This window comes from Amphibacillus cookii (assembly GCF_016908375.1).
Classification (GTDB): Bacteria; Bacillota; Bacilli; order Bacillales; family Amphibacillaceae; genus Amphibacillus_C; species Amphibacillus_C cookii.
Genome location: NZ_JAFBDS010000008.1, coordinates 115,343 through 173,013, shown reverse-complemented (window position 1 = coordinate 173,013; position 57,671 = coordinate 115,343). Strand labels below are relative to the sequence as shown.

The window sequence follows — 57,671 nt, the reverse complement described above, 5'->3', positions numbered from 1 at the left end:
TTTTTCCTCATCATTTGTTGTCTCTCTGTCTGAACACCCGGTTATGACCATCATGATAAAGCATAGGAATAGGATAAGTACGTGTTTTAGTGCTCTTCTTTTCTTCATAAAAAATCTCCATTCTAATTTGTCTGTTGAATTGCTGTAATGACTTTACCTCATTGATCATGTGATATAATTCACAAGTATTTAGATACGTATCTGATTAATAAGTGAAATGAATAGAGGTCATTTGTCCTTTAGAGATAAAAAGTAGCTACCTTTTTCTACTCCATCCTAAACCATCAAGCTATTGTATGGTCAATATGTTTTTTTAAATGAGTGGGTGCCAAATTTCAAAATAATATTGGTCTCCAATTTTTATGATACCCATCGATAATATTTCATTACTCGTTTGCAACCCGTGTTCTTTCTCATGTTGAAGAAGCTTATTAATCCACGTTTCATCAATGTATTGATCAAAAGCTAGGTTACTTGTCATTACAGTGTGAACGGCTTTACAAGACGGGAATTCTTTAATATATCCATTATGATCCAAGTTAGCTTTTTCGGCATCTTTAGATGAGATACAAAATCCAGGTATACTCGTAATTTCATCTTTATTTAACACATAACGCGCGGATATTCTTGTGCTCGGCATCTGTTTTGACCAGCTGTACTCTGTATTTTTGTATAAAATATCTTTTTTGTTTTCATGGTTATATGACAACCATAAAGTTGAAGGCTTTGTTTTAATTTGATATTTTCCAAGTTGATGATCTAATTGCTGTAGCATGTGTTTTTGTTGGTGAATGATGTCAATTTGTTGTTTTAACGCCTCTATTTCTGTCTTAAGTTTTTTTTCTTTGCTATTCAATTCGTTCAACATCGCCTTTTTTTCTTGGGTGTTAATCAGGGCAATGATTTCATCCAGAGAAAAGTTAAGCGAGCGATAGGATCGTACGACTCTCAGTGTGTTAACTGCTTCTTCATCATAAAAACGATAATTATTATGAGGATTTCTATTAGACTTTATAATATGTAGCCTTTCATAATGCCTAATCGCTTCTTTACTCAATCCAAACAATTCAGCAATCTCTCCAATTCTATACGCCATGTTTTTCCCTCCTTTTTTGTAAATAGCTGTTTGATGCATGTAAACAAATGAAAAATATGACCTTTTCGTAAAATGAATCTAGCACAGCCCATCTAGCTTACCAAACGCAAACCAATAACTGAAAGCGATGTCATATTCATTATTGAATCACATTCAAGGTAATAATGGAAGTCGATAGATAGCTTTTTCGGTGTAGGAATAATTGATCATAAATCAAGCTTGGTAATTGATGCAGAGAAATTTTCAGGTAGACTGGCATCACCTGATTTTACCACAAATAACCGTCCGTAAACCGCCCGCTAGTGTACTGATTCACTCAACTAACAAACAATTGGTGGGTGAGATCGTAGACTAAAACCGCCACATCCTATGGCAACGTCTGCATGACCTACGTGATGTAGCCCTCCGTCCACGGCTTGAACGTTTATTTTATAATAATAGATGATCTTCTCATGATGAGAAGATCGAAGCCTTATTTGTTATGGGGAGTAATTCTTTTTAATCTGAATCAAGTCTTGCGTAAACAAGTATTTGATACACCGTTGCAATGACATCTATTAATACAAACAAAAACAGTATTTTTAATAAAAAGTTTAATGTTTGTTCATCAACAAGTAAACTAACCATCGCTAATAAAAGGTGAGTGAGGCCAATGAGCGTGAAGTTACGTCCGAAAATCTGACTAACCTTTATTTTGTCATGTTTTTTAGGGTTGAAAAAATTAATTATGTCGCCTGCTTTGAAATAATAAACCACGCAACCGAAGCTAATAAAAAACAATCCCACTAACGTTAATAAAATAAAGATCTCGATCATATTCACATCCTTTCGATAACTCATAACCCTTCCATTATAATCCATGAAGCAAATGAAAGCTACGTCTTCTTTTCATGTTAAACGGTTAAAACTCTGGATTTAACACCTTAAAGGTAGTAGCTACAAATTGATTGAATGTTTAATATAGCTACCGTTTTCTTAACACCGATTGCTGTTGATCAAAACAATATTGAGGAAACGATTATCGCAGATGGATTTCATCGGTCAGAAGAGATTTTACAAGAGTAAGTGTACAAGTAACCATGACAGCTCCCTGTAAATCCGCTATACTAGAAGTAGTAAGTGCTATGTTTGACAGCATCAGACATAGTGCTTTTTCTATGGTTTAATGTTTGATTAGCTTTCCTTATTTTTAATAACTTAACGAAGCGAAAAATAGTGAAAAGACGACTAAAAAAGCAAATATAGGGGGAATAGTATGGCGGAATTATTACTTATTTTAAGTGAAATTATTGGGCCAATCTTTGTGATGATGCTCATTGGTTATGTGTTACAAATCAAATTTAAACTGGATTTGCCAACATTGGCTAAAATCAATATATACTTTCTGGCGCCAGGCTTTATTTTTAATGCTTTATACCATGCAGAATGGTCTGGTGAAGTGTTCGGCGGTGTCGTTTTATTTTTTATCGTTTTTGTCATCCTCCTTTTTATCGTTGCGCGTTTATTCGGTAGATGGTTAAAAATGAATAAAGATAAACAAACGATTTTCACCAATAGTGCGATGTTTTTTAATTCAGGAAATTATGGTGTCCCTGTTAATGACCTCGTCTTTCAAGGCGATCCTTATGCGATGTCGATTCAAGTTGTGGCGTTAACTTTTCAAAATATTTTTCTGTTTTCATATGGGATATTTTCTTTAAGAGCGGCTAAAAAAGGGGCGCTTCGGGCGATGCTTGGTTATTTTCGCATGCCTGTTCTCTATGGTTTATTGGCTGGAATATGTTTAAACATATGGCAGGTAGAGTTACCCGAACTGATACTGATTCCGGCTAATTATATTGCTGATGCGATGATTGCAACAGCATTGATGACCTTGGGCGCGCAAGTCGCGATGATCAAATTTAGCTCAGGTATGTCTACGGTTTACTTTAGTTTAATCATTCGGCTGATTATTGGGCCATTGCTTGCATTAGCCATTATATATGTCGTGCAGCTCGATGGAATAACTGCTCAAGCTCTGTTTATTGCTTCAGCAATGCCCACTTCGGTTAATAGTGCGATTATTGCACAAGAATATAGTGATCACTCTGACTTTGCTGCTCAGATTGTTTTATTTTCTACCTTAGCCAGTGCGGTAACCGTCACATTTGTGGTTTATCTGGCACGTATTTTATTTTAAACGTATATAACCAATTGTTGATCTTAGGGTATCACTTAGAATAAAGAAAAAGATAGGATGGTAAACAATGACACAAGTAAAAATAAAAAACAAATTCGCCAATAAATTTCGTAATGGCTATCCCCATCTATTTAAAGAAGCTATTGTCGATATTGATCAATTACAAGAAGAAGGTACGATTATTGACCTTGTTGATCAACACGATCAATTTCTTGGTCGAGGTTATTATGGACGCGAAAACAAAGGTTATGGCTGGCTATTAACCAATGATAAAGATGAAAAAATTAATCAGTCGTTTATCATTCAAAAAATAAGTGCTGCTCTAGCAAGGCGATCTAACTTTTTTTCAAGTCAAGTGACAACAGCTTTTCGTGTGTTTAATGGAGAAGGTGACGGAATTGGTGGTTTAACGATTGATTATTATGCTGACTATTTCTTAATGACTTTTTATAGTGATGGCATCTACCAATTTAAAGAAATGGTCGTAAATGCCATACAACAACTGACCGTATGTAAAGCGATTTATGAGAAAAAACGTTTTGATGCAGGTGGAAAGTATATTGATGATGATGATTTTGTGACCGGAGAGCGTGCAAATTTTCCGATTATTATTAAAGAAAACGGCATTCATTTCGCTGTTGATTTAAACGATGGACCCATGACAGGGCTTTTTCTGGATCAACGGGAAGTGAGGCAAAGAATACTTGAACAGTATGCAGCAGGGAAGACGGTATTAAATACCTTTTCTTATACGGGTGCTTTTTCTGTTTATGCAACAATGGGGGGCGCTGAGAAAACGGTTAGTGTTGATCTAGCGAATCGGAGCTTACCGAAAACAATTGAGCAGTTTCAAGTGAATGACTTGGACTATACTAAACATGAAATTCGCACAATGGACGTCTTTAATTATTTTAACTATGCTGTTAAAAATCAACTAACATTTGATTTGGTGATACTTGATCCACCAAGCTTTGCCCGTTCTAAAAAAAGAACCTTTAGTGTCGCAAAGGATTACGTCAGTTTGCTTAAAGATGCGATTGCGATTACTAAAGAGCAAGGTGTGATCGTTGCATCGACAAACTTTAGTGGGTTTAATATCGAAAAATTTAAAGAAAAGATTGCAAAAGCTTTTCGTGAAACTGACGAACAGTATCAATTTGTTGAAACGTTTCAATTGCCTGAAGATTTTCGATATCATCCGCAATTTAAAGAATCTAACTATTTGAAAGTTGTTTTTATTAAGAAACTAACGAATGGTTAATGGAATAGGTTTAAAGACACGGTTAAATGTAATCATTTAAAAGACTTCGAAATCGAAGTCTTTTTTTGAATAGTTATTAAAAAAAAGGAGCTTTCTCACTAATAATCGCTTCAAACATTTAAAAGGAACATTTTTACAAAAAACAACGTGTATGGTATGTTCACAAAAAGGAGGTTAGAGCTATGAATAACTTACTGGATAGGGATGTACCGATCCATGTGCTTTTTGAACAATTGTTTTGTCAAGAGCAACCGATGCAGCATCAATTATTGATTTCATTTATTAATGCGGCATTAGAAGAAGGATGGTCAGATGGTGTGGAGGAGATAGTCTATACACAACAAGAGCAACAAAATGGTGTGTTAAAGGATTACCAAATTTGCTTAACCGTTAAAGCGCGTACTTTACAGAAAAAACATCTTGATCTGAAGATACAGGTACGTCATCAAGATTTTTATGATAAACAATCACTATATGAGTGGGGACCACCCTATCTTAACCCATTATCACTAGAGAAAAATGACCCTTTCATTAGACAGAGCTTTATTATTAATATTTTAAATTTTAATTTACTCCAAGAATCATCAGCTTATCACAATCTCTATCAAGTCACCCACCAGCATGAGTCTGATCAATACATACCAAATATCAACATCCATTATTTTGAATTACCTAAACTGTTAAGTTCAACCCCTAAGAAGATGATTGAAAAATGGTTGTTACTTTTCAAGTATCTTGGTAAAAAACAGAAACCATCATTCTGGTTGCCATTAATAAAAGAAGACCGACTCTTTAAATATGCCTCGGATACAATCGAATCATTCATGTTAGAGCCACTAAGCGCCGATCATCGCTGTTGGTATGTAAAGAAAGCGAAACAAGAACAAGCCTTATTAATACAAGGTATTGAAAGTGGACAAAGATTAGAGAAAGAGCGGTTAGCGTTAAAAATGATAAAAACAGGTTATCAATATCAACGTATTATCGATGTAACCGGCCTTACTGAACAAGCCCTTGACGAACTTGCTCTAAAACAATATTCAAAAATAATTAGGTAAGCGGTTAATCAATGGGTCTGTTTGAATAGGGCGCGTTGTTAGGTTCGGTTCTATTACGAATAGACATTGACATCGTTTAAGCTTTCCGATAGATTATTCTGGTGTGCTTTTTTATCACAGATAACCGTCCGCCACAAAATGGAGGGTAGCGGTCAATTTATTTAGGTGACTGCTAATGTCCTGATTCACTAAACTAACCATCCATGGGAGAAAGAACGAAATTTCTCACGGATTGAAGTTTCGTTTTATGCAGATATGATGGCTAAGTTATCGGCAAAGGTCAGATTACGAAAAGTGTGGAAGTGAACATGTTTCAGTCCAAATGCAAGTTTTTCTAACATGTGAGTCTTAGTAAAGACATTCATGTGAAATGATGTAGTAAGAGAGAAAAATAAATTAAAGTCCAGCGTTAAATAAATAAGGCCTTGGACGAAGACAAGTTATTAAAATGGGAGATAATTAGGGATGCATAATCAAAAAGAGATAAAGATTACAACAGCTGATCCATCAGCATTAGGATTGTTTGGGTTAGCAATGGTTACATTAGTAGCCTCATCAGAAAAATTAGGTTTAACAGAAGGTGTCTCTAATGTTTTGCCATGGGCTTTCTTTTTAGGTGGCTTGGCACAGTTATTTGCAGCTACGCAAGATGCTAAGCATAATAATACTTTTGGTACAACTGCCTTTGGTGCTTTTGGATTGTTCTGGTTTGGGGTAGGGATGACGTGGCTTATTGAAATGGGAGCACTTGGTGAAACACTTGCTATAACTGCTGATGCTCAGCAGTTAGGTGTTGCTTTTATCGGTTACTTGATTTTTACAATATTTATGACAATAGGGGCAATGGAAACACATAAAGTCCTTTTTTTCATTTTTGTTTTTATTGATCTTCTATTTATTGGTTTAGCCTTAAGCTCATTTGGCATTATGTATGATGTCACACATATGCTTGCTGCTGTGGCGGAATTGATCATTGCTTTATTATCGTTTTATGGAAGTGCAGCAGCCGTATTAAATACACACTTTGGTAAAACGGTATTACCTGTTGGTAAGCCATTTGGGATTTTTAAATAGCTAATATGTTAATAGGTTGAAATCAAGATTTTTTAGTTGGTGAATCTTTAGTGATTCACATTGAGAAATGGAATAGAAACTAAAATACCAAATTGAGATAGAAATAGCAGATGAAAAGAAGATTGATTAGCTTGAGTCTGTTTCGTTTAAAAATTTAATAGATCAAATAAAACCCTTGGAAAACTAATAAATGAAAAAAGAGGAAAGATAGACCCACATTACTTAGAGAAACAAGCGCAATCTTCATTTTATGATGAAGGTTACGCTTGTTTCTCTATTTTTTTATTTTGATGATTAGGAAGTAGAACCACTGTTTCTACTTTTTTCGTCAGACGCATTCTTTTTACTTGACATGTGACACTGTGTCATATATTCTTGTGTTATGCAATGTGACACTGTGTCATGTTGACTAGAAAGGAGAATAGAAGTATGCCGAAACAAACCTTTTTTAATTTAGATGAGCAGAAACAAGCCAAATTGATTGATGCATTAAAAAAAGAATTTTCACGTGTACCTGTGCATGATGCATCAATTGCAAATATTGTAAAAACGGCACAAATACCGAGAGGAAGTTTTTATCAATATTTTGTCGATAAAGAAGATGCCTTTTTGTTTCTGTTAGAATCTTACGGAGAACAGAATAAAGAGCGCTTTCTGATCAGCCTTGAACAGACAAAGGGTGATCTATTTGCTTCATTTACAGATATGTTTGAAGGGGTCATGCGTGAAATTTCTAATGAAGAGCAACATCAGTTTTTTCGTAATGTGTTTCTTAATATGAACCATAAGATGGAGCAGGCGTTCACGCATAATAAGAAAAAAGATGATTTCGAGAAAATTTTTGAAGATTTTGAGAAACGGTTATTGGACAGTCATTTAGCGATTTCTACTAAAGAAGAATTACGACATGTTATAAAAATCTTGTTAGTGGTGACCTTCCATAATGTAATTGAAGTTTTTGCAGAACAAGTGCCAATTGAACAAGCTTATGAAAATTATCAGCAACAACTAAAGTTGCTGAAAAATGGCTTGATTAAAAGCTAACAAAGGACAATAAATAGACTGATTATTAACAACAAGTGAAGGGACAGATTTTGTGGGAAAACTAAAATTAGTTAATATTGATAAATCATATCAAATAGGAAATAGTTACTTGAATGTACTAAAGCAAATTTCACTTGAATTCAGAGAAAGTGAATTCGTTTCGATACTTGGACCTTCAGGTTCTGGGAAAACAACGCTTTTAAATATTATTGGTGGATTAGACCAGTACGATTTAGGTGACCTTGTTATTAATGGAAATTCGACAAAGCATTTTAAAAATCGCGATTGGGACGCCTATCGTAATCGATCAATTGGCTTTGTATTTCAAAACTATAATTTAATTACTCACCAATCTGTTTTGCAAAATGTTGAGATTGCGATGACTTTATCGGGTGTTTCCACTTCAGAACGCAAAGAACGTGCCCAAAAAGCACTTGAAGAAGTGGGCTTAAAAGAGCATATTAATAAGCGACCGAATCAACTATCGGGTGGACAGATGCAACGTGTGGCTATCGCACGCGCGCTAGTTAATAATCCCGATATTATTTTAGCTGATGAGCCAACAGGTGCATTAGATTCAAAGACAAGCACACAAGTGATGGAGATTCTAAAAGATGTTGCAAAAACGCGATTGGTGATTATGGTTACCCATAATGAAGAAATTGCTGAAGCATACAGCACAAGGATCATTCGATTTCTAGATGGGAAAATCCAATCAGATAGTCATCCACTAACAGGTGATGAAGATGAACAGCATAAAGAGGCACCGAAGGCCAAAAAACGGAATAAAACGTCGATGTCTTTATTTACTGCCTTATCGCTCTCTTTTAAAAATTTGTTAACGAAAAAAGGACGGACTATTTTAACTGCTTTTGCTGGAAGTATCGGTATTATCGGCGTTGCACTCGTCCTAGCGCTATCAAATGGTTTATCTAATCAGCTTGATGTGATGCAAGGTGACACATTGGCTAATTTCCCGATTATGATCGATACAAATGAACAGTTAGTTGACTTTGAACAGATGGGTCCACCGAATCAAGAGGATAACGATGATTATGAAGAATATCCCGAAGATACAACTATATATCGCTATGATAATGCAGACAGTCTATCAGCCCATGCGAACCTGTTAACAGATGATTTTCTTGATTATGTGGAACAAATGGAAGCGGAAATACCTGAAGCAATTGATAACATTTCTTATACACGTGGTGTTGAAGTTAATTTATTAGCACAGGCAAATGATCAAGTGGTTAAGTTTGAAACGATATCACAGGCGATGACGGCGGCTATGCCTGATATGAACGGTGATGGTGGTGTGTATTGGCAGGAGATGCCGACGGATCAAGACTTTATTTTAGACATGTATGATTTAATTGGTGAGAACAGTCGGTTGCCAGAGGCTAGTGATGAGGTTGCGCTTGTTATCGATAGCTATAATCGAATAAGCGCTGAATTCTTTGATAACCTTGGTCTTGATGAAAATGAAGAAAGCTATGACGTAACAGATTTTATTGGTGAATCAATACTGAAGATTGTTCCTAATGATCAGTATTATTCAGAAGATGAGAATGGTTTTTTTGCACCGGCTAACCCAACCAGTTATGAAGCGTTATTTGAAGAAGAGACTGGGAAAAATCTTGTTATTACTGGTGTTTTAAGAGTGAAAGAAGATGCAGCAACAAGTTATTTCTCAGAAGGGTTTATTTATCCAGAAGCATTAACAGATTATATTGTTGCAGATGCACAAAGCTCTGAGATTGCCCAAGCACAAGAGGATGCAGATATTGATTTGTTGACAAATACCCCTTTTCAGAATGACGATGCAAAAGACCAAGCACTGATACGTCTAGGTGCGATTACAACACCAACGGGTATTGATATCTATCCAACCCATTTTGAGGGCAAGGATGAGATAAAAGCCTATTTAGACGATTATAATGTAGATTTAGATGAGGAAGATCAAATTGTCTATATTGATTTAGCAGAGATGCTTGGAGACATTATGACAGATATGATTAATACGGTAACTTATGTCCTTGTTGGTTTTGCTGCTATTTCATTAGTGGTTTCAACCATCATGATTGGCATTATTACTTATGTATCAGTTATTGAGCGGACAAAAGAAATCGGGATACTACGAAGTGTCGGCGCGCGTAAAAAAGATATTTCCCGTGTATTTAATGCCGAGACATTGATCGTCGGTTTTGTGGCAGGTTCCTTAGGGGTTACAATCTCATACCTACTGATCCTTCCGATTAATAATTTGATCGAACAATTAACGGATATAGCGGATGTGGCAAGTTTAAATATTGTAGCAGCTGTAGTTCTTGTTGTTGGTAGTATGATCCTCACATTGATTGCAGGTGTGATTCCAGCACGTATGGGAGCCAAGAAAGATCCTGTTGAAGCTTTGAGAACAGAATAAGATTTCATTCACATGAGGGAGAGCAATTGTTATTTTGCTCTCCTTCTTTATCACAGATACGGTCCGTAAAACACCCACCTCAAAATAGCGAGTAGAGCAAATCGACTGAGGTGGATGATCACGGTCGCTAATGTCCTGATTCACTCGGGTCAACAGGATGTTGGTCACACAAGCGTTTTCGCAGGACGCGAAGACGTTAGCTTGTGTTCCACAGTGGGTGGGAAAGATCGACCGCCACGTCCTTGAAAAGGATTACAGACTAAGACCGCCACGTCCTGTGGCAACGTCTGCATGACCTACATCCTGTAGGCCCACGTCTGCATGACCTACATCCTGTAGCCCTCCGCCCCCTGATTGAAGTTTCGTTTTATTTCGTTCTCCTATATCTTCCTGGCGCTTCACCATAAGCCTTTTTAAAGACCCGATGAAAGTAAGGGTAATTACCAAAACCACAATTCTCCGCAATATGCTCCAACGTCATATTGGTATAGTTCATTTGATTAATTGCTGCAGCTAAACGGATTTTTTGAGCATAGCCAATCATGGTTTGATTCGTATGTTCTTTAAATAAGTGGACAGCACGGGAAACACTTAATTCAACATCATCGGCAACATCTTGAATCGTGAAATGACCTAGCGCATGTTCTTCGATATAGCGCATCATTCGTGTGACAACGAAAGGTCGATTTAAAGCGGTTTGTGCAACCATTTCTTGCTGGATCATTAGGCAAATACTTTTAAAGAAATGCTCGATTAATTCTTGGTTCTGTTCAGCTGAAGGCCGCCTTAATTCAATAGAAAGAAAGCGCCACAGTGTGGTCATTTGATCGATATTACTAATTTTCACATGAAAAGGTTGAGTTAAATGCTTCCACCAGTGATTAAGCCAATCACCCTTCCCGAATAAATGAAAATCGCCACTTGGTATGCCTGATTGAATGGTTAAACGATAGAGATGATGGGCAGGTACAATGATGATATCGCCTTGGTCAATAGGGTAGGTCTCGGTATCAATCGTTACTTCAGCGTGTCCTTCTGTTTGTAGGCGAATTAAAAAGGAATCAAATCCTTCCTTTCTCGTCTCATCATAACCGTGTGTGTGAAAAGAATAACCACAATGTCCAATCTTCATCTAATTACCTCTTTTAGCAAAATAGGATATGTTTTTATCATATCATCTATATCAAAATAATCAATATGCCGTTAATATAATGGTGTAATCTCATTTGATTAAGTAAATTGAATAGTTGGAAGCGCTTAATGAAGGAGTGAATTGACATGAGAAAGTTTAAAGTAGGAATTATAGGCTGTGGTAATATTTTTCCAATGCATGCGGCCTCAATTGTTGAAAGGGACGATGCTGAGCTTGTTGCTGTCTGCGATATAAAAAAGGATCGTGCTGAAGCAAAAGCAACTCAATATCATTGCAATGCTTATGTTTCTATTGATGCAATGTTTGAAAAGGAACAGCTTGATGTGATTCATATTTGTTTACCACACCATTTACATGCGGAGGTGGCCATAGAGGCAGCCCGACGCGGAGTAAATATTTTAACAGAAAAGCCCATGGCCATTCGTTACCAAGACGCAGAGGCAATGGTAAACACGGCAAAGCAAGAAGCGGTTACCTTAGGTGTCATTTTTCAGAATCGCTATAATCCAGGCTCTCAATTAATTAAAACAATGCTTAAAAGTGGAGAATTAGGGCGGATTCAGGCAGGCAAGCTCTCGGTTACATGGGATCGTTCAGATGCTTATTATCAACAAAGTGACTGGAAAGGGACATGGGATAAAGAAGGTGGGGGAGTCATTATTGATCAAGCGATCCACACGATGGATTTGATGCGTTGGTTTATTGACAGTGACTTGAAATATATTGATGCATCGATCAGTAATCGAGCCCATGAATCAATTGAAGTAGAAGACGCTGCTGAAGGCGTTATTGCTTATCAAAATGGGGTAGTTACTGCTTTTCATGCGATTAACTATTACAGCTATGATGCACCTGTTGAAATTGAGCTAGCATGTGAAAACGGATTAGCTAAGCTGATCGCAGATAAGGCGACAGTAACATTGAATGATGGGCGGACATTTATTGCTGACCATAATCCGCTTGAATCATTCACTTATGATTCTGGTGTGAAAGGGTATTGGGGGGTGAGTCATGTGAAGCAAATTAATAACTTCTACGATGCCCTGCAAGGAAATGCCAAGTTAGATATTTCGGGAGAAGAAGCACTTGTCACACAAAGAATGATTAATGGTATTTATCAATCTGGAAAAGAAAAAAGGCGTATTACATTTTAATGCCATGTAACAATGAGTATCGTTATGAAAGAAAAGGTCAAACGTTGTAGAGATTTACGCAAAGGTAATAATGAGAGGAGCGTTTTAATGGAAAAACTACGTGTAGCAGTTATTGGTTGTGGAAGTATTGCTAAGCATCGTCATTTTATTGAGTATCATTTAAATCCAGATGTTAACATTGTCGCTGTGTGTGATAAGGTGAAGGCACGTGCGAAGGAAGCGGCACAACAATATCAAGCACAAGCCTTTACTGATTATGAAGTATTATTAGCTCAATCGGATATCGACCTTGTTAGTGTTTGTTTACCTAATTATTTACATGCTCCTGTATCAATAGCTGCCCTTCAAGCTGGTTGTCATGTACTTTGTGAAAAACCGATGGCAACCTCTTATCAGGAAGCACAAGCTATGATTGAAGTAGCTGAAAAAAACAATAAAAAGCTAATGATCGCACATAACCAACGATTTGTAGCCTCACATCAACAAGCGAAGGCATTAATAGAAGCTGGCGAATTAGGGAAGATTTATAGCTTTAAAACCGCCTTTGGCCATGGTGGACCAGAAGGTTGGAGTGTTGATGGCAAGGATAGTTGGTTTTTTGACAAGGAGCAAGCTTTTATTGGGGCAATGGGTGATTTAGGTGTCCATAAAGCTGATCTGATGCGTTATATTTTAGGTGAAGAAATTACAGAAGTATCTGCATTGGTGGAAACAAACGCTAAAGCAGGGGCAACAGTTGACGATAATGCTGTCTGTTTATTAAAGAGTCAATCAGGTGTCATTGGGACACTGACAGCAAGTTGGGCATACAACACAAGTGAAGATAACTCAACCACTATCTATGGTGAAAAAGCGACATTGCGTATTGAAGACGATCCTAAATATAGTATGATCATTAACTATACAGATGGACGCACAGTAAAATATCAATTAGGAAAAATCCAGTCTAACGACGCAGGTGGTCAAACCACTTCCCAGGTGATTGATCATTTTGTTGAAGCTATAAAAAATAATCGTGAGCCGATGATTACCGGTGAGGAAGGCCTACGCTCATTAAATGTTATTTTAGCAGCACTAGAATCAAGTGAAACCGGTCGATTAATAACGATTAAATAGGAGGAATCACAGATGAAATTAGGTGTGTTTACCGTGCTTTTTGCGGATCAACCATTTGAAGAGATGCTCGACTATGTAAAAGCAGCAGGGATTGAAGCTGTTGAAATTGGGACAGGTGGCTATCCCGGTGACGCCCATGCTAAATTAGATTTACTACTCAAAAGTGAAGCGGAACGGGAGCGATACTTAGCAAAAGTTAAAGAGCGCGACTTAACGATTAGTGCCTTTAGCTGTCATGGTAATCCCATTTCACCGGATACGACATTTGCACAAAAATCAGATGAGGAGTTAGTGAAAACCATTGAATTAGCAGGATTAATGGGGGTGCCGGTTGTTAACGCGTTTTCTGGAACCGCTGGAGATAGTGAGCAAGCCACATACCCGAATTGGCCAGTTACACCTTGGCCAAATGAATATAGTGAGCTATTAAAGTGGCAATGGCAAGAAAAATTAATTCCCTATTGGAAAAAGATAGCCACATTTGCCGAAAAACATAATGTGAAAATAGGCTTAGAATTACATGCTGGTTTCCTTGTTCATACGCCACACACGATGTTGAAATTGCGCGAAGCAACAGGATTGGCGATTGGTGCCAATTTGGATCCAAGCCATTTGTGGTGGCAAGGGATTGATCCGGTGGCAGCAATCAAAATTTTAGGGGAGGCAGGTGCGATCCATCATTTTCATGCCAAAGATACGGCTATAGATCAAGATAATGTAAACATGTATGGTTTAACAGATATGCAACCATATGGTAACGTAAAAACGCGAGCTTGGAGTTTTCGCTCGGTTGGTTATGGGCATAGTCTCCAAGTCTGGAGTGATATCATGAGTGCGCTTCGAACCTACGGTTATGATGATGTGGTTAGCATTGAGCATGAAGATCCGATCATGTCAATTGATGAAGGCTTTAAGAAAGCCATCCAAAATTTGAAGGCGGTAAATATTTCAGAGCAACCAGCTAACATGTGGTGGGTGTAGCTATAGAAATGTGTTGTCATTAAATAACACTGATAATTTAGCTTGGTTAAGGAAAACTACCCTTAAAAAAAGGGATGGTGCTAATCATGCTAGATCAGGACTATAAAATAGGTGATCACGTCTATGTTATGTTACGAAACCCTCATGTTCAAGGTGCTGTTAATGTTCAAGAGGCGCAAGTCGTCTCAAAACCCGATGCGCCCAATGAATTAGCGATTTTCTTAAATGAAGAGTATTTTCCTCTGCGAGATGATCTGGCGGTGTTCAAAGATTACTTTGAAGCCGAAATCGCCTATCGCGATGCATTTGGTCACGTAGAGAATGAGGGATATCATGGTTAAAGCATTTGTTCCTCAACTCGCTTATTTTGAGCCTAAAGCTCTTGAGTATCCGTTGGGAAAAGCACTATACGATAAGTTCTCTAAAATGGATATAGAGATAAGGGAAACAACGTCACATAATCAAGTGCGTAACTTACCCGGAGATAATGATTTCCAAAAGTATCGTCATGCGAAGTCCACGCTCGTTGTTGGGTTACGTAAAACATTGAAATTTGACACTTCCAAACCATCAGCAGAGTACGCGATTCCATTTGCGACAGGGTGTATGGGACACTGTCATTATTGTTACTTACAAACAACGATGGGTTCAAAGCCATATATTCGAACTTATGTGAATACGGAAGACATTTTTGAAGCGGCAGAGCACTATATGGAGGAGCGTCACCCAGAAGTGACCCGGTTCGAGGCGTCATGTACGTCAGATATTGTTGGTATTGATCATTTAACACACACATTAAAAGAAGCGATTGAATACTTTGGACAAAGTCAATATGGACTATTAAGGTTTGTAACTAAATTTGCCCATGTCGATCACTTATTGGATGCTAATCATCAGGGGAGAACGCGCTTTCGTTTTAGTATTAATGCTGACTTTGTAATTAAATATTTTGAACCCGGCACATCTCGATTAAATGAGCGAATTGAAGCGGCAAAAAAGGTGGCAGAAGCTGACTATCCATTAGGTTTTATAATCGCACCGATCTATCTTCATGAAGGATGGCGAGAAGGTTATCAAACGATGCTTGAAAACTTAGCTGATACCTTGCCTAGCAAGGCTAAAGCTGATTTAACATTTGAATTGATTCAGCATCGTTTTACTGCTCCAGCTAAGCGAGTGATTCAAAAGAATTACCCGATGACAAAGCTAGAGTTAGATGAATCCAAGCGAAAGACGAAATGGGGGCGCTATGGGATTTGGAAATATGTCTATACCGATGAAGAGCAAGAAGAAATGAAAGAGCTTTTTATGACTCAGATTCCTAAGTTATTCCCAAAAGCAACCATTGAATATTTCACCTAATTACAACGACCCCCGGAAAGCGCGTTTGCCTTTCCAGGGGCCGCCAAGTTTAGTCACAATAAAGTGTTTCCGATTTAGCTAATGTGTTTGTTAGCGCCTCTAGCATTTGATCGATATCTTGTTTCTCAATGACAAGTGGTGGTTGAAAGGCAAGAACATTTCGCTCCAAACCATTTTTACCAATTAAAAATCCTTTGTTTTTCATATCTTCAATAATTTGATCAGTAAGCTCAGCTCCTGTTAGCTTAGATGAAGGGGATTGGATTTCTACACCGATCATTAAACCGATGCCACGTATTTCTTTAATGAGTTTACTATGTAAACTTACTAATTTTTCTTTCAAATAATCCCCCAATGTTTCTGCACGCTTCACCAATTGATGGCTATTTAAATAATCTAATACATGTAGAGCTGTTGTAGCAGCAACGGGATTAGCACCGAATGTTGAAGCGGAAGGTTTATTAAATGACGCTGCAATCGTGTCGTTTGTAGAAAAAGTAGAGATAGGAATACCATTCCCTAACGCTTTAGCTGAAACAAGAATATCAGGGATGACTTGATAATGTTCAACGGCAAACATTTTCCCTGTTCTTCCATAACCGGTTTGGACTTCATCGACAATGAGTAAGATATTATGCTTGCTTAGGAGTTGCTTAACTTGTATTAAGTAGTCTTTAGGATACATAATGATGCCACCATTGCCTTGGATCGGTTCGAGAATAAGCGCAGCAATATGTTCACCACGTGCTTCTAAAATAACCTTTAGTTGTTGTAAAGACGTTTCCATAGCCTCTTTGGCTTCCGTTTCGGGGTGGTGAGGGCGATCAATAAAATAAATATCATCCTCAACTAACTGATCGTCTAACCGCCACATTGGAATACCTGTTACACTCATCGTTAAGTGTGTACGCCCGTGTAATCCACCTTTTAGTGCAATAAAACCCCGTTTTTGGGTGTGCAATCGCGCGAGTGCCATTGCCCCTTCATTTGCTTCCGAACCGGTTACACAAAAAAAGGTACGGTTTAAATTGCCGGGCAATACGTCTGCTAATTTTTCAGCTAGATCAACAATCGGTTGGGTTAAGTAAATTGTTGATGTATGTTGTAAATCCTCAAGTTGTTTGGTTGTTTTAGCGATCAGTTCAGGATTACTGTGCCCACAATTCATCACTGACACCCCTGCATAAAAGTCAACATAACGCTTATCATGTTGGTCAAATACGTATTGCATACTCCCCCTCACAATGTGTGGAGGGTCTTGATAAAAATGTGCGGTCGCAGGCATTAAATAGTTTTTCCTCTTTTTTATAATTTCTGTTGCATCAATTGATTTCACTTGAATGTCTCCTTCTTTATTATATTTAATCAAGTCCTTTTTCCCCTAAGAATAACTGCAAGCATGCCAGATGTTGAAGAAGGTGCTTAATACGGTAACATATTTGACTATATACTATCGCATTTTCCAACGTTTGAATGCTCCTTTTAAAGTAGGCAAGAGGGAATGACTATAACATTACTTCTCAAATTGGTTGTCTATAAATGCTAATTGGTTATGTGCAATTTCCAATTTTGTATAGTTTAATTTTATCAAAATTACCCTTTTTTTCAATTGATTTTCTTTATAAATGTTAAGTTTTCCTTCTAATATAAATAGTTGCGTCATATACAGTTTTTACTTAACACTTTCATTTTCTTGCCATATCGACGAAAACAACGCGGTAAAAGAAAGAGGCTTTTGATTAGAAGTGATGAGAAAAATTTTTCGTAATGTAAAACTTTCTCAAGCTAGAAAACGTCTAAGTATAGAAGGATGAAAATTCCATTCCAATGACATTTAACAGCGGGTATTTCTTATTATTCTAATTGTTTTATATTTTCATAGTAATGTTAGTAGTTTAAATTTTTCACAGCTAATCGTCCGTAAAAACCCCCTCAAAATAGAGAACAGAGGTCAATCGATTGAGGTGGGGGATGACGGACGCTCATGTTCGGATGCACTCAACGCACCTTCAATCCTGGCGAAGAATGAAAACGCCCACTGATTGAAGGTTTGGTTTATTTTATTACATATCTTAACATGGGATAAATTAATATTTTTATGGTAAAAAGTTGATGTTACTAGATTTATAATTATATAATATATGTAGTTTAAGGAAAAAATTAAGTAACATACCAAATTGGTAAGAAGGGAGTTTAGCAGTATCGAAACATTATTTTATCAATAATCTTTTATAATTTGAGGGGGTTTGAAATGAATTTCATTAAACGTGGACTATTAGGTATTACAAGAAAAAAAGGAAAGTCACTGATTTTATTGGCCGTTATTTTCATCTTAGGAAACCTTATATCAGGGGCGATTTCGATTCAACAAGCAACCGATAATGTTGAATCAACCATTAAAGAAAGATTGGGAACGGCAGCAATGCTTGAGCTTGATTATGAAGCAATAGAAGCGATGAATGAATCAGAAATGATGGAGTTAGAGATTTCGAATATAGATATTGATCTGATTAAACAAATTGGTGGGCTTTCATATGTAAAATATTATGACTATAGCATGTCTACCGCTTTGGGCTCAGAAAGTATCGAAAGTTACCAAGGAGAGGAGATGGAAGAAGAGAACATTATTTGGGATGGCCCTAGTATGGAGTTTACGCTCAAGGGGATTAACTATGCACCTGTTATTGATTTTGAAGAGCAAAAAGGAAAACTTGTTGACGGCCGTGTTTTTACAACAGATGAAGTAGAAAATGGTTCTGCAGTTGCGATTATTTCAAATAAGTTAGCAGAAAAAAATAATCTCAATGTCGGAGACACCTTGACGTTAGATAATGCGGTTTATGATTACTCAGAAACTGGAGAAGAGGAGTTAATTGCTTCTCGTGATGTTGTCTTAGAAATAATTGGTTTATTTGAACCTCAATCAGCTAAAGAAGATAAAGGGGAATCGTCAGATGGTGGTATGATGGACTTTATGGACATCGACTATCAAAATACCGTGTATGTACCTAATGAAGTGGTTTCAAGTGAACAAAGGTATTATTGGGAAGAATATGTAAAATTTGATGAAGATTATGCTGACATGCTGGTGGATGATGATGATTTAGAGTATTACACCCCGATCTTTTTCTTAAACAACCAAGAAGATACTGAAGCATTTAAGGAAGAAGTCATGCCATTGTTGCCAGAGTTATATTTGGTGGTGAATGCTAGCGATCAATATGAAAGTATTGCAGCACCAATTGAATCGATGTCTAAGATATCCGGTTATGTTCTCCTTGTCGCTGTAATTGCAACGGTACTGATCACTGGTTTAGTTGTCTTGCTGTTTTTGCGTGATCGTAAACGGGAATTAGGTATTTATTTATCGTTAGGGGAACGTCGGAGTCGTGTTGTGGGGCAAATTTTAATTGAAGTCATGATTATTGGGCTGATCGGTATTAGCTTATCCTTGTTCAGTGGTAACTTTTTGGCTCAAGGCGTATCTGAGACAATGCTCGAGGCTGATCACGATCAATTTGAAGAAGATACAATATATTTTAATGAATTCGAAACAGATTTAACCACAGACGATGTACTGGAGTCTTATCAAGTTAAACTTGATGCAAATTATATCATTATGTTCTATGTGGTTGGTCTCTTAACCATTCTTGTATCAACTGTCATACCATTAACTTATATTGTACGATTAAATCCCAAAAAAATAATGATGTAATAGAGAGGTGAGAATATGATTTTAGAAGCGAAAGATTTAAATTACTATTATCAAGATGGAGAAAATCGTCGTTATATCTTAAAAAATACATCTGCTTCGTTTGAGAAAGGGAAGTTTTATACGATTTTAGGACAGTCTGGCTCTGGAAAAACATCATTTTTGGCGTTACTTAGTGCTTTAGATTCGCCACACAGTGGAACGGTTTTGTTTAATGAACAAGATATTAAGCAAATAGGTTATGAAAAGTACCGTCGCAATAATGTGGGGATCATATTCCAAAGTTATAATTTGATACCGACGTTAACGGCAGTCGAAAATGTGTTGGTCCCTATGTCTATTACTGAAAACGAGTTGCCAGAAGATAAGAAGACAGTGGCATATAATTTATTAGATTACATCGGTATTGTAAAAAGTAAAGCGGACCGCTTTGTTAACAAATTGTCTGGTGGAGAACAACAACGTGTTGCCATTGCCCGGGCATTAGCAACAAATGTAGAATTAATTCTTGCTGACGAACCGACAGGAAATCTTGATGAAGAAATGGAACAAGAAATTATTGATATCTTTAAAAAGTTAGCTCATGAACATCAAAAGTGTGTCATCGTGGTCACCCACTCCAATGAAATTGCTTTACAATCTGATCAAACCTTCAGTCTCAAGAAAGGTGTATTGACGACTGATGAGTGATTTTTTATCAAAATTCAACAAAAAAAACTACGATGATTTAATAGATGAGCAAGAGGAAAAAAAAGATGATAAACCGGAAGAACCACAAAAACAAAAAACAGTAGAAACAGCATCTGCCCAAGAAAGTGAATCAGCTACTGCATCAACGTCTTCAAGGCTTAGTCGACGAGACGATGCAGTTGAGGAAGTTGAAATTGATCCGGGCTATCAAAAGAGAAGAAAACGTATGATCGGCTTAATTATTTTTGGATCTTTGTTCATTTTTACCTTGATGGCTTTTGTTTATTATCAAGCTGTTCATGCAGAAGTAGATGATTTTGTAGGCAATCCAGTTTCAGATGCTCGTGCTTGGGCAAAAGAAAATGACATAACCATTGAATTATCAGAAGAATACAGCATGGAGTATGAAGTCAATCAGATTACTTCACAAAGTGTAGTTGCAGGAGAAAAGTTGCGTAAAGGGAAAGAAATTCAGTTGGTGAGTAGCCTTGGGCCCGATCCAGAGGCTGTACTTCCACTGCCTGATTTTTCAGAAATGAATCAAATGGAAGCACAGAATTGGATTGAAGAGAACAAGGCGGAGAATCTTCAACTTGTGGAAGAATATAGCGATGATGTTGAAGAAGGTGAATTTTTGCAACTAACCTTCAGGGAAAGCGACATTGATGAAGAAGAGTACCAACGGAAAGACGGTGCGGCTGTATACTATTCAAAAGGGAAAGAAGTCTTTGAAAAGAACATCACTATACCTGACTTTACCGGAAAGCCGAAAAGTGAAGTGGAACAATGGGCAGAAACAAATGAAATTGAAATGTCTTATAAAGAAAAAGATTCTAATAGTGTCGAAGCGGAGATGATTATTAGTCAAAGTGAGGAACCAGAAGAAAAAATCGCCAAAAGAGACAAAATGGAAGTTGTTGTTTCTTTAGGAAAAGCGACAGAGGTCCCGAACTTTGGAGAGATGACTATAGAGGAAGCGACAACAAATTATCCGGATTTGGCTGTGTTAGTGAAACAAAGGTTTCATGCAGATGTGCCATATGGAAGCCTTATTTCGCAATCGGTTGAAGCAGGTACAAAGTTAACAGAAAACGACAATAAAGAGATTACGGTTACTTATTCAGAAGGACGTCCATATTTAGGTGATTTTCGTGGTCAACTTGAAGGTGACTTGCCAAGGCTGTTTTACGACGAATATCAGTCTAAAGGTGCTGATATAAAGTATACGATTAAGTATGTCAATGCACCTGAGGTAAAAGGTACCGTTGTGGGGATGAGTAAATTTAATGAATTTGTGTCAATGACGTATACTGTTGAAATAAAAGTGAGTAATAATGCTTCAGCTGCACCTGATCCACAAGTCGACTTTGACAATGGAGATGATCAATTTGATGATGATTTGGTTATAGTAGATGATGATTAATATTAATAAAAGCATCACATTTTGAACAGCTATTCAATGTGACAAAAAGAAGTCATAAAAAGCGGAACGTACCACATAAAAACGCAGGTAAAATACATACGATGCCTGCCTTATCCCATATGAATAAATCATTTTGTCGGGGCGAGTAATTAAAGCCCCAGTACGAACTGAAAATCCCCTGTATGCAGTGTTGTTCTGCGTATAGGGGATTTTAAATTAAAGTCGTATTTTGCGTTTTTCAAGACGACTATGTTTTAATAACAATTTTCACCTCTAACTAATCATGTCTTAGCACTTGGATGGAACGGTCGGTTTACCATTTTGATATTGGTAAGTCAATGCACCTAAAGTGTATCCAGCAGTATCGGTATTTAACTGTTCAAACAAATCGCCTGCCATTTCTGGTTGAGCAATCGCCTGCTGATAAGTAGAAATAAGTGTTTCTAAACGGTCGAGCGTGTATGTTTGACCTTCAATTCTATACCGTTTGATTTGAGGTGCCTGTAAATGACGGAAAGCAGGTAGCAAACAAAATGTCTTCATTGTCAATAAGTGATTCTTACCAAACTGGTCACGATAAACCGGATTTTCTCCTTTATCCGTTTGTAATGTTAAAATATGATTTGCTACATAACGGTTATCTTGCTCCTCGATTGGATCAAGCACTTTCGTGTTGTCGTATAGATCAAGGTCTAAATACATGACTTTCAGTGGGCCATGTGCAATCAGTTCGATGGGTAACTGGCTTCGCGCAATAAATTGTCCAAGCTGGTCTGCTTTTGCTTCAATTGAAGTGGTCAGTTCATTGGTGCCAAGTGACTTATAAAATTGGCTTGCTTTTTGATTATAAATGTTAACGTTATAATCAGCGATTACATGAAAATCCCTGCCATATTTATAGATAGAACCTAAATTGGTAACGAGTAATCCATCAAATAAATGGCCATATAGATGTAGAAATTGATCGATTTGTTCAACTTGTGATTGATTGACCATTTGTGGAAAAGCGAAAAAAACTTCTGATGTCTGTTTGATTTGAATAAGCTCTTTAATCTGTTCAATTGTAAACGGCTGATCAGGAAAAAAGACATCGGCCGCTAAATAAATGCGGTCAACACCTAATGTGATGCAAAGCTGTGCTTGGTCAATGTTATTTACTTTAACCGCCAACCTTGGTAATTCGCTTTGTTTATTATTGCTATTAGGTATGGTTTCAGCTATTTTTTTAATATAATGCACTTGGAGTTCAGGCTCCTCAGTGGGTGTTGAAAACATTTTTCCAGTTGAATAAAATTTCCCTGTCCCCTCATAACGCGTATTAATAAATTGGAGACCTGGATTTCCAAAGGCATAAGCTGTTGTAAAGTCTCGCTTTCTATTGTTAAAAAGGTGCTCTGCTTGCTCTTTACGATCATATCCGATTGGATCTGAAATGTACCGATCAATGGCATCAGCATATGTATTAACAAGATCAACAATAAAATCTGTTTCACGCATCCGCCCTTCAATTTTAAAAGAAGTGACATTTGCTTCAATAAGCTCAGGGATATGTTCATACATGTACATATCTTTTGCTGCTAATGGATATTCAGTAGGATACAGATGACCGTCTTTTTTGACCCGATATGACCAACGGCAAGGCTTAAAACATCGTCCGCGATTTGAGCTATTTCCCCAAATAGTTGAGCTGAAATAACAGTTTGAACCATTCACGGTACACATATCCCCATGAACAAAATATTCGGTTTCAAGACCTGATTGACTTTGGATATATTTGGCGGTTTTCAAGTCCATTTCTCTTGATAAAACCACACGTGTTACACCCGATTCCTTTAATGCATGGACATAATCAAGGTTATGGACATTCATCATCACGGAGGAATGAATCGGCAAACTTAGCTGATGCTCTTTACAAAGTTCAACAATGCCAAGATCTTGAACGATAATACCATCCACTTCCGTTGATGCTAAAAAAGATAAATAATCAAGTGCCTCGTCAATTTCAAGGTCATGTAGGAGATTGTTTACCGTCACATAAACCTTTTTATCTACTGCATGTGCTTGTTTAATCGCTTGTTTAATTTCAGTGTTAGTAAAGTTAAACCCTTTTCTAATCATCCGCATATTCAGCGTTTTTCCACCTAAATAAATAGCATCACATCTCGTTTGAACAATATTTGAAAAAATTTCAAAGTTTCCAGCAGGTGCTAATAATTCAATTGTTTTACCATTAAAGATACGCGTCATCTCTTCAACTCCAATCCATGTGATAATTTTCACAATAAAAATTATATTAAGACGCTCCTTCATTTTATCACAAGATAATTAGCACCTTTTTAAAAAATATGACAATATAATTACAAATTCATAATAGTACAGTCGTTAATCGTTTAAGGAGAAATTGACATTGTAGATTTTTGTCGAGTAGGATATAATGTTTAGAATTCGAAATATTCTGATAAAAATGCATGAAAGGGTGAGGACTTTGATTAGTAAATTAAACTTAGGGGTAAAGTTAAATGGATTAGTTATTTGTCTAGTTATGGTGGTTTCTGTAAGTTTAGCAAGTGTAGCCTATTATCAGATTAGTGAAGGGATTAAGGAATCAGCCGTTGCAAAGGCGGTATCTGATCTGGAATTAGGGTACCAGTATATTGAGGAGAGATATCAAGGCGAATGGCACATTGACGATGGGATATTGTATAAGGGAGAGACTGAAATTAGCGGTCACTTTGAATTAGTCGATCAAATTGGCGAGATGACAGATGGAACAGTGACTATTTTTTTAGGTGATACGCGTGTGGCGACAAATGTTGAAATTGATGGTGAGCGTGCAGTGGGTACAAAAGCTTCACCGCAAGTGATCGAGACTGTATTGGAGCGTGAAGAACGATATATTGGTGAAGCAGATGTAGCTGGTCATATGTATCAAACAGCTTATCAACCGATTAGAGATGTGAACAATCAAGTGATTGGAATGTGGTATGTGGGTGCATCCCAAGCATTAATTGATTCAACAGTTGCCAAGACCATTCAAGGGTTTTTAATTGCTGTTGCTGTTGTGATTGTCCTTGCTGTTGTTATAACATTAGCATTCACAAAACGTGTAACAACAAGATTGAAACAGGTTGCAACAGCAATGGAGGCAGCAGGAAATGGTGATTTTACTACAGACATAACTGATCGGTCCGACGATGAAATCAGTCAATTAAGTCGAAGTTTTAATCAGATGAAGGAAAATCTGATCCGTTTAATTGCTGACATTCAAAAAACGTCTGAGCAAGTGGCAGCTTCTTCTCAACAATTGTTGGCAAGTGCTGAAGAAACAAATCATTCTTCAAAAAGTATTACTGCTGCCATTGATCAAGTCGCCTCAGGTTCTGAGCAACAATCAAATGCATCTGATCAGGTGGCTGATATTGTACAAGACATTTCTCAAGGAATGAATCAAATTGTTGATAGTATCGAACAAGTCAATAATAGTGCAATGACCACAAATCAAAATGCTCAACAAGGTGGAAGTGCAATAAAAGATGTCGTTGAACAAATGAATCGCATAAACGTAAAGACAAATGTAACAGCTGATCACGTTGATAAGTTAGGGGATAAATCGAAAGAGATTACTGATATTATTATATTAATTAATCAACTGTCTGAGCAAACCAATTTGTTAGCCTTAAATGCAGCGATTGAAGCGGCAAGGGCAGGTGAACAAGGAAAAGGCTTTGCTGTTGTGGCAGAAGAAGTTCGCCGTCTAGCTGAACAATCAGGTCGTTCAGCTAACAAAGTGAATATGTTAGTGAACGAAATTCAACAAGAAGTTAACCATACAGCTGGTGCAATTGAGGAAGAGCGCAAGGCGGTCAATCAGGGAATAACTTTAGTAGATCAAGCTGGTAATAGTTTTACCACTATCAATCAATCTGTTGAGGGTGTGGTTGCTGAAGTGGAGGAAGTCTCGGCTGCCATCGAAGAAATTACAGCGAGTATCGAATCAGTAAATGATATTGCCCGTCAATCTGGTCAGATAACAGATCAAGCCTTAACACACACTAATCAAGTCGTGAGTGCCGTTGATCAACAACATCTAGCCATAGATGAGATGCGTTCTGCAGCAAGCTCACTTAGTCAGGTCGCTCAAAATTTAGAAGAGACTGTCAAAACTTTTCGAATGTAACATACGTTCGGAGGAATTCCTCTTCATAGATAAAATGCTAAAAGGTAATGCAGTAACGCATGATAAAGGTAAGCGAATCTCATACTATGTTTAGTCACTAGTTAAGGTGTTAAAAGCTTCGGTTAAAATAATTACCATACTTGCAGAGAAACACTATGCACGTTATGTTGGAGATAATCAAAGTTTTAAACCTTTATCACAGATAACCGTCCTAATTCACTCAACGAACCTGCAATGGGTAGGTAAGATCGTAGACTAAAACCGCTACGTCCTGTGGCGTGTGCATGACCTACATCCTGTAGCCCTTCGTCCACTGATTGAAGGTCCGTTTTATATCAAAGAACGACATATTTTAAAGTGAAGTAAGCCTACTTTAATCACATGAATAAATCAACATCATGAAGGAGTAATTGCTTTGGAAAAGCTAAAACTCGTGAATATTAATAAATCTTATCAAGCAGAGACCCAATACTACCATGTATTGAAAAAGATTTCACTTGGTTTTCGAGATCGTGAATTAGTGACGATCTTAGGACCATCTGGAACAGGTAAAACGACTTTAGTTAATATAATCGGAGGATTAGATCAATATGATTCAGGGGATTTATTAGTCTGTGGTCAATCCACTAAGCATTTTCGTCATCAAGCTTGGGATGCGTACCGTCACCGTATGATCGGTTTTGTACGTCAAAATGAGCAGTTGTTGATGCATCAGTCTGTCCTTGAAAATGTAGAATTAGCCATGGTATTGTCCCGAGAGACACGTACTGAACGGACCAAGCGAGCTGAGCAAGCTTTAGTACAAGTAGGTTTAGAAAAAGAGATCGATCTGATGCCGAAGCATTTAACAAAAGTGCAAGTGCAACAAGTTGCTATTGCCCGGGCAATAGTTAATGATCCAGCCATTATTGTAGCTGATGAACCGACTGGTGTTCTGGATTCAGACGCGAGCAATCAAATCATGGCGCTATTACGTGATTTAGCCGAAACACGACTTATTATTGTGGCCACACATGATCAAGTGATCGCTAAGAACTATAGTACGAGAATAATTAGCTTAATAGATGGTAAAGTTCAATCGGATAGTCATCCCCTAACGGATCAAGTGGAGTCAACTTGTCCAGAGCCATTGAAAAGTCAGATAGCAAATAAGCCGTCCTTGTCCATCTTCATGGCAGCTGTGCTAGCTTCTAAACATTTATTAGCGCAGAAATGGCTAACGTTAATCCTGATGGTGATAGGTAGCTTGGGTGTGTTTAGTTTAGCGTTGGCTTTTGCTTTATTTGGTCTTTTTACAAATGTAATCGAGCCAAATCAAGCACCGAATAGCCTTCTTATTCTAGGATTTGCACTACTTACATTTATGATGACGATGATAATGCTCGGAGGCAAAATTTATCTATCTGTGATTGAACGAAGAAAAGAAGTGGTTATTCTTTATAGTATAGGAGCACGAAGAAGAGATATCTCTCGTCTCTTTATCATCGAAACGTTCATCGTTGCAGTGGTGATAAGTTTGTTAGGACTGGTTATGACGGACTCAATTATTTTTCAACTGAATCAGATCGCTCGTCCAATCATCCAATATATTGAACCGTTAAACTTATCAGCTGTTGCTATTTTAGGCTCAGTTATGATCGTGGTTATGTTAATGATAGGTATTATTCCCGCAAGAAAGGCGGCAAGAAAAGCTCCAGCTTTAACTTTAAGAATGAAATAATGTTGTTGAAAAGCTAACTTTGAATGAGGTTATTATTTGAAATTAGCATTTTAACGAGTGAATAAAGAAGAGGAGAACCATAATTTCAGGTGGGTTGACAAATAGAATTGGTGGCCGTATAGATGACGTATAATAAATCACAACATCTGTCAGTAGGGCAGATGTTGTTTTGCGATCTGTTAATAAAAAAGTATTGCGGCTAAAGTATGATATACAACTAAAATCATGCCGGATTTTGTCGATAAAAGAATAGAGACGTCTCTGAAACACACTAGTGTATGACATTAGAAAATTCAATTACTATATATTTATTTAATTTAAAAAGGACATAAGTAATGGATGATAGTTGCGTATCCATTAAGTGTACCTAATTTTAGTTGATTGGTGAGTATAATGACCTACCTTAAAATTGAGAGGAGACGACTGGAATGAAAAGAATTAAAACTTTAAAAGTGAAAATGATCTTACTCTTTACACTTTTAGTAGTAGGGGTAGCTTTATCATTAAGTGTATTATCGATGTGGGGAAGTAGAACAGCGATTAGAGAACTAGCTGAAGAATCTTTATATAATTTAGCTGATGAGGCAGCCAAACATATTAGTGCTACAAGAAATAAAGAGTTAATTTATATGGAAACATTGGCACGAGCAGATATTCTAGATGCAGATAATAGGTCGGAATTAGTAAGCTTTTTCAGTAATGAACAAGATGCTACTGGTTATATGGGATTTGGTTATGCTGATATGGATGGTGTAGGCCATCTGTTTAATCAACAAGAAACGGAACAGGACTTTTCAGGAGAAGATTTCTTAACTACCGTTTTAAATGGAGAATCCACTATATCTGATGTGATAGTAGGAGATAACTTTGAACAGCCATATATCGTTATCGCTGTGCCCGTTTTCGATGGCAATGCGCAAACAGGTTTCTTATATGGTTTAATTAATGCACTATCTTTCAGTGAAACTGTTAACGAGATCACTTATGGTGAGTCAGGGCGTTCTGCTATTATTGATAGTGAAGGTAACTTTCAGGCGCACTCTGAAGCGATGTTGATTGAAATGCAAATGAACATATTTAGTATCGATGAGGAGTCTGAAGGTACTGAATTAGAAGATTCAAGAGAAGATGAAGATACAAGTTTAGATGAGCTATTAGCATTATTTGAGACAGAGATGGTTAATCGTGAGGTCGGTGTTGGTGAACATACTTTTGCGGGAGACGCTATTTATGTTGGTTATGCACCTATAGCAGCAAGTGACTGGATCTTTATGATTGAAGTTGATCAAGATGAAATATTTGCAGGATTAAATCAATTAAATAGATTTATTATTTTGGGATCTGTTCTATTTACAGCATTAGCTGTTGTGGTTACTTATCTGATTAGTCGAAGCATTACGAATCCAATCCAAACGGTAACACACTCATTAAATCGAATTGCTAATTATGATCTTCGAAAAGATGAAAGTGATAAACGATTTGCAAAAGTATTAAACAGAAATGATGAGCTTGGCGATATTGGTCGATCGAATGAAGCAATGCGACAAAATTTAACTGATCTGATTGCGACAAATGCTAGATTAGCTGAACAAGTGTCTGCCTCTTCTGAGGAATTAATGGCAACTAGTGAACAAGCGGCTTCTGCTGCGGTTGAAGTATCGAAGGTGATTGAAGAAATTTCAAGTGGAGCGACAGAGCAAGCAAAAGATACTGAAAATGGCGTTGAATATATGCAGGACTTACAAGCTAAAATGAAAGACGATCATTTGTTAATTGAAAAAATGAATCAATCCAACAAAGCCGTTGCAGAACGGAAAGATCAAGGCTTAGTAAAAATGCAGGAGTTAAGTGAAAAATCTCAACAGTCGGTTACCTCGGCTAAGGAAGTTAAAGATATTATTCACTTAACGAATGAAAGTGTAGAGAAGATTTCACAATCGAGTGAAAAGATTAGAGATATTGCAGAACAGACGAACTTACTTGCCTTAAATGCGGCGATTGAAGCGGCTCGTGCTGGAGAAGCGGGACAAGGGTTTGCAGTGGTGGCCGATGAGGTTCGTAAACTAGCTGAGCAATCGAATCAATTTACGGGTGAGATTGTTTCAGTGATTCAGGAGTTAGCAGCGAAAAGTGCTCAAGCGGTTGATGCGATTGAACAGGTCGATACAAATATGAATGATCAAGTAGCCATTGTTCGGGCCACTAATGATCAATTTGATGGCATTGCAGCTAAGTTAGAAGATATGAATGTCGCTGTAGAAGATCTTACCGAATCTGGAAAATTGATGCAATCAACAAGTGGAAATATTTTTGAAGTGCTTCACAGTTTATCTGCTGTGTCTGAACAGAATGCAGCAAGTACTCAAGAAGCATCAGCTTCTGTTACTGAACAAACCAATTCAATGAATGAAATTGCTGAATCAAGCGAGTCTTTAGCGGAGCTTGCTCAGGATTTGCAAGAGAGTGTTATAAAATTTAAGCATGATTAAACAAAGAGGATGTCGAAAATGACATCCTCTTTATTTTTTGGTATTTGTAAGGCCTGATGGTTTCATTCAATTATTGTCTTTGATCCTTTTTACTGTTAGATCTAGTTGATTAACGATCATTTCTAGCTGTTGACTACCTGCTGCACTTTGTTCAATTGTTTTGGTTAAGCTCTCCATTGAAGCAGCAACTTCTTCTGAACTAGCAGCATTTTCTTCAGCTATCGCTGCAAGATTTTCAACCATACCTAGTAGCTGCTCTTTTTTGTCAGTCATTTGGTTACCAGAGTGATTAATTTTTTTAATCCGTTCGATAATGTTTGCAATAATATCAGATATTGCACCAAATCTTTCGTTGGTAGCTTTAATTTGATCAGATTGGGTTTCAATTGTCGTTGTTAATTCTTGCATGGAGTGATGAGCGTTCGATGAACGTTTATCAAGCTCATGAATATCTGAATCAATCTGCGCGGAAAAAACCTTAGCGTTTTCAGCTAACTTTCTAATTTCTTCAGCAACAACAGAAAAACCTTTCCCGGACTCACCAGCCCTTGCTGCTTCAATCGAAGCGTTTAATGCGAGTAAATGGGTTTGCTCGGATATAGTATTTATTTCTTCACTTGCTTGCTTAATTTTATCAGAACTTGAGACGGTTTCAACAAGATTTTGGGTTAGCTCATGCATAGCTGTAATTGTTTGTTGATTTTGCTCAACGAGTTTATCCAAAGTAGTTGTACTTTCTTCAGTAGACTGTTCAATATTTTTAATATCAGTTGTTAGGTCGGTTATTTCTTGCTGTTCGGTTTCAATGATTGTACCCAATTCGTCCATTTGTAAAGAACCATTTTCTGTATCGTTTGCTTGATCAGTTGCTCCTCGTGCAATTTCTTCGAAAGCTCTTGTCACTTCATCAGAAGCTTCACTTGCACGTACGGTGACATCTTTGAAGCTGTGCGTACTATCAGCTATACGTTTAACGGTTGATTCAAACAGATCAACCATTTCGTCATAATCTTGTTTGATTGCTTCAATTAACGCGTGAGATTCTTTACCTATTTTACCTTTTTTGTTTAATTTCAACATAACATCTTTGATATTAAACGTAGCTTCACCATCAAAATCGAGCAAACGACGCTTTAAATCTTTAGAAGACTGTAGTTGAATATCAACACCTGTAACACCGATAACTTGCCCTCCCTTTTTAATGGGGGTAGCGACTGTTGTCATTAATATATCTTCGCCGTCAACTGGAAAAATAAATGGATCTATGACAGTGAGCGCCTTGTTTTGCTTAGGTAGAGCATAAAAAGCTTCTTGATCGATATTAGGGAGGTTCTCAATCGTAATACCATCATCTGTTCTCACGATATAGGCTATAAATCGACCGGTCTGATCATAATGTTTATAATTTTTATACGTGCTGTCATCTTGATCAAAAGCATTGGGTTGGTAGGCAACCCAAGTTCCTAAATAGTGAGGGTGAGCAGTTAATTCCTGTTTTAATATTTCAATAATAGTATCACGCGTTTTGTGTTCGGTTTTGGTTATACTGTTCTCCATATGATGTGTCGATTGGATCGCTTGGTCAATGATGCGATAATCGGTTAAAATAACACCTTTTACACCAGCAATTAAATCGCGATGAATGTTCTTCAACCGATGATGCCCGTATACCGTGATTAGAATGAGTATAAATGCAATAAAGCTGATAAAAAAAGAGTGTTCAATTGAGCTAATAAATAATGTACTACCAAAAATTATAATGCTACCACTTAAATTGTACATGTCTATTCTTTTAAACATTAAATTCCCCCCTTTTTATATGTAAGAAAGTATAAGAACAAATGCTTGTGATTCAAAAGGTTACAGAATCCCCATTTCTCTTAATTTCCTTTAAAGGTTATACTATACCCATGACTTTATTAAAGTAAACTGGAATTTTTATCGTTTCGTTATGGTCTTTTATATTAAATAAAAAAAGAAACATAAATCGCTCATGTTTCTTTTTTATCATCTACATTAAACGTGTTATCCTATGGTTTCATTAGATAATGCTTTTATTGCATCTTGGACGGTAAGGTATGTACGCAGTTGAATAAGGTGATCTCCAATATCTAACGTTTTAATAGCTAATTCGGGCCTAATGCCAGTCAAAACAAGTTGTGTGCCAATGAGTTGAGTTAAATCATTTAGTTTCAATAATGATGCGGCCACATAAGTATCGACTTCATAAAGGCCTGATAAATCAAGAATTAGGTAATCATCTTTTGATTTAGCCAAGTAGTGAGATATTGCATTTGTCAATTGATCTAGTCTTGTCTGTGTAATCGAACCAATTAAAGGCAAGACTGAAATATGGTTATTGATTGGAACAATGGGGGTAGCCAGTTTCTCCATTTCGTTAAGTGCGTTTTTTAAGAGGCGTTCTTTTTCCTTTAATTCAGTTACATCTTTTTGAACACCGACAAAATAAAGTTTGGTCTCACCATTTTCTTCAATGTGCATCGGATCAATCGTTAATTCGTTCCAAAAACCAGTTCCATCCTTCGTGTAATTGTATAGCTGAACAGTAATTGATTCTTGTTTATCAATGGCTTGGCGAATGGAATTTGTTACTTCTGAGTCTGTTTGGATTCCTTGAAGAAACCGACAATTTTTACCGATGATCTCTTCAGCTTGATAACCAGTCATATTAACAAAACCTTGATTAACATAAATAATTGGATGATCGGGTAGGCTGGGATCAGTAATAATAAGACCAACATTTGTATGGTTTAAGGCATCGCGAAATAGATGTTGGTTTTCTTTATTTAACACAGCATTCACTCCTTATATACGAAATTATGTCATGATCAAAATGATAAATCAATGCTAAATCAGATGCTTTTATCATTTCTTTACTTTTTTATGGGTTATATTTTATTAAGTTTTTAGTCAATTGTTCGACAAATTATGTTAGACTAATGATGATTTGTTTAAAAGCAAGGAGTATGTTAGATGTCTTTATTTAAAACGTCGTTTAGAGGGTTAAAGCAACTCTCAACCGTGCAATTAATTGTATTCTTTTATGCATCAGCGATTTTAATATCAACATTTATATTAAGTATGCCATTCTTTTTAAGACCTGGTATCACGATTTCATTCATTGATACACTGTTTACAGCTATTAGTGCGATGAGTGTAACAGGCTTAACAGTTGTACCTACCGAACTGACTTTTAATACCGGTGGTTATTTTGCGCTTGCCTTTATTTTGCAATTTGGTGGTATCGGCATTATGACTTTAGGAACAACTATCTATATATTATTTCGAAAAAAGATTGGCATCAGAGGGCGACAGCTGATTTCTATTGATCAAAATCGGTCGACATTATCAGGACTTGTACGTCTAATGCTTAAAATTCTTCAAACCGTATTAATCATTGAATTTGTTGGTACAGTTGTATTAAGTGTGCATTATTTAAATTACTTTGATACATGGCAAGAAGCTTGGCTGCAAGGTTTTTTTGGTGCTGTTAGTGCGACAACCAATGCGGGTTTTGATATAACTGGAGCCTCTTTAGAGCCGTTTGTAAATGATTACTTTGTTCAGACGGTTAATATGATTTTACTTGTTTTAGGTGCGATCGGTTTTCCCGTCTTAATCGAACTGCAGCAGTGGCTATCAAAAAAACGACCCGATCGATCGGGTTTTAAATTTAGTACGTTTACGAAGTTGACGACAATGACTTTTTTTCTATTGGTGTTGTTTGGTGCTGTGATGATTTACCTCATTGAAAGAAACCATTTCTTTAGCGATAAAAGTTGGCATGAAGTCTTATTTTATAGTTTGTTTCAATCGATTACGACGCGTAATGGTGGACTAGCTACAATGGCCATGACCGATTTCAGCCCGCCCACGTTAATGGTATTATCATTCTTAATGTTTGTTGGTGCGTCACCGAGTAGTGTTGGGGGCGGAATTAGAACGACAACTTTTGCGATTGTTTTATTAGCGATTTACCACTATGCGAAAGGACACAGTGCAATCAAAGTCTTTAAACGTGAAATTGTCCAATTGGATGTGATGCGTGCATTTATTGTTATGGTTACCGCCTTTTTACTGTGCTTAACAGCAATATTAATTATGTCGATTACTGAGCCATTTACTAATATGGAAATTGCCTTTGAAGTGTTTTCAGCTTTTGGTACAACGGGGCTTAGCTTAGGCATTACAGAAGAATTATCTTATATTGGAAAAATGGTGATTATGGTCATGATGTTTGTTGGCCGGATTGGCATCTTTTCATTTTTATTCTTAATTCGTGGTAAGACAACAAAAGATTTGTATAAATATCCGAAAGCAAAAATGATTATCGGTTAATGGTCGTGTCTTCATTATATAACCAAATAAAATAAGGAAAAAGAGACGTTTTTGTTAAAAACTGTCTCTTTTTCTATTTGAAACTATTTCTTTTTAGTAGAAAAAAATATAGTATAGTAAGAGAATGATTGAAAAGAGAAAATGGAGGCTCGAATGATGATTGAAACACAACGATCGATTCATGAGGTGCTAACGAATATAGAAAAAGTAATTATAGGTAAGCATGAAGTCACAACATTAAGTTTAGCAGCATTGTTGGCAAAGGGACATGTATTACTTGAGGATGTTCCAGGTGTGGGGAAAACCATGTTAGTTCGAGCGTTAGCGAAATCACTTGACTGCTCTTTCAACCGGATTCAGTTTACACCAGATTTATTACCATCTGATGTAACCGGGGTATCGATCTATCATCCACACACGCAACAATTTGAATATAGAAAAGGTCCAATTGTTGGCGATATAGTCTTGGCTGATGAAATTAATCGGACATCACCAAAAACACAATCGGCTTTATTGGAAGCGATGGAAGAAAGTAGTGTAACCGTAGATGGAGAAACGATCAAGATTCATCAACCGTTCTTTGTGATGGCGACACAGAATCCCATTGAATATGAAGGGACGTATCCACTTCCAGAGGCACAGCTAGATCGTTTCTTGATAAAACTGGAAATGGGCTATCCAACAGAGGATGAGGAATTGAAAATGTTAAGCTTAACAGGTGGTCTCCATCCAATCGAAGCATTGACCGCCGTTATTGACAAACATAATGTCGTTGCGATGCAAGAAGAAGTCAACCGTGTTTATATTGATCCACTCGTACAACAATATATTATTAAGCTTGTGCGCCAAACACGCCAGCACGATGCGGTTCAATTAGGGGTCAGCCCTCGCGGAGCGATTGGCTTGATGCGAGTTGCCAAAGCATATGCCTTCATTCAAAACCGGGACTATGTGATTCCAGATGATGTCATCTATTTAGCGCCTTATGTGTTGGCCCATCGGCTGATTTTAACGCATGAGGCGAAATATGCGAACATGACAGGAGAACAGGTGATACAGGCTGTGTTAAATCAAATTGATGTACCGGCGCGAAAGGATTTTAACTAATGTTACGAATGGCTAATCTAGTCATGAGATTGCTCCTCTTAATGGGTTTGTTTGTGGTTCTATTTAGTTATGCTATGTTCCAAGGAGGATTTGTCAGCTGGTTTCTTTTTTATGCGACATTACCCTTTTTGATCTATTATTTATGCTTTATTTTTTATCCGGTAAGTGATTGGAAAGTTGATCGCATTTTACCGATCACATCGATTCAAGCAGGCGATTCGATTAGAGTACGGTTGGTGATGAAGCGACGTCTACCCATGCCGTTTTCATACTTGATGATCCAAGAGTGTTTACCTTCTTCTTTAAATTTTCGTTTTGTTGTGCATCAATGGTCGAAAATGTTGTCTAATCAAAGCTTATATCAAAGAAAAGAAACGGTTAAAAAGCTTGCTTTTCCTTTATTTAGTCGAACGGTTTATTATGAATATCAAGTCAATGATGTGCCACGTGGTGTCCATACATTTACGCAAGTCAAGCTATCGATAACCGACTTATTCGGTTTTGTTTCTAAAACTATGGTTGTACCTGTAGAGTCGGTTCTCCTTATTCGTCCACGTTATCTTGAGGGGGACGTCCATTGGCCCAGCCGACTTCAACAGTTGGGTGAAGCATCTACTTCAATGATTCAAGCGGAAAGCTCAAATGTGGTAACGGGTGCAAGAGAATACGTACCTGGTGACCGCGTCTCTTCAATTCACTGGAAGGCAACAGCCAAAACGGAAACGCTCATGACCAAAGAGTTTGACCAAGAACAGCATAATGATGGTGTTGTTGCGTTGGCTGGCAGTCATGGAGGGGTTGGTTTTGAATGGAACCTTACGGTGGCATATGGACTGATTCAAAACTTGACGGATAAAGGTCATAAGCTTGATTTTTGTCATTTAGCTGAACCTGGTTATTATTTATCAACCGAACATCGGCTTGCAGATTTACATCGATATTTGACGGTTTTGCCAACAGGACAGTCTGAAGGAGATATATCACCTATCCTTCATACCCAAGCAAGTCACTTAAAAACAGCGAGCTTTTTGATAGTGTTTACTGATCAATTAACAATAGAATTAGCTGAATACATGAAGGAATTGGCTCGTTATGTTAAAGTTATTCGATTGTATTGGACGAAAGCAGAACCCCAACAGTCTGAAATAGAAAAGCAACAACGACAACATCTGCAAAGCTTTGGCGTTATTGTCGATGCAATGACTGAACGGGAAGTAGCTCAAAACAGATGGGTGGTGAGGATCTAGTGAAAGGCAATAGGCGTATGCAACGAGGTGAAGCATTTCTTACCTTCTTATTATATGTAGGCGGTCTAATCTTAGCATTGGAATGGCTTAGCCCTTTACATGATTTAACGGATTCGGAGCCCTTTACTCTATTTGTTATTTATGCCATATTGTGCTTTGGTTTAACTTATTTGCAACTGTCTAGTTTGATATCTTTCTTTATTAAAATGATGGGTTTGCTTTTTATTATCGACCGAGCCTTTTTACCTCGACCAGTATTTGGCTCGGAATGGTTTGAGCAGATTCAATGGGAAGGACGGACAAATATAAATGCCCTAATTAATCAAAATTGGCATCAATTAACCGACTTGTTCCAAACGTTCCTTCTATTAATTTTAATTGCTTTAATGAGTTATTTACTTTATTTTTGGTTAATCACCATGAAACGTGTCTTTGTCTATATCGTACTAACGATTGTTTTTATAACCGTGATGGACACGTTCACGACCTTTCAAGCAGATCTAGCCATTATCCGTTTGCTGATGGTTAGCTTGTTTATGTTAGTGATTGGCAACTATTTAAAGCGTGTTAAACAACAGGGGCTAACTTTTGAGGTTGGATTATGGTTCGAAAAGGTCGTTGTACCGCTTTTTGTTATCGTGGCTGTCGCTGTCTTTGTCGGATATTATGCGCCCAAATCTGAACCCGTTTGGCCAGACCCTGTCCCCTTCCTAACAACCACAGCAGAACGGTTAACGACTAATGATCAGAATCGCCAGGTGGGTTATAGTGAAGATGATGCCCAATTAGGCGGTTCGTTTGAACAAGATGATACACCAGTGTTCAGAGCAAATACACCGGTTGAGCATTATTGGCGCATTGAGTCGTTAGATACTTATACTGGGCACAGTTGGGAACGGTCGACAGAACTAAGCTATCAATCTTTTCAAGATGATGCACTTGAACTCATCTATAATCAGCAACATCAGATGTTACAAAATGCAACCATCGAATATTTAGATGGGGCAAACTTTGATCGGTTGGTCTATCCTCAAGGATTATCTCAAGTCAACCAAACAGAAGCGTTAAGTCTGCAATTTGATCAAGAGACGGGTATTATTGAACCGACTAATGACAACGACTCGCTTCATTCAGAGCCAATTGCGTTGTCATTTCGCGAACCTGACTTAACTGTTGACCAGTTGAGACGTGCTAATGGTCCGACGCCAGCTGATATCACTTCATTGTATTTACAATTGCCAGACGATTTACCGGATCGGGTAAGAGAACTAGCTGAAGAAATTGTTAGCGAAGAACCCACACGTTATGATCAAACAGTAGCAATAGAACAATACTTCAACCAAGGTGATTTTACTTACCAAACCCAGAATATCCCGGTTCCAGAGGATGACCAAGATTATGTTGATCAGTTTTTATTCGAAACACAAGTGGGTTATTGTGATAACTTCTCAACATCGATGGTGGTCATGCTTAGATCGGTTGGCATTCCTGCACGATGGGTAAAAGGCTTTACAAGTGGCGAACAAATAGAAGATTTATCTACGGACGATCAAGAGATGTTTCAGTATGAAGTCACGAATGGTAATGCTCACTCATGGGTGGAAGTCTATTTCCCAGAAATCGGCTGGGTTCCTTTTGAACCAACAATAGGGTTTAGTGGAAATGAAGTTGTCTATGAAGACAGTGAAGAAGAAGGCGATCAATCTGATTCATCATTAGATGAAGAAGAAATCGAGCAGGAAGACCAAGAGGAAGAGGAGTCATTAGCTGAAGAGCAGGAGCAAGAGCAACAAGAAGAGCAAGAAGAAACAGCGGCGGAGACCGAACAACCAACAAGCCAAATCAACATTTGGCCTTGGCTCATTGGACTCGTTTGCCTTATCCTCATCATAGCTGCTATTCGTTGGAAATGGTTACTTAAAAAAGCGGTCTTATGGCGTTGGTCACACTTCAAAGAACCTAAAGATTTGCAAAAAGCCTATCACCAACTTTTGAAACTGCTGGCACTATTTCGAGTCAAAAGAGCGGCTAACCAAACATTAAATGATTTTGCCCAAGATATTGATCAATTATTTGGAATCACTTCAATGTCCAAGCTAACCGATTGTTACGCTCGTCTCTTATATCGCAATGAACAGTCGATCGATGACGACCAAGCACTCGTGCAATATTATCGAAATGTGGTGGAAACAATATTATCTTGACCCCCGTTACCACCACTGTTAGAATAGAAACATTATTATAAGCTTACCTCTGTATATCCTCGATAATATGGTTCGAGAGTATCTACCGGGAGTCCGTAAAGCTCCTGACTATAGAGGCAGATTTATTCTGCCTCTGTCATTGTGACAGAGGTATTTTTTTAGAAATGCGATCTTATGAAAAGTAGTAGCGATCGCATGTAAAGCGAAGATTTCGCACGAAAGTTAGTTGTGATCGCACGAAAAGCGGAGAATTCGCATGAAAGCTAGTAGCGATCGCACGTAAAACGAAAATTACGCCTGACCATGATCGCGATCTGGTTGAGGTTGTCTAATTAAAACAATGTTTTTTATAAATGGTAGGGAAAAAGGAGTGGCTAGTGTGCAAGTAGATAATGAAATGATTTTAGTCCTTGATTATGGTAGTCAATATAATCAATTAATAACACGGCGTATTCGTGAGTTTGGTGTTTACAGTGAACTCCATTCGCATCGTTTGACTATTGAAGAGATCAAAGCAATTAACCCAAAAGGAATCATCTTATCTGGAGGCCCGCATAGTGTCTATGGAGAGAATAGCTTCCGTGTCAACGAGGCGATCTTTGATCTAGATATTCCTATTCTAGGGATTTGCTATGGTATGCAATTAATTACCCAGCATTTTGGCGGAACAGTTGAGCGTTCAACTCATCGCGAATATGGCAAAGCCGAGATTGATGTGACCAGTGGGGCTCATCTCTTTACGGGCACACCAAATGATCAGACGGTGTGGATGAGTCATAGTGACAAAGTGATTCAAGCACCCGCTGATTTCACGGTTGAAGCGACCAATCCATCTACACCAATTGCAGCGATGCGCCATCATAACAAACCGATTTATGGCGTACAATTCCACCCTGAGGTTCGTAACACGATCTACGGAAATGATATTTTGAAAAACTTTGTCTTTCAAATTAGCGGGTGCTCTGGAGATTGGACAATGGCTAATTTCGTGGAACAAGAAGTTGAAAAAATACAGGAGACAGTAGGCGATCGTAAAGTACTTTGCGCATTAAGTGGTGGTGTCGATTCATCAGTAGTTGCTGCACTTATTCATAAAGCAATTGGTGATCAACTAACTTGTATTTTTGTCGATCATGGGTTACTTCGAAAACATGAAGGAGACATCGTGATGGAAACATTCCGCGATGGATTTAAAATGAACATCATTCGTGTTGACGCAAAAGAACGTTTTATGAGAAAGCTGAAAGGTGTTAGTGATCCTGAACAAAAACGTAAAATTATCGGAAACGAGTTTATTTACGTGTTTGATGATGAAGCTGCACGCTTGAAGGAAATGGACTTCCTTGCACAAGGCACACTATATACGGATATTGTTGAATCCGGTACAGAAACAGCTCAAACGATTAAATCACATCATAACGTAGGTGGATTACCAGAAGATATGCAATTTGAGTTACTAGAGCCATTGAATACATTATTTAAAGATGAAGTACGGGCACTAGGCCTTGAATTAGGCGTACCTGAAGCTGTCGTATGGCGTCAGCCGTTCCCAGGTCCGGGTCTTGGCATTCGCGTATTAGGTGAAGTAACAGAAGAAAAAGTAGAAATCGTGCGCGAGTCTGATGCGATTTTACGTGAAGAAATTAAATTAGCTGGGCTAGATCGTGATATTTGGCAATATTTCACTGTGCTCCCGGATATCCGTAGTGTCGGTGTGATGGGTGATGCCCGTACTTATGATTACACGATTGGTATTCGCGCTGTCACATCGATTGATGGCATGACATCTGATTGGGCCCGGATCCCGTGGGATGTATTGGAAAAAATATCGACACGGATTGTAAACGAAGTCGATCACATTAATCGTGTCGTCTATGACGTAACGAGCAAGCCACCAGCGACGATTGAGTGGGAATAAGAAGCTAACTTAACTTGAAGAGGGAACACCAATTTATAAGGATTTAACATTGTTAAAAATGGATAAAAACCATATAAAATAATATAGTTCCCTACCAAAAACCCTACCAAGAAAAAATTTTGGTAGGGTTTTTGGATAGGAAATGTAAATCCTAGAAGATGATTGGTGCCAAAACCTAATCCTCCAACTATCAGAGGGACGGACGAACAAACAAATATACTCCTTGTATTTCAGTTGAAGATTACAAGTATATGGAAACTAAAAGTGTACTAGACGGATTATATCAAGGTTCAGTTAAAAATCTAATTTCAGCTTTATATGATGGTGATAAACTATCAAATGAAGATATTGAAGAACTTAAAAAATGGTTCTCAGAAAAGTAGGTGGTATTAATGAGTATGATAATTCAACTACTTTTTACTTTAACTGTTACAGGGAGTACTATTGTTGTTTGCCTTTTTGTATTACGCCTTTTGTTACCAAATGCTATTTCAATTAAATGGCACTATGAGATTAGAAAAATGGCTATTGTTTTTTATTTGTTACCTATAGCCTTTCTTGTCAATTGGTTTTTGTCATTGCTTCCTATATATGCAACTACATCCACTCAGGTGTCAGGAAAATGGTATCCCAATGTATCGCATGTACCAGGTAACCCATACACTTTTAGCATTTCAGCTGATATTACAATTCTTCTAATGAGCATATGGGGAATAGGAGTAATAACTTTTGCTGTATGGCAGGTATATTGTTGGATTGGCAAATATGGCTTGATTTGTATACAAAACCGGAGATTCCTGATGAAAAAGAAATTGAATATGTTCTAATTATAACAATCGAAAGTCTTTTTGAACATGGAGTTTTAGATTTATATGGTGAAATTGAATCTACTAATAGGTAAGCAAGGTGAACGCATACAAAATGTTCATCTTGCCTTATTTTTATTATTTCTTGTAACTACTTCATAATCAGTAAATAGTGGTCACCATGTTTATTCCTTGTTTGACATTCTAGTTGCATTTGGTTATAATGTAATTGATCAATCAATAACTGAAAATAGGAGTAGATGTCCGTCATGGCTAGGTCTAGTAAGGAAAAGCGCAAAGAGGAGATTCTTGAAGCTGGATTAGAAGTATTTGCAAAAAGCGGTTACTATAATACAACTACCGCACATATTGCAGAGAAATCAGGCATATCACAACCTTATGTCTTTCAATTTTTTAAAACAAAGGAAGAATTGTTTATTGCAGCTCTAGAGCGAGCATTTGAAAGGATTCTGGATACTTTTCAAAATGTGGATGCTGGTCCGGAAAACCTTGTTGAGGAAATGATCGCTGCATATGAAGAGCTTTCTGAATTATATCCTAATGAAATTGCATTACAGGTGATAGGAATCTCCGTAACAGAAGATGCTGTACGAAATGCAGCGCAAAAAGGGTTGTCGAGTATCCGAAGCTACACCATAGATCGATTTAAAGAAGCAGGGATAAAGAATGTGGAAAGTGAAGTTACTACATTTTTGGCGAGAGGGATATTATGTAATATTTCTTACTTCTTAGATCTCCCTGAGTTGATTGATGGAAAAAAGATAAGTAATAAAGTTTAGTTTATTATTTATTTTTTATACTATTATTTATTGATCAATCACTAATTAATGAAGGGTGGTAATAATATGAGATTAGCCAAAATGGACTACGTTTCAATCGGGATAATTCTCGTTTGTATCATTAGTTGGTTGGACTAAAATAAATAATCAACCATATTTACGGGAGGTGTTACAGATGAATAAAAGCAATAAGGAGAATTCTATTTCTACATTGTCCGTTGTATTGGGTATTATAGCCATTGTGGTCGTATTGTTCACATTATGGGACTAAGATAAAATTGTTATCTGACAGGGGTGTTTAACCTTAATGTTTCGTATGTATTGATGGAATTGAGATAAAAATATTCAGACGTAAGGTAATAACAAGTCATTTTTTTATAATTTTTTGTTATTGATTAATCACTAACTAAAAAGGGTGTTGTAAATGCAAACAGCGATTGTATTAGGAGCAACTGGTGGGACAGGCCAAGTTATTGTTTCGGAATTATTGGGTAGAGGAATAGAAGTTATTGCTTTCGGTCGTTCCCAAAGTAAATTGAATGCACTAATGGTGGAACATGACCATAATCCAAAATTAACATATAAACTTGGGGATATATTCGATTATCAGACAATTATAAATGCGGCTGAAGACGTGGAAGTCATTTTTCAATGTGCGAATGTAAAGTACCAAGAGATGAAGGATAAACTCCTATTGCTTGGAGAAAGTGTGATGAAAGTAGCAGATACTCTAGGGAAGAAGATCGTTATTGTAGATGGAATTTATGTATATGGACATCAGGTTGCAAAGGGAGATGAAAGTCATCCGCACCAGCCACATACCAAGAAAGGAAAAATTAGAGTGGAATTCGAGCAGTTGATATTCAGTCCCAAATGGAAAAGAGCGAGAGCATTAATTGTCCGGTTGCCGGATTATTATGGTCCTACATCACAAAACTCTTATCTACAGCCCACTCTAGAAGGAATGGCAGCCAATAAAATTTCGATTTTTATTGGAAACCTGAAAACACCTCGGGAATACGTCTATTTGCCAGATGCGGCTAGAATGATTATAAATATAGCTATGGAAGACGATTCTTATGGGGAGAACTGGAATATACCAGGCACGGAATTGATTTCTGGTAAAGAAATTATCCAAATTGCTCGTCAAGTAACAGGAAGTCGAAAGCTTATCATTCCACTGACTAAAAATGCTATTCGCTTTATTGGCTTGTTCGATGTATTTATGAGAGAAATTGTCGAAATTATGTACCTCACTAAAGAAGGGTTTATTTTGAGTGGAGAAAAATATGAAAATCGAATCGGTCCCATTCCAAAAACCCCTTTCAAAAAAGGGCTTGAAGAAACATTAACACGATTGATGCGTATAGATTAATTGCGTTGCGCTATTATCAAAATATTTTGCAGTTGGAAAGTTATCATATAGTGAGACAGATCCTCTGTGTGGACAGGAAATCACACATTTTTGTTCTCTCAACGGTGAATCAATCGCTAGGATCTGACTCACTTTCTCATACTGCTCTTGTGTGAGATCATCATGTGCCTTCCATAACAACTTCTTACTCCGTTTCATGTGAATCCGGGTCCGTTTATCAACTTCGCCTTCCACTTCGCGTCTGACCTCATCCAATGCCCAGTAAACTTGGCGCATAAAATGAAACCGATCGGCAATAATTAAAGGGTCTCCAAGTACGTCAAAAACGGCTTTTTTGAACCACTTCGATAAATCTATGACGACAATTCAACACTCCCCGTATCACACGTATGCAAATACTGTTTGATCGTGTCTACCTTCCGATTTGGAAGAATATCAATAATTTCCTTGTTTTCCACATCAACAATGATCGTCTGGAAGCGTTCACCTCCAGCATCTCCTTTGCATTCATCAATGGCAATGGCTCTTGGAAGCACACGATTTGTTTTCATCTCCTGACGATCAAACAGACGTATCAGCCGTGTAATCGTTATATTCGTCCAACGTGCTGCAAATGAGCCAGAAGCCGCATACATGAGCGCTTCATTTTAAACAGATGTCCTCATCCGTTGATAGTGACCAACTATGAGCAGACGCTCATAAAATGTTTTTCCACACGCCTGGCATAGATACCTACGTTTTCGTAGAAGCATTTTCACTTTATCATGGGGAATTGTTGGCCCCTCAAGCTTTTGGTTTCGATACCCGTGAACACGCTTCGTCTTACAGGCACACTTCAGACATTTTTGTTTTCTTTTCTCTGTATAAAGCTCTACACGTATAGTGTCCTCTGCTTCCTGGGGGACCTCTCAGACTCTCGCGTGACTGTCTATTCCTAAGCATTCTACGATAAAATTATTTTGCATACGTTTTCTTTTCTTTGCCTTTTGGTTCACAGCTTTAGGATAACAAAAGAGAGAGAACGGTGCATTTTTTATATGATAAAAACGACTGTCACTGAAGCAAACACCACCACATTCATTATAGAGCCAATACAATTCCAAAATAATATATAAAAATAATCCTAAAATTGCTTATTAAAAAGGCAATTTTAGGACTAACGTACTCTCATGGTAAATAGTATTTGCATTCTTTCTCTACTCAATTAAAATTTGCTTGGCAGTTGGATATAAAGAGACTGTGAGATACACGTTATCCTCCTTGATATCTTCTACCTCAACTCGTTCTACAATAGATGATGGTGCAAAGTAAAAGGGCAGATGAAAGTCCATTTCTGTCTCAGGACGTAATCGAAATCCATCAGCAACTTTACCTTCTAAATCAGGATTAGCAATCATATACAAAGGATCACTGATTTGCAATGAAAAATCCGTACCCATTAGCTGATAGTTTATAAAATTGATACCGCTATGTTTTTCTGGATTATCGATTGTATTAGTATTTTTGATAGTTAGGTGCAAATCATAGACCATTTCAGGAAAAGTCATGTCACTCTCTTCAAATAATGGATTCTCTTCATCTTCCTGATAATCGTATTTTGCTAAAAACGTTTCATATGGAATAATTTCAGCACTGTTGACCGTAACTGTATAACCATCCATATTTTCAAACTCATCTAAAAATATATCCTTTTCAATAGCAACTTCTTCCCCTATTTCAAATAAACTGACTGGTGGAACGGTAACATCTTTATTGATATACCAAATACGAATACTAAGACCGATGAGAAGAATGGCGTATAATAGAACAAGAAGGATTTTTTTCATATCTGCTACACCTCCTCCGTTATTTCTGCCAAAGTGCCATTTTCTAAGAGGTAAATACTATCCGCTAATTCATCTAATATATCTGTATCATGACAAGTAATAATAACTACAGCACCTCGTTCTTTTTCTTGACGTACGATTTTTTTGACGAGTTCTACGCCGCTAGTATCTAGAGAATTAGTTGGTTCATCTAATATGACAATATCCGGGTATTCTAAAATGACTCCTGCTATACCAAGACGTTGTTTCATCCCTAAAGAATATTTTTTATACTTCTTTTTCCCACTTTCAAGAGAAAGCCCCACTTGCGCTAAAACCTCTTTAATTCGCTGGTCGTCCACTTCCTTACGAATGGAAGCTAACATTTTTAAATTTTGCAATCCAGAATAGGCGTCCAAAAAAGATGGATTTTCAAGTAACATTCCAATGCTGTCTGGAAAAGTTATATCTTTTCCTAATTGCTTTCCATCTATTTCAATCGTTCCTTTAGTTGGCAAAATGAGCCCCGCTATCAGCCTCATCAACATTGTTTTGCCTGAGCCATTAACTCCTCGCAAACCAGTAACTTGGCCAGAGGAACATGTTATGGAAACATCATTAATTACTGTCGTTCCTTTTATTTTTTTACTAACATTTTTCATTTGGATGGTTGTCATTATTCATCCCCCCTTTAAGAATTGAGAAGTCAATCATTTGTTTTCTTCCATATCCAAAATATCATAGCGTCGAAAGTAGAAGCAGCCAATCATAAATGATCCTACTATTAATATCAAAAACAGCAGTATTCCACCACTAAAAGTGAATCCGTTTTCCACCACATGATTACTACGAATAGGCATGCCGTAGTTCCCAGCAAGATATGGAGTGAATAAGTAAGCCGAAGATAATAGAATAACAGCCATTACTCCAAAACTATATAGAGGCTTGATAAGTAAAGATAACGTCATTTGTAATAAGTTAAGACTTATGGAAAGGAACATCGGAAACAATAGAATAATATAAACCAATTGATTTGAAAATGTATCATATGGACTTTCCGCTTCTAATAAGTCATTGACAAACATTGGATTAATATTCAACGAAATTGGTTCCTTCATAATTAGGCAGAAAATAATAACTGAAATAAAAATCAGCAAATAAACGACTAGTACGTAGCAAATATTCCATAGACATTTAGAAATCCACCATATAATTCTCCCTTTCGTTCGAATTAAAATATTTATCCCTAATGACGATAAGTCCCGGGAAGGATAGTATAGTGTACTGTATAGTATAAAGAGATGAAGTAGCAGCCATTTCACTGGAATCAAAAATTCATCAGTCATAGAAGGAACATATTCTTTTATGCCGGCAAACATAGAAAATAAATAATCGATAAATGTTCCAGCCGGTGTACTTTCATCCATGATATAGGCTCCTCTTTTACGTAAATAAAAATCCATACAAAAGGCAAGTACAAATATTACAGTAATTAGTAGTTTTACGATGTTAAGTGAAAATCCGTTTTTTAAGTCATATTTTAATAATTTAAAAAACTTCACGTTTAACACCCAATTTCATTGTTATTCCAAATGTTAGTATGAAAAAAAGCAATCCTTGCGTTAGAACCATCCCTCCATTTGCATAATTTTCAATAGCAGTGGAATGCAGATAATGAAGTGGAGAAATTTCGTTATAATATATGTAAGCTAAAAAAGTACGAGAATAGTGTAGAATCAAGATAAAGAAAAACGGGATTAAGATAATGGCAATTCTATTTTTGATAAAGAAAGAAACTGCCAAGCTCATGGTAGCGAATAAACCAGCAAATACAAAATCTAAAATGAGATAGAGTAGGACATAAATAATCGGATGTGTGTAAAACAGTCCCGACCATAAGGAACCATGATCTACAGCATAGTATAAGGGATATAATTTTGTCGGTGTAATTGCTGGTACAAAACAAGCCACGATTAAAATGTTTGCAATTAGCGGGATCAGCACAACAAGACCGCCAGAGACAAATGTTGCGATGTATTTAGATAGATAATATTGAAACTTACTGCTTCTTGTTACGATAGACTTGACATATCCTATTTTATTTTCAATAAAATAAGACCAGCTATATGGAAGAACTGCCATTAATGGAATTAATGTAAAAAAAAGTGTATAGCCTAATGAAAAGGCTTCTCCTCCAATCCAATGGTTAAAAAGCGAGAATTGTTGTATCATAGGGTTTCCATTATTGGTGTAAACTTTATTTTGATGTTCAAAGGCTGCATAGGAATCAATCATATACCAAGCACTGAAAAGCGCAAAAATACTCCCAACCATTAAGGTGGTTACAAAAAATTTATTTTTAATTGCCTTTTTTAATTCTATTTTTATTAAATGGACAAACGTCTTATGCATAATATTTCCCCCTCCTAATCCACATTCAACTCGAAATACTGGTAATCCTCGGGCATACCTGCTTGGCCAATAATATAATACAATGGCTCTTCTCCAAGCTGATCAGAAGGAAGGAACCAGCCAATCGTTGCATTTAATTCATCACCAAACGCTAACATAAACTGATAATAATCTTGTCCCTGATTTTGATCCATCGGTGGATGTTCACTAAAATAAGAAGCTTCAAAAAGCCAAGGACCATCAGGATCTTCAATTCCTTCTTTAAAACCTATCGCTGATTCAATATATAAAACAGGAGAATCTTTTTCTAAATCATAGCCCTCAAAATCTACATTTTTTATCGTAACATCGACTAATACTAGTTGATATGTTTCGTCAATAGAGCCATCATTAGAAATAACATCTTTCTCTCCAAAATCATCTATGTTTAAATTCATTTCCTTTAGGTTATCTACAACGTACACATTATTCAGTGTGTATTCAATGGTCTGATTATCTGGATCTGTAAAGGTAATAGTATCCCCGGCAAAAAACAACCCTCCTTCTTCTGATTCGGAAGATTTTTCAGGCACATTGGATGAATTTATGTATTGGTCATCGCCTTCCTCATTATTTGATTTACTTCTAAAAGAATCTTCCAATTCTTTATAAGAGCAACCAGATAGCAGAATAGTGAACATACAAATGAATAAAATAGTTATTTTGTTTATCCTCACGATTCATTCTCCTTCAATTATCCTTTATTTTATCGTGTCTAATGCCTTGTTATAAAATATGCCCTTTATCACAAAATTATTTTAAAATAGTATAGAAAGAGGCAGAATAAACAAATCTCTGCTTCTTTCTATATATTTTACATTATAGTACTAGTTTGCATACGGATAAGAACCTACACTATCAGGGCTCCATACACCAGACACTGTACCATTTGTTGAATGCTTTTTAAATTGTAATCGTGCGCTTCGTCCACCATTTTCATAAACAAGTTGTTTTATCAGCCATTGTCCTTTTCTTAGAGAGATTTGACCACCAATTGTTTCATTTGCCCAATAATTGGAACCGGTACCTGAAGTTGGTCGAAAACCCTGAACGTTAGTACGAATATATACAGCAGGTACTTGTTTTACATGAACATAAGTAGATGATGAATTTTGCTTTGCTCGACTTCTTGTATAACGGTTGGCATTAGATTGTATATTAAAACTGAAGCTAGTGTCTTTAACATTGGCAGCAAATATTGGTGTTGGAATAATTGTGAGAAACATGATAGCCGATAGTATAATAACACCTAATTTTTTAAACATCTTATACACTCCTTTTTGTTTTTACATTGACTAAATGTCTGACATTCAATATTTATCCAATTAATTAAACTCTTTCACAAAATTATAATGGATAAAATCGGGTGTGTTGTGCCACTTTTAATGAAGCTAAGTCTTCTTTCAAAGCTCCTTTCTTGCTAATATGTTAACCTTCTAATTTCCATAAAAAACCTTTAAAGTTAGGTTCCATTTAAAAACTTTAGAAACGTTAAATTGGTAATATAGATAGCTAAGAATGGAAGAAGGTTTTTCATATTGCGAATACTACTTCTTTATAGTGAAACTGTTACTATTATAGGTCATTGGTAATAATTTGTAAATACAAAATATCTAAAAATATGAATTTATTTTAAGTTAAATGGAATAAATTATAAAAATACTGGTAGTTTATAAAGTGACAAAATATCCAAGTTTATCTGAAATATAAATGGAGATAAATAGAGGTAATTTGGAAAGTATGCGTCCCGTTAAATTCAATGAGTTATTAGTTATTTTTGCCGAAAAAGAGGAGAAAGAAATTTATGAGTACGTAATAGTTAATAGAGATAACTTTAAACAAGTGATTTATACTTCTTGCAATGGGCGGAAAGAATGAGATCCCGGCTAAGGACTTGCTATTATTTTCAGTGAACTTAGGTAATCATTCTGTCAGTGTCAAATGTTGGGGTGAGCTAAACGCTCACTCCTCATGTATGCGACTCGAACGTTGATACTTTTATATTGATGATGCAATAACACTTTTAATCTATGGAAGTGCCATCCGCAAGGTAATGTACACAACTAACGCAGTAGAAAGTGTTCATTCCAGTTTCAGAAAAGTAACCAAAAAAAAGTGTGCAGTTTAGTGTTGACATACCAGTTTTCAATAATGATCATAACGCCACCTAAATTTATTGGAGAAGTGCCTATGATTTTTCTTAAATTTTCTACATACCTCATAACCACGCTCTTCTTTGCAGCTCTATTATACAATTAATCAAAAAATGCTTGCGTGTTAAACATATAGTAGCAGATTTAACGATGAGAAAGTGGTAAAATAAAAGCAAATAATTTGGAGGTGGTATATGGTGAATGTAAAAGAGAAACTGGAGCAAACACACGGTGTGGTTACGGGGATACAGCTTAACACTATTGATCTTGATCCTCAATCAATTAAGGCAATAATGATTAATGAAGTGGTCCCACACGATCCAGCAGATGATTTTTATGGTCAACCTGATGCAGACTATATGAAAACGACCATTCCGCTTTTTCAACAAGCGGGTATTGCAGTAAACAGCATAGTTGATATTCTAGCAATGGGCATCTATATTACCAACGCTGTAAAAACACCAAAGTCAGACTATACCGTTGAAAAAGAGGCGTTGCTAGAAAGCCTACCTTATCTTAAAACCGAACTTTCGTTATTCCCCAACCTCAAGGTGGTGATGCTGATGGGCGACGTCGCTAAGAGAGCCTTTAACATGATTCACAAAAAGCAAAACAGAAAAAACATTGTCCCTTCTACCGCTACATACAAGATACGACATAACGAGATTCATTTTCAAGATAAGCGCATTATGCCCTCCTACATCATGACTGGCAAAAACATTTTAATTGAAAAGTCGAAATTTCAGATGGTGGTTGAAGATATTGAGAACATGGTGAAACTCATTTAATGATGTTAACATCAACTTATTTACTATAAAGGAGCAGAATATATGAGAATTGAACACATAGCAGTATGGGTCAAAGACTTGGAAGAGATGAGGCATTTTTATACGGAATATTTTAATGCCAAAAGCAGTGAGCTTTATCACAACAAAAAGACGGGTTTCTATTCTTATTTCTTAAGTTTTGAAATAGGAAGTCGGTTAGAAATTATGCATAAGAAGGACAAAATAGAGCATCATACAGGTAGCCTAGGCTACGCACATTTAGCAATGTCTGTAGGAAAAAAAGAAGACGTTGATATGATGACGAAAAAACTTCAAAAAGACGGCTATACAATTCTTAGCGGACCAAGAGTAACTGGTGATGGTTATTATGAAGCTGTTATTGAAGATCCAGAGTGTAATTTAATTGAAATCACCGCAGATTGATACCAAATAAATGAAGCGTTCAATGATCGACACGTTATTGAACGCTATACTGTAATCGTCAAGTCTTTTTGAACACTTTTCGCTTATTAATTTTGAACAGTATTTGGGTCGAATAGGGTTTCTCAATACTTCAGGCGGTGACTTTTTTCTCCTTCAAACTGAATAATCTCTGATCGATGTAGTAATCGATCGAGAATAGCCATTGCCATCCCTTGTTCACCTAATAAACCCTCCCATTTGGTAGTGACCCCAAAATGTTAGAGTTTTGATTAAGCTAAAAGTGCTGCTCGTAATTCTACACCAGATAATTGACTTAAATAGTCGTTTTAAAATTCTTTTTTTTGAATTTTTAAGGATAATAGACAAGAGCTACAAACGAGCAATACTGAAATAAGCATCCCTAAAATCACCAGCATTCCTGTGTTTTCATAAAAATAGTTAATGACTTTCATAACATTGGTATAGAAAGTAACGTTTTTCATCAGATATTGAATAAGAGGGACACCGATAGCAAAGAAGACAATGTAGGGTAGTATTGCCATAAGGTTTGCTTTTGAAAATTCGAATTTAAAATAGAGTGGGTATTGAATACTGATAAAGAATAATGCAATGACAATGGATACCGTCAAATATACGATGCCATTTGTCCAATTAATACTGCCATTTGAAATAATTGATAGAGCTATAAAAATTAAAAATGATATGGCAGCTGTACATATTAAAACCAACAATGAAAATAAGTATCTACTTATTATATTTAATGATTTTTTAATGGGTAAGACACCGTATAGCTTATTGAAATTGCTCTGTTCAGTTATTGAAAAAACAGAGTTGAGCATAAATACCATAAAAGTTAATGTGACCATGATGCTCATTCCTTTATCAGCAACAATACCTAAAATAATGGGTAGGATTAGGAAAGCCATCATTGTCTTAGCAAGAGGCTTCATCGCATAAAAATCAAGCTTTATTAAATTCTTAATTGTCATCATAACATCAGCTCCTTTATTTCTCTAAATTAACATGAATGAGAACATCATCAATCGTAGCCTTTTCAGTAATCATATCTGGTGTAATATATTTGATATTGTCAATATCTAACAACGCAGAAAACCCTGTGGAGCCTTTTTGGATACCTAACAAGTATTTTTCAGTTTCAGTAGTCAATAGCTCAAGACCGCCTTTTACAATACAGTATTTTTCAAATAAGCCATCTTTGGTACCTGTATAAAAAATAGTACCGTTATTAATAATCGTTAAATAATCAGCTATTTTATCCAGGTCGGAGGTAATGTGTGTTGAAAATAATATACTGTTATTTTCATCTTCGATGTAGTGTAAAAGGATATCTAATAGTTCATCACGGGCAACTGGGTCAATACCGCTGGTAGGTTCATCTAAAATCAGTAAGCGTGCTTTATGTGATAAAGCTACTGCTAACATTAATTTCATTTTCATGCCCTTAGATAGTTCTTTTACTTTTTTGTTTGTTGTCAAATTAAATTTTTTTAAATAGCCGTGAAAGGTACTAGTATCCCACCTAGTATAAAATGGTGCAAGTGCTGATTCTACATCCGATATTTTCCAGTCATCAACGAAAAATAAGTCATCGAAAACAACGGCTATATCTTGTTTAATGTCAAAATCACTATGGAGCTCTTTGCTGAATATTTTTATCATTCCCGCTTCTTTTTGCAAGAGTTCTAAAATAAGTTTGATCGTAGTTGTTTTACCGGCCCCGTTTTTCCCTACTAATCCCATGATAAAACCATTTGGCAAAGAAAATGAGATATCATCTAAACAAAAATCTTTAAAAGTTTTCCTTAAATTACGAACTTCTAATGCATTACTTGTCATAATTGATTTCCTCCATTAAGAATTTTAAAAGTTGAAGTAATTCCTCATCTGACTTTTTTAGTAATTTTGCAGATTTCAAAATTTCAGAGAAATGTTCCTCAATGCCTTTTAATAGCCTTTCTTCAAGTACGTGCTGATTTATGGATTTGACATAACAGCCCTTACCTTGAACAATCATGATATAACCGTCTTTTTCTAATTCTGTATAGGCTCTTGTCGTTGTAATCACACTAACCTTTAGTTCTCTTGATAATTGCCGAATTGACGGTAAGAGTTCTCCTTCTGAAATAGCTTTTGACAAAATTGCTTCTCTAATTTGTTCATATATCTGTTGATAAATAGGTACATCAGATGAGTTTTGTATAATGATTTTCAAATTAACACCCTCTCACATTATACTGTTCATAATCATTATAAACACTATGATCACTATAATCGAACAATTGGTGTTTGTCAATAATTTCTTTGGAACACGAACGATCTTTCATTTATTATATACAGTATAGTCAATAAACCGACGTCCACAGAAAATTTGCAAAGCAGAAAAAGCCCCACTGCCTTTTGGAGTAAATTGGCTGGCAGTAGGGGATATTGCAAGGTGTACATTATGACACCATACCTATATTTGTGACATGTTTCTCTTGTATCAAATAGTTCTTCAAGGCTTCAAATGCACTTGCTCTGGCAGAGTGTGCATAACGAACACGAAAATGGTGCAAAAACCTAACGAAAAACTAACATTTCATTTGATACGATATAATTGATGAATTATAAGGATGTGCTTATATGAAAATAATGCTTGTTGAAGATGAAGAAATGCTTTCAGCTATCGTTGCAAAGGGACTTCGCAAGGTTGGCTATGCGGTTGATACAGTTTTTAATGGTGAAGAAGCCTTAGAATATTACCAAATTAATGAGTACGATATTATCGTTTTAGACTTGAATATCCCCAAAATAGACGGGCTTGATGTATTGAGGACCATTCGGAAAAAGGATATAGATACAAAGATTTTAATTCTGTCTGCAAGAGCAAAAATTGACGAAAGAATTCTTGGATTGGATGAAGGCGCTAACGATTATCTTATTAAACCTTTTGATTTTGGCGAATTAGAGGCAAGAATCAGAAATCTATTGCGCCGAAATTTCTCAGTAATATCGGCAACAATCATGCTTGGTAGTTTTATGATTGACACAAATGCTAAAAAGGTAATCTGCAATAATGAAGCGTTAAATTTAACCCGCAAAGAATATAACATTTTTGAATACCTTATTTTGAATAAAAATAGGATTGTCAGTGCGGAACAATTAGTAGAACATATTTGGGATAGTGAATTTAATCCTTTTTCAAATGCGCTGCGTTACCACATTCATACACTAAAGAAGAAACTATCAGATTTCAGCGATAAAGAAGTGATAAAAACAATCCGTGGTCAAGGCTATATCATAGAGGATGTGCAATGATGAATTTGTTTAGGCAATTAACTTTACAATGGCGAATCACAATACTCACAGCCATAGTATTAATACTATGCTCTGCAGCGTTGACTGCATTCTCCATACTAAACGCGCAGAAAACGCTTGTACCTTTAATAAACGAATCCATCAGCATATCCCAAAATAATACTTCGGGTGGTGTGGTGATTCAGGATGCAGACCATAACGAAACAGAAAGCGGTTCTACGACGCCTTTACGAACAGCAAAAAGAGATTTTGATCTGGGAAGCGTATTATTTAGTCTTGTTATAACTGTTGTCGGAACTGGATTTGTGTATTTTGTTTCAGGGAAAGCTCTGCGTCCTGTTACAAACTTGAGCAAACAAGTGTCTGATATTGACGAACGGGACTTGTCGCAAAGATTAACTGAAAGTTTATCACATGACGAAGTGGGCCATCTGACAAACAGCTTTAATCAAACCCTTGACCGCTTAGAAGAAGCATTTAATAGGCAAAGACGCTTCTCAGCAAGCGCGGCGCATGAGTTGAAAACACCCCTTGCAACAATGAAAGCAGGGATCCAGGTGCTTAGTATAGATGAAACAGCTACTATAGAAGAATATAAGGAAAATGCTCAGATGATGGAAACAAGTATTGACAGACTGACGCAGGTCGTAAACGATTTATTCATTCTGGCTTTTTCAAATGAGGATTCCGAACAATTAAAGGAAGATGTCTATTTAGGTGCCATGTTTGAAACTGTATTCGACGAGTTGTCGCCAATATATGAACATCGTGGAATCACTTATAGTATTGACTGTGGTACAGTATCGCTATATGGGAACGCGGCACTTCTTTACAGGGCGTTTTATAATCTGATTGAGAATGCATATAATTATAACCGTGAAAAAGGTAGTATTACCATTCGTGGCAGTGAAACAGATAAATATATAAAAATTGATATTGAAGATACCGGGGTAGGAATTCCAGCGGAGCATCTGCCATTTATATTTGATGTATTCTATCGGGTGGACGGATCGCGTTCACGGAAAACCGCTGGCTCAGGTCTGGGTCTGTCCATTGTGAAATCAATCATAGGAAGGCATGGTGGCGCTATCAAAGTTTCGAGCGATCCTGAAAAAGGCACAAAATTTGTGATTCAATTTCCCAGATAAACCGAACATTAGCCGTCCGTTATCACCTACCTCAATCGATTGACCTCTGTTCTCTATTTTGGGGTTGGGATTTTACGGACAGTTATCTGTGATAAAAAGGGAATCGATTATTATACAGACGGCAGACGCAATCATACCGTCTGTTTTTGTATTTTTAGCAATCCACTCTGAACCTAACAAAAATCTAACATTCCATTTGCTACGCTGATTATGTCGACGAATAACTATTGACTAAAGGAGTGGACAAACAGTGTACATTATTAAGAATGCAGTAAAGAACATCGGCAGAAACAAGGGCAGGAACAGTTTAATGGCTATCATCGTTTTTGCCATTATTCTGACGACAGCCGTGTCTATTATTATTAACACGACAACAGCGGCTATCATTACAGATTATAAGGAGAGATTTGGAGCAGAAGTCTCAATCAACGCCGCCTTTGACAAACTTCAAACCCAAGAAGGAGTCAGGAACTATAAAGAACTCACGCCGCAGCAGCAGATAGAATTTGGAGAATCGGACTTGCTGCAAAGCACGAATTTATCGGCAAGTATGGAGATTTCTCCAAGAAATCTGTCTGCACTCAGTGAAAGCGAAATGGATGACCTTATTAATGATTTTCTCAGTGGTGCAACAAGGGCAGATGGAACAAAAAATCCTGAAACTGTTCCAATAAAAGGTCAAATTATTGCAACAGACAGCCCGGAAGAAAACAGCGATTTCGAAAGTGGAACTCGTAAAATTACCAGCGGGGAAATGTATAAGAATCTCAATGAATGTATGGTTAGCGAACAATACGCCAGTCTTAATAACATATCTGTCGGCGATATTATTGAGGTGGACAGTTATTATGAGAATGAACCAATGACACATAGCTTGACTGTTACTGGCATCTATATGGATAACACAATGCTTGGCTCTAAACCCGATGAACTATTACCAATAGAAAATAGAAATAACGAAATTTTAACAAGTTTCGAGACGGTTGTTAGTATGGAAATTTTCGAAGAATATGGAAAGGTTTCTGCTCAATATTTTTTAAAAGACCCGACACTGCTTTCGGCTTTTGAAAAAGAACTCAGAGAAAAAGGGCTGGCGGATTATTACGAGGTTACGACTGACGAAGCCGGATATCAAAAAATAGTCGGACCTGTTGAAGGGCTGGCAAAGGTAACAAATACATTTTTAATTGTTGTTTTGATTCTCGGTGCGCTTATTCTCATTCTTCTCTCTACCCTTGCAATCCGAGAACGAAAATATGAAATTGGCGTACTAAGAGCAATGGGTATGAAAAAGTGGAAGGTTGCCCTTGGCTTGCTGACGGAAATGTTCGTTATCACCGGAGTATGTCTATGTTTAGGTCTTGGCGTAGGGATGGTGGTTTCGCAGCCTGTAGCAGATAGTTTGTTGGCCAATCAAATCGAACTTATCCAAGAGAGTAATACAGATGGCGGTGTACCGGCATCCGGCGGTACAGGAGTCGGGGAGGCTGTTTTCACCAGTTCTAACGAGGAACCACTGTCAGAGATTCAAGTGGATTTAAGCCTGAATGCTATTTTTCAAATCGTCCTGATCGCATTTTCTCTTGCCGGAATAGCAAGCGTTGCAGGTATCCTGCGCACAACAAAATATGAACCGATCAAAATATTGATGG

General features: G+C 36.9%; 47 protein-coding genes, 3 pseudogenes and 1 riboswitch (2 of these 51 running past the window's edge). Of the genes and pseudogenes, 31 read left to right on the top strand and 19 right to left on the bottom strand.

Annotation, left to right across the window (positions count from 1 at the left end):
• The 3 genes from JOE23_RS12750 to JOE23_RS12740 form a co-directional block, all read right to left on the bottom strand.
• On the bottom strand, window positions 1-108 hold the 5' portion of the coding sequence (locus JOE23_RS12750) for an FAD-dependent oxidoreductase (RefSeq protein WP_204438912.1). The gene continues 1,809 nt to the left of window position 1, outside the view; the window shows 108 of its 1,917 coding nt (coding positions 1-108); its start codon is at window positions 106-108; its stop codon lies beyond the left edge, outside the window.
• Window positions 109-313: 205 nt separating this feature from the next.
• Window positions 314-1,096 carry a MerR family transcriptional regulator gene (locus tag JOE23_RS12745; RefSeq protein ID WP_204438911.1) on the bottom strand — a complete coding sequence of 261 codons (783 nt, stop codon included), beginning with the start codon at window positions 1,094-1,096 and terminating at the stop codon, window positions 314-316.
• 498 nt (window positions 1,097-1,594) lie between these two features.
• Window positions 1,595-1,936, bottom strand: a complete 342-nt coding sequence (locus JOE23_RS12740; RefSeq protein WP_204438910.1) for a hypothetical protein — start codon at window positions 1,934-1,936, stop codon at window positions 1,595-1,597.
• A gap of 415 nt (window positions 1,937-2,351) precedes the next feature.
• Here JOE23_RS12740 and JOE23_RS12735 point away from each other — a divergent pair, with 415 nt between their 5' ends.
• From JOE23_RS12735 to JOE23_RS12710, 6 genes are all read left to right on the top strand, one after another.
• Window positions 2,352-3,275: an AEC family transporter gene (locus tag JOE23_RS12735; protein ID WP_204438909.1), complete on the top strand. Its 924-nt coding sequence runs from the start codon at window positions 2,352-2,354 to the stop codon at window positions 3,273-3,275.
• Between the two features lie 67 nt (window positions 3,276-3,342).
• Window positions 3,343-4,536, top strand: a complete 1,194-nt coding sequence (locus tag JOE23_RS12730; protein WP_204438907.1) for a class I SAM-dependent rRNA methyltransferase — start codon at window positions 3,343-3,345, stop codon at window positions 4,534-4,536.
• A gap of 182 nt (window positions 4,537-4,718) precedes the next feature.
• A complete protein-coding gene (locus tag JOE23_RS12725; protein WP_204438905.1) occupies window positions 4,719-5,594 on the top strand; it encodes an Rpn family recombination-promoting nuclease/putative transposase in 876 nt (291 codons plus the stop codon).
• A gap of 465 nt (window positions 5,595-6,059) precedes the next feature.
• On the top strand, window positions 6,060-6,668 hold the full coding sequence (locus JOE23_RS12720) for an acetate uptake transporter (protein ID WP_204438903.1): 609 nt from the start codon (window positions 6,060-6,062) through the stop codon (window positions 6,666-6,668).
• Between the two features lie 429 nt (window positions 6,669-7,097).
• Window positions 7,098-7,712: a TetR/AcrR family transcriptional regulator gene (locus JOE23_RS12715; RefSeq protein ID WP_204438901.1), complete on the top strand. Its 615-nt coding sequence runs from the start codon at window positions 7,098-7,100 to the stop codon at window positions 7,710-7,712.
• Window positions 7,713-7,764: 52 nt separating this feature from the next.
• Window positions 7,765-10,140, top strand: coding sequence for an ABC transporter ATP-binding protein/permease (locus JOE23_RS12710; protein WP_204438899.1), 2,376 nt, complete (start codon window positions 7,765-7,767; stop codon window positions 10,138-10,140).
• A 367-nt stretch (window positions 10,141-10,507) separates the two neighbouring features.
• On the opposite strand, the gene JOE23_RS12705 is transcribed toward JOE23_RS12710, so the two are convergent.
• Window positions 10,508-11,272 (bottom strand): helix-turn-helix domain-containing protein, encoded by a 765-nt coding sequence (locus JOE23_RS12705; RefSeq protein ID WP_204438897.1) that lies wholly within the window; start codon window positions 11,270-11,272, stop codon window positions 10,508-10,510.
• A 146-nt stretch (window positions 11,273-11,418) separates the two neighbouring features.
• On the opposite strand from JOE23_RS12705, the gene JOE23_RS12700 reads away from it, so the two are divergent.
• The 5 genes from JOE23_RS12700 to splB all read left to right on the top strand — a co-directional run bounded on the left by JOE23_RS12700 (window position 11,419) and on the right by splB (window position 15,906).
• Entirely contained in the window at window positions 11,419-12,447 is a 1,029-nt protein-coding gene (locus JOE23_RS12700; protein ID WP_204438895.1) for a Gfo/Idh/MocA family protein, read from the top strand.
• A gap of 87 nt (window positions 12,448-12,534) precedes the next feature.
• Window positions 12,535-13,563: a Gfo/Idh/MocA family protein gene (locus JOE23_RS12695; protein ID WP_204438893.1), complete on the top strand. Its 1,029-nt coding sequence runs from the start codon at window positions 12,535-12,537 to the stop codon at window positions 13,561-13,563.
• A gap of 12 nt (window positions 13,564-13,575) precedes the next feature.
• Complete coding sequence (locus JOE23_RS12690) at window positions 13,576-14,544, top strand: sugar phosphate isomerase/epimerase family protein (protein ID WP_204438891.1); 969 nt, start codon at window positions 13,576-13,578, stop codon at window positions 14,542-14,544.
• A gap of 86 nt (window positions 14,545-14,630) precedes the next feature.
• Complete coding sequence (locus tag JOE23_RS12685; protein WP_204438889.1) at window positions 14,631-14,885, top strand: transcriptional regulator SplA domain-containing protein; 255 nt, start codon at window positions 14,631-14,633, stop codon at window positions 14,883-14,885.
• On the top strand, window positions 14,878-15,906 hold the full coding sequence (gene splB, locus JOE23_RS12680; RefSeq protein ID WP_204438887.1) for a spore photoproduct lyase: 1,029 nt from the start codon (window positions 14,878-14,880) through the stop codon (window positions 15,904-15,906). Before JOE23_RS12685 ends, splB begins: the two co-directional genes overlap by 8 nt.
• Window positions 15,907-15,955: 49 nt before the next feature.
• On the opposite strand, the gene JOE23_RS12675 is transcribed toward splB, so the two are convergent.
• Entirely contained in the window at window positions 15,956-17,191 is a 1,236-nt protein-coding gene (locus JOE23_RS12675) for an aspartate aminotransferase family protein (RefSeq protein ID WP_204439015.1), read from the bottom strand.
• 966 nt (window positions 17,192-18,157) lie between these two features.
• Here JOE23_RS12675 and JOE23_RS12670 point away from each other — a divergent pair.
• Genes JOE23_RS12670 through JOE23_RS12660 form a run of 3 tightly spaced genes read left to right on the top strand, consistent with a single transcriptional unit; the run spans window position 18,158 to window position 21,731 of the window.
• Window positions 18,158-19,621, top strand: coding sequence for an ABC transporter permease (locus JOE23_RS12670; RefSeq protein WP_204438885.1), 1,464 nt, complete (start codon window positions 18,158-18,160; stop codon window positions 19,619-19,621).
• A 15-nt stretch (window positions 19,622-19,636) separates the two neighbouring features.
• On the top strand, window positions 19,637-20,308 hold the full coding sequence (locus JOE23_RS12665; protein ID WP_204438884.1) for an ABC transporter ATP-binding protein: 672 nt from the start codon (window positions 19,637-19,639) through the stop codon (window positions 20,306-20,308).
• Window positions 20,301-21,731, top strand: a complete 1,431-nt coding sequence (locus JOE23_RS12660) for a PASTA domain-containing protein (RefSeq protein ID WP_204438883.1) — start codon at window positions 20,301-20,303, stop codon at window positions 21,729-21,731. The genes JOE23_RS12665 and JOE23_RS12660 overlap by 8 nt, the downstream gene beginning before the upstream one ends.
• A 288-nt stretch (window positions 21,732-22,019) precedes the next feature.
• On the opposite strand, the gene JOE23_RS12655 is transcribed toward JOE23_RS12660, so the two are convergent.
• The gene (locus tag JOE23_RS12655; protein ID WP_204438882.1) at window positions 22,020-23,978 is read right to left on the bottom strand and encodes a U32 family peptidase; all 1,959 of its coding nucleotides are present in this window, start codon (window positions 23,976-23,978) and stop codon (window positions 22,020-22,022) included.
• 238 nt (window positions 23,979-24,216) lie between these two features.
• On the opposite strand from JOE23_RS12655, the gene JOE23_RS12650 reads away from it, so the two are divergent.
• From JOE23_RS12650 to JOE23_RS12640, 3 genes are all read left to right on the top strand, one after another.
• Window positions 24,217-25,908: a methyl-accepting chemotaxis protein gene (locus JOE23_RS12650; RefSeq protein WP_204438881.1), complete on the top strand. Its 1,692-nt coding sequence runs from the start codon at window positions 24,217-24,219 to the stop codon at window positions 25,906-25,908.
• 415 nt (window positions 25,909-26,323) lie between these two features.
• Window positions 26,324-27,628, top strand: coding sequence for an ABC transporter ATP-binding protein/permease (locus JOE23_RS12645; RefSeq protein WP_204438880.1), 1,305 nt, complete (start codon window positions 26,324-26,326; stop codon window positions 27,626-27,628).
• A gap of 428 nt (window positions 27,629-28,056) precedes the next feature.
• The gene (locus JOE23_RS12640; RefSeq protein ID WP_204438879.1) at window positions 28,057-30,117 is read left to right on the top strand and encodes a methyl-accepting chemotaxis protein; all 2,061 of its coding nucleotides are present in this window, start codon (window positions 28,057-28,059) and stop codon (window positions 30,115-30,117) included.
• Between the two features lie 66 nt (window positions 30,118-30,183).
• Here JOE23_RS12640 and JOE23_RS12635 read toward each other — a convergent pair whose 3' ends face one another.
• Together JOE23_RS12635 and ytvA are read right to left on the bottom strand one after the other, a co-directional pair.
• On the bottom strand, window positions 30,184-31,917 hold the full coding sequence (locus JOE23_RS12635; protein ID WP_204438877.1) for a methyl-accepting chemotaxis protein: 1,734 nt from the start codon (window positions 31,915-31,917) through the stop codon (window positions 30,184-30,186).
• Window positions 31,918-32,142: 225 nt separating this feature from the next.
• Window positions 32,143-32,931: a YtvA family blue-light photoreceptor gene (ytvA, locus tag JOE23_RS12630; RefSeq protein WP_204438876.1), complete on the bottom strand. Its 789-nt coding sequence runs from the start codon at window positions 32,929-32,931 to the stop codon at window positions 32,143-32,145.
• 180 nt (window positions 32,932-33,111) lie between these two features.
• Here ytvA and JOE23_RS12625 point away from each other — a divergent pair, with 180 nt between their 5' ends.
• The 9 genes and pseudogenes from JOE23_RS12625 (at window position 33,112) to JOE23_RS12585 (ending at window position 43,933) form a co-directional block, all read left to right on the top strand.
• Window positions 33,112-34,476, top strand: coding sequence for a TrkH family potassium uptake protein (locus JOE23_RS12625; protein WP_204438875.1), 1,365 nt, complete (start codon window positions 33,112-33,114; stop codon window positions 34,474-34,476).
• A 156-nt stretch (window positions 34,477-34,632) separates the two neighbouring features.
• Complete coding sequence (locus JOE23_RS12620; protein ID WP_420827542.1) at window positions 34,633-35,583, top strand: AAA family ATPase; 951 nt, start codon at window positions 34,633-34,635, stop codon at window positions 35,581-35,583.
• On the top strand, window positions 35,583-36,830 hold the full coding sequence (locus tag JOE23_RS12615) for a DUF58 domain-containing protein (protein ID WP_204438873.1): 1,248 nt from the start codon (window positions 35,583-35,585) through the stop codon (window positions 36,828-36,830). The genes JOE23_RS12620 and JOE23_RS12615 overlap by 1 nt, the downstream gene beginning before the upstream one ends.
• Window positions 36,830-39,034, top strand: coding sequence for a transglutaminaseTgpA domain-containing protein (locus JOE23_RS12610; protein ID WP_204438872.1), 2,205 nt, complete (start codon window positions 36,830-36,832; stop codon window positions 39,032-39,034). The genes JOE23_RS12615 and JOE23_RS12610 overlap by 1 nt, the downstream gene beginning before the upstream one ends.
• A 29-nt stretch (window positions 39,035-39,063) precedes the next feature.
• A riboswitch (purine riboswitch) is annotated at window positions 39,064-39,165 on the top strand.
• A gap of 266 nt (window positions 39,166-39,431) precedes the next feature.
• Entirely contained in the window at window positions 39,432-40,952 is a 1,521-nt protein-coding gene (guaA, locus tag JOE23_RS12605) for a glutamine-hydrolyzing GMP synthase (RefSeq protein ID WP_239585422.1), read from the top strand.
• 194 nt (window positions 40,953-41,146) lie between these two features.
• A pseudogene (locus JOE23_RS12600) lies at window positions 41,147-41,335 on the top strand (BlaI/MecI/CopY family transcriptional regulator); the annotation flags it as partial.
• A gap of 368 nt (window positions 41,336-41,703) precedes the next feature.
• Window positions 41,704-41,853 carry a hypothetical protein gene (locus JOE23_RS12595; RefSeq protein ID WP_204438869.1) on the top strand — a complete coding sequence of 50 codons (150 nt, stop codon included), beginning with the start codon at window positions 41,704-41,706 and terminating at the stop codon, window positions 41,851-41,853.
• Between the two features lie 174 nt (window positions 41,854-42,027).
• Entirely contained in the window at window positions 42,028-42,558 is a 531-nt protein-coding gene (locus tag JOE23_RS12590) for a TetR/AcrR family transcriptional regulator (RefSeq protein ID WP_204438868.1), read from the top strand.
• 424 nt (window positions 42,559-42,982) lie between these two features.
• Entirely contained in the window at window positions 42,983-43,933 is a 951-nt protein-coding gene (locus tag JOE23_RS12585) for an SDR family oxidoreductase (RefSeq protein WP_204438867.1), read from the top strand.
• A 93-nt stretch (window positions 43,934-44,026) separates the two neighbouring features.
• Here the strand turns inward: JOE23_RS12585 and JOE23_RS18305 are convergent.
• The 7 genes and pseudogenes from JOE23_RS18305 to JOE23_RS12550 all read right to left on the bottom strand — a co-directional run.
• Window positions 44,027-44,898: pseudogene (locus JOE23_RS18305) on the bottom strand (transposase); the annotation flags it as partial.
• Between the two features lie 231 nt (window positions 44,899-45,129).
• Window positions 45,130-45,759 (bottom strand): DUF5028 domain-containing protein, encoded by a 630-nt coding sequence (locus JOE23_RS12575; RefSeq protein WP_204438866.1) that lies wholly within the window; start codon window positions 45,757-45,759, stop codon window positions 45,130-45,132.
• A 5-nt stretch (window positions 45,760-45,764) separates the two neighbouring features.
• Window positions 45,765-46,415 carry an ATP-binding cassette domain-containing protein gene (locus JOE23_RS12570; RefSeq protein WP_204438865.1) on the bottom strand — a complete coding sequence of 217 codons (651 nt, stop codon included), beginning with the start codon at window positions 46,413-46,415 and terminating at the stop codon, window positions 45,765-45,767.
• A 33-nt stretch (window positions 46,416-46,448) separates the two neighbouring features.
• Window positions 46,449-47,165: a hypothetical protein gene (locus tag JOE23_RS12565; RefSeq protein ID WP_204438864.1), complete on the bottom strand. Its 717-nt coding sequence runs from the start codon at window positions 47,163-47,165 to the stop codon at window positions 46,449-46,451.
• A gap of 121 nt (window positions 47,166-47,286) precedes the next feature.
• A complete protein-coding gene (locus JOE23_RS12560) occupies window positions 47,287-48,150 on the bottom strand; it encodes a hypothetical protein (RefSeq protein WP_204438863.1) in 864 nt (287 codons plus the stop codon).
• 14 nt (window positions 48,151-48,164) lie between these two features.
• Complete coding sequence (locus JOE23_RS12555; protein ID WP_204438862.1) at window positions 48,165-48,866, bottom strand: DUF5027 family lipoprotein; 702 nt, start codon at window positions 48,864-48,866, stop codon at window positions 48,165-48,167.
• A 150-nt stretch (window positions 48,867-49,016) separates the two neighbouring features.
• Window positions 49,017-49,454, bottom strand: coding sequence for a hypothetical protein (locus JOE23_RS12550; protein WP_204438860.1), 438 nt, complete (start codon window positions 49,452-49,454; stop codon window positions 49,017-49,019).
• Between the two features lie 1,082 nt (window positions 49,455-50,536).
• Here JOE23_RS12550 and JOE23_RS17965 point away from each other — a divergent pair.
• Both JOE23_RS17965 and JOE23_RS12540 read left to right on the top strand, forming a co-directional pair.
• Window positions 50,537-51,130 carry a uracil-DNA glycosylase family protein gene (locus JOE23_RS17965; RefSeq protein WP_239585410.1) on the top strand — a complete coding sequence of 198 codons (594 nt, stop codon included), beginning with the start codon at window positions 50,537-50,539 and terminating at the stop codon, window positions 51,128-51,130.
• 42 nt (window positions 51,131-51,172) lie between these two features.
• The gene (locus JOE23_RS12540; protein ID WP_204438858.1) at window positions 51,173-51,553 is read left to right on the top strand and encodes a VOC family protein; all 381 of its coding nucleotides are present in this window, start codon (window positions 51,173-51,175) and stop codon (window positions 51,551-51,553) included.
• Between the two features lie 122 nt (window positions 51,554-51,675).
• Here JOE23_RS12540 and JOE23_RS17960 read toward each other — a convergent pair.
• The 4 genes and pseudogenes from JOE23_RS17960 to JOE23_RS12525 form a co-directional block, all read right to left on the bottom strand.
• Window positions 51,676-51,783: pseudogene (locus JOE23_RS17960) on the bottom strand (ATP-binding protein); the annotation flags it as partial.
• A gap of 96 nt (window positions 51,784-51,879) precedes the next feature.
• Entirely contained in the window at window positions 51,880-52,545 is a 666-nt protein-coding gene (locus JOE23_RS12535; RefSeq protein WP_204438856.1) for an ABC-2 transporter permease, read from the bottom strand.
• Between the two features lie 13 nt (window positions 52,546-52,558).
• Window positions 52,559-53,410, bottom strand: a complete 852-nt coding sequence (locus JOE23_RS12530; protein WP_204438854.1) for an ABC transporter ATP-binding protein — start codon at window positions 53,408-53,410, stop codon at window positions 52,559-52,561.
• Window positions 53,400-53,786 (bottom strand): GntR family transcriptional regulator, encoded by a 387-nt coding sequence (locus tag JOE23_RS12525; RefSeq protein WP_204438853.1) that lies wholly within the window; start codon window positions 53,784-53,786, stop codon window positions 53,400-53,402. The genes JOE23_RS12530 and JOE23_RS12525 overlap by 11 nt, the downstream gene beginning before the upstream one ends.
• Before the next feature lie 410 nt (window positions 53,787-54,196).
• Here JOE23_RS12525 and JOE23_RS12520 point away from each other — a divergent pair, with 410 nt between their 5' ends.
• The 3 genes from JOE23_RS12520 to JOE23_RS18195 form a co-directional block, all read left to right on the top strand.
• Window positions 54,197-54,871 (top strand): response regulator transcription factor, encoded by a 675-nt coding sequence (locus JOE23_RS12520; protein WP_204438852.1) that lies wholly within the window; start codon window positions 54,197-54,199, stop codon window positions 54,869-54,871.
• Complete coding sequence (locus tag JOE23_RS12515; RefSeq protein WP_204438851.1) at window positions 54,871-56,019, top strand: sensor histidine kinase; 1,149 nt, start codon at window positions 54,871-54,873, stop codon at window positions 56,017-56,019. Before JOE23_RS12520 ends, JOE23_RS12515 begins: the two co-directional genes overlap by 1 nt.
• A 250-nt stretch (window positions 56,020-56,269) precedes the next feature.
• Window positions 56,270-57,671 carry the 5' portion of an FtsX-like permease family protein gene (locus tag JOE23_RS18195; RefSeq protein WP_204438850.1) on the top strand. It continues 11 nt past the right edge of the window, so 1,402 of the gene's 1,413 nt are visible here — the first part of the coding sequence; its start codon is at window positions 56,270-56,272; the stop codon falls past the right edge of the window.

Bases quoted from the DNA above. Each gene is read 5' to 3' on its own strand.
- JOE23_RS12745 (WP_204438911.1), bottom strand. From the start codon at position 1,096: ATGGCGTATAGAATTGGAGAGATTGCTGAATTGTTTGGATTGAGTAAA.
- JOE23_RS12740 (WP_204438910.1), bottom strand. From the start codon at position 1,936: ATGAGTTATCGAAAGGATGTGAATATGATCGAGATCTTTATTTTATTA.
- JOE23_RS12735 (WP_204438909.1), top strand. From the start codon at position 2,352: ATGGCGGAATTATTACTTATTTTAAGTGAAATTATTGGGCCAATCTTT.
- JOE23_RS12730 (WP_204438907.1), top strand. From the start codon at position 3,343: ATGACACAAGTAAAAATAAAAAACAAATTCGCCAATAAATTTCGTAAT.
- JOE23_RS12725 (WP_204438905.1), top strand. From the start codon at position 4,719: ATGAATAACTTACTGGATAGGGATGTACCGATCCATGTGCTTTTTGAA.
- JOE23_RS12720 (WP_204438903.1), top strand. From the start codon at position 6,060: ATGCATAATCAAAAAGAGATAAAGATTACAACAGCTGATCCATCAGCA.
- JOE23_RS12715 (WP_204438901.1), top strand. From the start codon at position 7,098: ATGCCGAAACAAACCTTTTTTAATTTAGATGAGCAGAAACAAGCCAAA.
- JOE23_RS12705 (WP_204438897.1), bottom strand. From the start codon at position 11,272: ATGAAGATTGGACATTGTGGTTATTCTTTTCACACACACGGTTATGAT.
- JOE23_RS12700 (WP_204438895.1), top strand. From the start codon at position 11,419: ATGAGAAAGTTTAAAGTAGGAATTATAGGCTGTGGTAATATTTTTCCA.
- JOE23_RS12695 (WP_204438893.1), top strand. From the start codon at position 12,535: ATGGAAAAACTACGTGTAGCAGTTATTGGTTGTGGAAGTATTGCTAAG.
- JOE23_RS12690 (WP_204438891.1), top strand. From the start codon at position 13,576: ATGAAATTAGGTGTGTTTACCGTGCTTTTTGCGGATCAACCATTTGAA.
- JOE23_RS12685 (WP_204438889.1), top strand. From the start codon at position 14,631: ATGCTAGATCAGGACTATAAAATAGGTGATCACGTCTATGTTATGTTA.
- splB (WP_204438887.1), top strand. From the start codon at position 14,878: ATGGTTAAAGCATTTGTTCCTCAACTCGCTTATTTTGAGCCTAAAGCT.
- JOE23_RS12675 (WP_204439015.1), bottom strand. From the start codon at position 17,191: ATGCCTGCGACCGCACATTTTTATCAAGACCCTCCACACATTGTGAGG.
- JOE23_RS12670 (WP_204438885.1), top strand. From the start codon at position 18,158: ATGAATTTCATTAAACGTGGACTATTAGGTATTACAAGAAAAAAAGGA.
- JOE23_RS12665 (WP_204438884.1), top strand. From the start codon at position 19,637: ATGATTTTAGAAGCGAAAGATTTAAATTACTATTATCAAGATGGAGAA.
- JOE23_RS12660 (WP_204438883.1), top strand. From the start codon at position 20,301: ATGAGTGATTTTTTATCAAAATTCAACAAAAAAAACTACGATGATTTA.
- JOE23_RS12655 (WP_204438882.1), bottom strand. From the start codon at position 23,978: ATGACGCGTATCTTTAATGGTAAAACAATTGAATTATTAGCACCTGCT.
- JOE23_RS12640 (WP_204438879.1), top strand. From the start codon at position 28,057: ATGAAAAGAATTAAAACTTTAAAAGTGAAAATGATCTTACTCTTTACA.
- JOE23_RS12635 (WP_204438877.1), bottom strand. From the start codon at position 31,917: ATGTTTAAAAGAATAGACATGTACAATTTAAGTGGTAGCATTATAATT.
- JOE23_RS12625 (WP_204438875.1), top strand. From the start codon at position 33,112: ATGTCTTTATTTAAAACGTCGTTTAGAGGGTTAAAGCAACTCTCAACC.
- JOE23_RS12620 (WP_420827542.1), top strand. From the start codon at position 34,633: ATGATTGAAACACAACGATCGATTCATGAGGTGCTAACGAATATAGAA.
- JOE23_RS12615 (WP_204438873.1), top strand. From the start codon at position 35,583: ATGTTACGAATGGCTAATCTAGTCATGAGATTGCTCCTCTTAATGGGT.
- guaA (WP_239585422.1), top strand. From the start codon at position 39,432: ATGATTTTAGTCCTTGATTATGGTAGTCAATATAATCAATTAATAACA.
- JOE23_RS12590 (WP_204438868.1), top strand. From the start codon at position 42,028: ATGGCTAGGTCTAGTAAGGAAAAGCGCAAAGAGGAGATTCTTGAAGCT.
- JOE23_RS12585 (WP_204438867.1), top strand. From the start codon at position 42,983: ATGCAAACAGCGATTGTATTAGGAGCAACTGGTGGGACAGGCCAAGTT.
- JOE23_RS12575 (WP_204438866.1), bottom strand. From the start codon at position 45,759: ATGAAAAAAATCCTTCTTGTTCTATTATACGCCATTCTTCTCATCGGT.
- JOE23_RS12570 (WP_204438865.1), bottom strand. From the start codon at position 46,415: ATGACAACCATCCAAATGAAAAATGTTAGTAAAAAAATAAAAGGAACG.
- JOE23_RS12565 (WP_204438864.1), bottom strand. From the start codon at position 47,165: ATGGATGAAAGTACACCGGCTGGAACATTTATCGATTATTTATTTTCT.
- JOE23_RS12560 (WP_204438863.1), bottom strand. From the start codon at position 48,150: ATGCATAAGACGTTTGTCCATTTAATAAAAATAGAATTAAAAAAGGCA.
- JOE23_RS12550 (WP_204438860.1), bottom strand. From the start codon at position 49,454: ATGTTTAAAAAATTAGGTGTTATTATACTATCGGCTATCATGTTTCTC.
- JOE23_RS17965 (WP_239585410.1), top strand. From the start codon at position 50,537: ATGGTGAATGTAAAAGAGAAACTGGAGCAAACACACGGTGTGGTTACG.
- JOE23_RS12540 (WP_204438858.1), top strand. From the start codon at position 51,173: ATGAGAATTGAACACATAGCAGTATGGGTCAAAGACTTGGAAGAGATG.
- JOE23_RS12535 (WP_204438856.1), bottom strand. From the start codon at position 52,545: ATGATGACAATTAAGAATTTAATAAAGCTTGATTTTTATGCGATGAAG.
- JOE23_RS12530 (WP_204438854.1), bottom strand. From the start codon at position 53,410: ATGACAAGTAATGCATTAGAAGTTCGTAATTTAAGGAAAACTTTTAAA.
- JOE23_RS12520 (WP_204438852.1), top strand. From the start codon at position 54,197: ATGAAAATAATGCTTGTTGAAGATGAAGAAATGCTTTCAGCTATCGTT.
- JOE23_RS12515 (WP_204438851.1), top strand. From the start codon at position 54,871: ATGAATTTGTTTAGGCAATTAACTTTACAATGGCGAATCACAATACTC.